Annotated in this window: 49 protein-coding genes, 1 pseudogene and 1 riboswitch (1 of these 51 only partly in view); of the genes and pseudogenes, 22 read left to right on the top strand and 28 right to left on the bottom strand. The window is 75.4% G+C overall.

Annotation, left to right across the window (positions count from 1 at the left end):
- The 3 genes from ACZ63H_RS16820 to ACZ63H_RS16810 form a co-directional block, all read left to right on the top strand.
- Positions 1–996 carry the 3' portion of a hypothetical protein gene (locus ACZ63H_RS16820; RefSeq protein WP_469865627.1) on the top strand. Its footprint begins 210 nt before the window's first position, so only the last 996 of its 1,206 coding nucleotides appear in the window; its start codon lies beyond the left edge, outside the window; it ends in the stop codon at positions 994–996.
- A 30-nt stretch (positions 997–1,026) separates the two neighbouring features.
- Positions 1,027–1,302, top strand: a complete 276-nt coding sequence (locus ACZ63H_RS16815) for a DUF1232 domain-containing protein (RefSeq protein ID WP_469865625.1) — start codon at positions 1,027–1,029, stop codon at positions 1,300–1,302.
- A 174-nt stretch (positions 1,303–1,476) separates the two neighbouring features.
- Positions 1,477–4,215 carry a SpoIIE family protein phosphatase gene (locus tag ACZ63H_RS16810; RefSeq protein WP_469865623.1) on the top strand — a complete coding sequence of 913 codons (2,739 nt, stop codon included), beginning with the start codon at positions 1,477–1,479 and terminating at the stop codon, positions 4,213–4,215.
- A 169-nt stretch (positions 4,216–4,384) separates the two neighbouring features.
- On the opposite strand, the gene ACZ63H_RS16805 is transcribed toward ACZ63H_RS16810, so the two are convergent.
- The 3 genes and pseudogenes from ACZ63H_RS16805 to ACZ63H_RS16795 all read right to left on the bottom strand — a co-directional run bounded on the left by ACZ63H_RS16805 (position 4,385) and on the right by ACZ63H_RS16795 (position 8,224).
- A complete protein-coding gene (locus tag ACZ63H_RS16805; RefSeq protein WP_467937124.1) occupies positions 4,385–4,621 on the bottom strand; it encodes a hypothetical protein in 237 nt (78 codons plus the stop codon).
- A 102-nt stretch (positions 4,622–4,723) separates the two neighbouring features.
- Positions 4,724–6,229: pseudogene (locus ACZ63H_RS16800) on the bottom strand (esterase).
- Between the two features lie 153 nt (positions 6,230–6,382).
- A complete protein-coding gene (locus tag ACZ63H_RS16795) occupies positions 6,383–8,224 on the bottom strand; it encodes a glycoside hydrolase family 15 protein (protein ID WP_469865621.1) in 1,842 nt (613 codons plus the stop codon).
- 310 nt (positions 8,225–8,534) lie between these two features.
- Between ACZ63H_RS16795 and ACZ63H_RS16790 the strand changes: the two genes are divergently transcribed.
- Together ACZ63H_RS16790 and ACZ63H_RS16785 are read left to right on the top strand one after the other, a co-directional pair.
- The gene (locus tag ACZ63H_RS16790; RefSeq protein WP_467937118.1) at positions 8,535–8,741 is read left to right on the top strand and encodes a hypothetical protein; all 207 of its coding nucleotides are present in this window, start codon (positions 8,535–8,537) and stop codon (positions 8,739–8,741) included.
- 329 nt (positions 8,742–9,070) lie between these two features.
- On the top strand, positions 9,071–9,220 hold the full coding sequence (locus ACZ63H_RS16785) for a hypothetical protein (RefSeq protein ID WP_469865619.1): 150 nt from the start codon (positions 9,071–9,073) through the stop codon (positions 9,218–9,220).
- 42 nt (positions 9,221–9,262) lie between these two features.
- Here the strand turns inward: ACZ63H_RS16785 and ACZ63H_RS16780 are convergent, their stop codons facing one another.
- From ACZ63H_RS16780 to ACZ63H_RS16760, 5 genes are all read right to left on the bottom strand, one after another.
- Positions 9,263–9,739: a DUF5709 domain-containing protein gene (locus ACZ63H_RS16780; RefSeq protein WP_469865617.1), complete on the bottom strand. Its 477-nt coding sequence runs from the start codon at positions 9,737–9,739 to the stop codon at positions 9,263–9,265.
- 474 nt (positions 9,740–10,213) lie between these two features.
- Positions 10,214–11,164 carry a lysylphosphatidylglycerol synthase domain-containing protein gene (locus ACZ63H_RS16775; RefSeq protein ID WP_469865615.1) on the bottom strand — a complete coding sequence of 317 codons (951 nt, stop codon included), beginning with the start codon at positions 11,162–11,164 and terminating at the stop codon, positions 10,214–10,216.
- Positions 11,161–11,928 carry a hypothetical protein gene (locus ACZ63H_RS16770; RefSeq protein WP_469865613.1) on the bottom strand — a complete coding sequence of 256 codons (768 nt, stop codon included), beginning with the start codon at positions 11,926–11,928 and terminating at the stop codon, positions 11,161–11,163. Before ACZ63H_RS16770 ends, ACZ63H_RS16775 begins: the two co-directional genes overlap by 4 nt.
- A 237-nt stretch (positions 11,929–12,165) precedes the next feature.
- Positions 12,166–14,529: a glycoside hydrolase family 65 protein gene (locus tag ACZ63H_RS16765; RefSeq protein WP_469865611.1), complete on the bottom strand. Its 2,364-nt coding sequence runs from the start codon at positions 14,527–14,529 to the stop codon at positions 12,166–12,168.
- On the bottom strand, positions 14,526–15,266 hold the full coding sequence (locus tag ACZ63H_RS16760; protein WP_469865609.1) for an HAD family hydrolase: 741 nt from the start codon (positions 15,264–15,266) through the stop codon (positions 14,526–14,528). Before ACZ63H_RS16760 ends, ACZ63H_RS16765 begins: the two co-directional genes overlap by 4 nt.
- A 91-nt stretch (positions 15,267–15,357) precedes the next feature.
- Here ACZ63H_RS16760 and ACZ63H_RS16755 point away from each other — a divergent pair, with 91 nt between their 5' ends.
- From ACZ63H_RS16755 to ACZ63H_RS16735, 5 genes are all read left to right on the top strand, one after another.
- Complete coding sequence (locus ACZ63H_RS16755) at positions 15,358–16,023, top strand: nucleoside/nucleotide kinase family protein (protein WP_469865607.1); 666 nt, start codon at positions 15,358–15,360, stop codon at positions 16,021–16,023.
- Positions 16,024–16,176: 153 nt separating this feature from the next.
- Positions 16,177–17,025, top strand: a complete 849-nt coding sequence (locus ACZ63H_RS16750; RefSeq protein ID WP_469865605.1) for a hypothetical protein — start codon at positions 16,177–16,179, stop codon at positions 17,023–17,025.
- 301 nt (positions 17,026–17,326) lie between these two features.
- A complete protein-coding gene (locus ACZ63H_RS16745; RefSeq protein WP_469865603.1) occupies positions 17,327–18,244 on the top strand; it encodes a MurR/RpiR family transcriptional regulator in 918 nt (305 codons plus the stop codon).
- 364 nt (positions 18,245–18,608) lie between these two features.
- A complete protein-coding gene (locus tag ACZ63H_RS16740; RefSeq protein WP_469865601.1) occupies positions 18,609–18,989 on the top strand; it encodes a hypothetical protein in 381 nt (126 codons plus the stop codon).
- 100 nt (positions 18,990–19,089) lie between these two features.
- Positions 19,090–21,504, top strand: coding sequence for a SpoIIE family protein phosphatase (locus tag ACZ63H_RS16735; RefSeq protein WP_469865599.1), 2,415 nt, complete (start codon positions 19,090–19,092; stop codon positions 21,502–21,504).
- Between the two features lie 54 nt (positions 21,505–21,558).
- On the opposite strand, the gene ACZ63H_RS16730 is transcribed toward ACZ63H_RS16735, so the two are convergent.
- Positions 21,559–22,110, bottom strand: a complete 552-nt coding sequence (locus ACZ63H_RS16730) for a flavin reductase family protein (protein WP_469865597.1) — start codon at positions 22,108–22,110, stop codon at positions 21,559–21,561.
- A gap of 171 nt (positions 22,111–22,281) precedes the next feature.
- On the opposite strand from ACZ63H_RS16730, the gene ACZ63H_RS16725 reads away from it, so the two are divergent.
- Positions 22,282–24,708: a polysaccharide lyase 8 family protein gene (locus tag ACZ63H_RS16725; protein ID WP_469865595.1), complete on the top strand. Its 2,427-nt coding sequence runs from the start codon at positions 22,282–22,284 to the stop codon at positions 24,706–24,708.
- Here ACZ63H_RS16725 and ACZ63H_RS16720 read toward each other — a convergent pair.
- Entirely contained in the window at positions 24,705–25,538 is an 834-nt protein-coding gene (locus ACZ63H_RS16720) for an ATP-grasp domain-containing protein (protein ID WP_469865593.1), read from the bottom strand. The genes ACZ63H_RS16725 and ACZ63H_RS16720 overlap by 4 nt on opposite strands.
- A gap of 181 nt (positions 25,539–25,719) precedes the next feature.
- On the opposite strand from ACZ63H_RS16720, the gene ACZ63H_RS16715 reads away from it, so the two are divergent.
- The 3 genes from ACZ63H_RS16715 to ACZ63H_RS16705 all read left to right on the top strand — a co-directional run bounded on the left by ACZ63H_RS16715 (position 25,720) and on the right by ACZ63H_RS16705 (position 30,040).
- Positions 25,720–26,460 (top strand): TetR family transcriptional regulator, encoded by a 741-nt coding sequence (locus tag ACZ63H_RS16715; protein ID WP_469865591.1) that lies wholly within the window; start codon positions 25,720–25,722, stop codon positions 26,458–26,460.
- Positions 26,461–26,642: 182 nt separating this feature from the next.
- Positions 26,643–27,053, top strand: coding sequence for a Zn-ribbon domain-containing OB-fold protein (locus ACZ63H_RS16710; protein ID WP_467937087.1), 411 nt, complete (start codon positions 26,643–26,645; stop codon positions 27,051–27,053).
- Positions 27,054–27,253: 200 nt separating this feature from the next.
- Entirely contained in the window at positions 27,254–30,040 is a 2,787-nt protein-coding gene (locus ACZ63H_RS16705; RefSeq protein ID WP_469865589.1) for a hypothetical protein, read from the top strand.
- A 22-nt stretch (positions 30,041–30,062) separates the two neighbouring features.
- Here the strand turns inward: ACZ63H_RS16705 and ACZ63H_RS16700 are convergent, their stop codons facing one another.
- Positions 30,063–30,449, bottom strand: coding sequence for a PPOX class F420-dependent oxidoreductase (locus ACZ63H_RS16700; RefSeq protein WP_469865587.1), 387 nt, complete (start codon positions 30,447–30,449; stop codon positions 30,063–30,065).
- A gap of 362 nt (positions 30,450–30,811) precedes the next feature.
- On the opposite strand from ACZ63H_RS16700, the gene ACZ63H_RS16695 reads away from it, so the two are divergent.
- Positions 30,812–32,134: a S1 family peptidase gene (locus ACZ63H_RS16695; RefSeq protein ID WP_469865585.1), complete on the top strand. Its 1,323-nt coding sequence runs from the start codon at positions 30,812–30,814 to the stop codon at positions 32,132–32,134.
- 84 nt (positions 32,135–32,218) lie between these two features.
- Here the strand turns inward: ACZ63H_RS16695 and ACZ63H_RS16690 are convergent, their stop codons facing one another.
- Entirely contained in the window at positions 32,219–32,404 is a 186-nt protein-coding gene (locus ACZ63H_RS16690; RefSeq protein ID WP_469865583.1) for a hypothetical protein, read from the bottom strand.
- A gap of 185 nt (positions 32,405–32,589) precedes the next feature.
- Here ACZ63H_RS16690 and ACZ63H_RS16685 point away from each other — a divergent pair, with 185 nt between their 5' ends.
- Positions 32,590–33,741: a Gfo/Idh/MocA family protein gene (locus ACZ63H_RS16685; protein WP_469865581.1), complete on the top strand. Its 1,152-nt coding sequence runs from the start codon at positions 32,590–32,592 to the stop codon at positions 33,739–33,741.
- A gap of 17 nt (positions 33,742–33,758) precedes the next feature.
- Here ACZ63H_RS16685 and ACZ63H_RS16680 read toward each other — a convergent pair whose 3' ends face one another.
- The 7 genes from ACZ63H_RS16680 to ACZ63H_RS16650 all read right to left on the bottom strand — a co-directional run bounded on the left by ACZ63H_RS16680 (position 33,759) and on the right by ACZ63H_RS16650 (position 40,375).
- Entirely contained in the window at positions 33,759–34,454 is a 696-nt protein-coding gene (locus ACZ63H_RS16680; RefSeq protein ID WP_469865579.1) for a L,D-transpeptidase family protein, read from the bottom strand.
- A 146-nt stretch (positions 34,455–34,600) separates the two neighbouring features.
- Positions 34,601–35,989: an aminotransferase-like domain-containing protein gene (locus ACZ63H_RS16675; RefSeq protein ID WP_469865577.1), complete on the bottom strand. Its 1,389-nt coding sequence runs from the start codon at positions 35,987–35,989 to the stop codon at positions 34,601–34,603.
- A 225-nt stretch (positions 35,990–36,214) separates the two neighbouring features.
- Complete coding sequence (locus ACZ63H_RS16670) at positions 36,215–37,003, bottom strand: SDR family NAD(P)-dependent oxidoreductase (RefSeq protein ID WP_469865575.1); 789 nt, start codon at positions 37,001–37,003, stop codon at positions 36,215–36,217.
- Positions 37,004–37,209: 206 nt separating this feature from the next.
- Positions 37,210–38,124, bottom strand: coding sequence for an SDR family oxidoreductase (locus ACZ63H_RS16665; RefSeq protein ID WP_469865573.1), 915 nt, complete (start codon positions 38,122–38,124; stop codon positions 37,210–37,212).
- 93 nt (positions 38,125–38,217) lie between these two features.
- Entirely contained in the window at positions 38,218–38,847 is a 630-nt protein-coding gene (locus ACZ63H_RS16660; RefSeq protein ID WP_469865571.1) for an MBL fold metallo-hydrolase, read from the bottom strand.
- A complete protein-coding gene (locus tag ACZ63H_RS16655; RefSeq protein WP_469865569.1) occupies positions 38,847–39,935 on the bottom strand; it encodes an S-(hydroxymethyl)mycothiol dehydrogenase in 1,089 nt (362 codons plus the stop codon). Before ACZ63H_RS16655 ends, ACZ63H_RS16660 begins: the two co-directional genes overlap by 1 nt.
- Positions 39,936–40,060: 125 nt before the next feature.
- Positions 40,061–40,375: a hypothetical protein gene (locus ACZ63H_RS16650; protein ID WP_469865567.1), complete on the bottom strand. Its 315-nt coding sequence runs from the start codon at positions 40,373–40,375 to the stop codon at positions 40,061–40,063.
- A 173-nt stretch (positions 40,376–40,548) separates the two neighbouring features.
- On the opposite strand from ACZ63H_RS16650, the gene ACZ63H_RS16645 reads away from it, so the two are divergent.
- The 3 genes from ACZ63H_RS16645 to ACZ63H_RS16635 all read left to right on the top strand — a co-directional run bounded on the left by ACZ63H_RS16645 (position 40,549) and on the right by ACZ63H_RS16635 (position 43,592).
- The gene (locus ACZ63H_RS16645; protein ID WP_469865565.1) at positions 40,549–40,914 is read left to right on the top strand and encodes a nuclear transport factor 2 family protein; all 366 of its coding nucleotides are present in this window, start codon (positions 40,549–40,551) and stop codon (positions 40,912–40,914) included.
- Between the two features lie 68 nt (positions 40,915–40,982).
- A riboswitch (ZMP/ZTP riboswitch) is annotated at positions 40,983–41,063 on the top strand.
- A 26-nt stretch (positions 41,064–41,089) separates the two neighbouring features.
- Positions 41,090–41,947 (top strand): bifunctional 5,10-methylenetetrahydrofolate dehydrogenase/5,10-methenyltetrahydrofolate cyclohydrolase, encoded by an 858-nt coding sequence (locus ACZ63H_RS16640; RefSeq protein WP_469865563.1) that lies wholly within the window; start codon positions 41,090–41,092, stop codon positions 41,945–41,947.
- Between the two features lie 415 nt (positions 41,948–42,362).
- The gene (locus ACZ63H_RS16635; RefSeq protein ID WP_469865639.1) at positions 42,363–43,592 is read left to right on the top strand and encodes a glycosyltransferase; all 1,230 of its coding nucleotides are present in this window, start codon (positions 42,363–42,365) and stop codon (positions 43,590–43,592) included.
- 15 nt (positions 43,593–43,607) lie between these two features.
- On the opposite strand, the gene ACZ63H_RS16630 is transcribed toward ACZ63H_RS16635, so the two are convergent.
- On the bottom strand, positions 43,608–44,633 hold the full coding sequence (locus tag ACZ63H_RS16630; RefSeq protein WP_469865561.1) for an alcohol dehydrogenase catalytic domain-containing protein: 1,026 nt from the start codon (positions 44,631–44,633) through the stop codon (positions 43,608–43,610).
- Between the two features lie 158 nt (positions 44,634–44,791).
- The gene (locus ACZ63H_RS16625; protein ID WP_469865559.1) at positions 44,792–45,454 is read right to left on the bottom strand and encodes a TetR/AcrR family transcriptional regulator; all 663 of its coding nucleotides are present in this window, start codon (positions 45,452–45,454) and stop codon (positions 44,792–44,794) included.
- 162 nt (positions 45,455–45,616) lie between these two features.
- Between ACZ63H_RS16625 and ACZ63H_RS16620 the strand changes: the two genes are divergently transcribed.
- Positions 45,617–46,870, top strand: a complete 1,254-nt coding sequence (locus tag ACZ63H_RS16620) for a YncE family protein (RefSeq protein WP_469865557.1) — start codon at positions 45,617–45,619, stop codon at positions 46,868–46,870.
- 279 nt (positions 46,871–47,149) lie between these two features.
- Here the strand turns inward: ACZ63H_RS16620 and ACZ63H_RS16615 are convergent, their stop codons facing one another.
- Genes ACZ63H_RS16615 through ACZ63H_RS16600 form a run of 4 tightly spaced genes read right to left on the bottom strand, consistent with a single transcriptional unit; the run spans position 47,150 to position 52,888 of the window.
- Positions 47,150–47,650: a metallophosphoesterase family protein gene (locus ACZ63H_RS16615; RefSeq protein WP_469865555.1), complete on the bottom strand. Its 501-nt coding sequence runs from the start codon at positions 47,648–47,650 to the stop codon at positions 47,150–47,152.
- 4 nt (positions 47,651–47,654) lie between these two features.
- Positions 47,655–48,686 (bottom strand): SDR family oxidoreductase, encoded by a 1,032-nt coding sequence (locus ACZ63H_RS16610; RefSeq protein WP_469865553.1) that lies wholly within the window; start codon positions 48,684–48,686, stop codon positions 47,655–47,657.
- 45 nt (positions 48,687–48,731) lie between these two features.
- The gene (locus tag ACZ63H_RS16605; RefSeq protein WP_469865551.1) at positions 48,732–49,841 is read right to left on the bottom strand and encodes an enolase C-terminal domain-like protein; all 1,110 of its coding nucleotides are present in this window, start codon (positions 49,839–49,841) and stop codon (positions 48,732–48,734) included.
- Between the two features lie 2 nt (positions 49,842–49,843).
- Complete coding sequence (locus ACZ63H_RS16600; protein WP_469865549.1) at positions 49,844–52,888, bottom strand: FAD-binding and (Fe-S)-binding domain-containing protein; 3,045 nt, start codon at positions 52,886–52,888, stop codon at positions 49,844–49,846.
- Positions 52,889–53,014: 126 nt separating this feature from the next.
- Between ACZ63H_RS16600 and ACZ63H_RS16595 the strand changes: the two genes are divergently transcribed.
- A complete protein-coding gene (locus tag ACZ63H_RS16595; RefSeq protein ID WP_469865547.1) occupies positions 53,015–53,452 on the top strand; it encodes a MarR family winged helix-turn-helix transcriptional regulator in 438 nt (145 codons plus the stop codon).
- Between the two features lie 239 nt (positions 53,453–53,691).
- Positions 53,692–54,273 (top strand): isochorismatase family protein, encoded by a 582-nt coding sequence (locus ACZ63H_RS16590; RefSeq protein WP_469865545.1) that lies wholly within the window; start codon positions 53,692–53,694, stop codon positions 54,271–54,273.
- 25 nt (positions 54,274–54,298) lie between these two features.
- On the opposite strand, the gene ACZ63H_RS16585 is transcribed toward ACZ63H_RS16590, so the two are convergent.
- The 3 genes from ACZ63H_RS16585 to ACZ63H_RS16575 all read right to left on the bottom strand — a co-directional run bounded on the left by ACZ63H_RS16585 (position 54,299) and on the right by ACZ63H_RS16575 (position 55,247).
- Entirely contained in the window at positions 54,299–54,475 is a 177-nt protein-coding gene (locus ACZ63H_RS16585; protein ID WP_469865543.1) for a hypothetical protein, read from the bottom strand.
- Between the two features lie 73 nt (positions 54,476–54,548).
- The gene (locus ACZ63H_RS16580) at positions 54,549–54,917 is read right to left on the bottom strand and encodes a DUF6479 family protein (protein ID WP_469865541.1); all 369 of its coding nucleotides are present in this window, start codon (positions 54,915–54,917) and stop codon (positions 54,549–54,551) included.
- 57 nt (positions 54,918–54,974) lie between these two features.
- Complete coding sequence (locus ACZ63H_RS16575) at positions 54,975–55,247, bottom strand: hypothetical protein (protein ID WP_469865539.1); 273 nt, start codon at positions 55,245–55,247, stop codon at positions 54,975–54,977.
- Positions 55,248–55,383: the final 136 nt, after the last annotated feature.

Genomic DNA, 55,383 nt, shown 5'->3' with positions numbered 1-55,383 from the left:
GTGACCGTGCGCGCCCGGCTGACCCTCGTACCGCATCAGGGCCGCCCGCAGGGGCACGCGTGGCGGCTGGTCGCGGAGGCGGAGCGGCCGTGGGACGACGCGTGGCCCTCGCCCGCGACCCTGTTCTGGCCCGACGGCGGCTCCGGCGAGGACGACGACGGCTCCTGGGACCACCACCCCACGGTCCCCGGACTGCGCTTCCGGCACGTCAACGCGCTGCCCGAGGACGACAAGGAGATGCGCCGCCGGCTGCGGGACGCGGCCCGGGAGGCGTGGTGCGTCCATGTCGTCGTGCACGAGGCGATGACGCCGGACGAGCGGGGCCGGCTGCCGCTGACGGGACTGCTCCCGCCCGGTCTGCGGCACCGCGTGATCGAGCACCGGGCCGCGCCGCAGCAGCTGCGCGGGGTCAACTGGGCGCTGAAGGACCTCGGCGTCGAGGTGCCCCGCGGCGGTGCGGTGCTGCTGCCCCCGGACCCGGCCCCCGCGGACCACGACGGCCGCGAGCACAGTGTGCGCACCGTCTTCCTGGACGGTTCGGAACCGGCCGGGCTCATCGCGGTGCTGCGGCGCTTCCTGGCCCTGCCCCGCCCCCTGTCCCCGGACGCCGCCGAGGCGCTGGCGGACCTGCGCGAGAACTGGACCCTGATGACCCTGCAGGAGCAGCTGGAACGCGAGCGGCGGCTGGTCGCGATGTACGCCGACGCCCTCGAGGCCATGACGAAGTCCCGGGACCTGTACAAGCAGGCCGCCGAGCAGGCGCTGGAGGCGCTGGCCGCCTATCGTGACGTCCCCGCGCCCGCCCTGCCGCAGCAGCGGCCCGGCCCCCGGACACCGGGCGCGCTGCAGCAGCTGACACGGACCCTGGAGCGGCTGAAACCCACCGCTTGGGGCCGGCCGCAGCCGGAACCCGCCACGGTGACCGAGACCCACGCGGCCGACGGCACCCGGGTACCGGACGACACCCCGGTGCCCGGGGACGAGAAGCCGTCCTGACCGCTCCCGGCGGCCGGACAAGGAGCCTTCATGAACACGACCCACACCGTTGTGCTGATCGCGGCCTGCGTCGGCGTGGCGCTGCTCGCCGTCGCCGTCGCCCTGCTGGTGCGGCTGGTAGGGGCCCGGCGGACGCTGCGACGGGCGGGGCTGCCGACGGGCCCCCGGTGGGTGTTCTGGGGCGCGGTCGCCTATCTGCTGCTGCCCACCGACCTGCTGCCCGACCCGGTGTACCTGGACGACATCGGCGTCCTGCTCCTCGCCCTGCGCAGCCTGCCGCTGCCGCGCCGGACACCCGAGGTCTGACGCGCCGCTCCCCTACGGGGTACCGCTCCCCCGCCTCCACGGTCCGGCGCTCGCCCCGCAGCCGGTGACCGCTTTCCGGCCACGCACCCGGCTCCCCGGGGCTCCCCCGGTCGGGCGTCGGCGCCCCGGGTGACGGCCTCGCCTGACGGCGCCGGGCAGTGTAGACATGGGCACATGGTGCGACTGCCCGGCCGGTCCGCTCCCCGGCCGCCCCGAACGTTCGGGCACCCGCGGGCACCTGACGGTCCGCCGCGCCCGGCACCGGACGCGGGCGGCGGCCGGCCCGGGGCGCTCCGGTCGGCGGTGACCGGACGCAGCGTGGCCGGCCAGGTGTTCGTCCTGCAAGTGGTGATCGTGCTGCTGCTGGTCGTCTCGGCGGTGGTGGCCCAGGTGCTCCAGGTCCGGCACGACACCGACGTCGAGGCCGCGGGCCGTTCCCTCGCCGTGGCCGAGACCTTCGCCAACGCGCCGGGCACGGCCGAGGCCCTGCGCTCCCCCGATCCCACGGCCGTGCTCCAGCCGCGCGCGGAGGCCGCCCGTACGGCCACCGGCGTGGACTTCGTCGTGGTGATGGACACGCACGGCATCCGTTACACGCACCCCAAGACCGACCGCATCGGCAAGAAGTTCGTCGGCACGATCGCGCCCGCCCTGGCCGGCCGGACGGTCACCGAGCACATCACCGGCACCATCGGCCCGCTGGTGCAGGTCGTGGTGCCGGTGCGGGATGCGGCGGGCAAGGTGGTGGGGCTGGTGTCCGCCGGGATCACCACCGCGCACGTGGGCGGCACGGCCGATCAGCAGCTGCCGTTGCTGCTCGCCGCGGCCGCCGCCGCGCTGGCACTGGCGACGGCGGGCACGGCCCTGGTCAGCAGACGGCTGCTGCGTCAGACGCACGGGCTCGGGCCGTACGAGATGACCCGGATGTACGAGCACCACGACGCGGTCCTGCACGCGGTCCGCGAGGGCGTGCTGATCGTCGGCGGGGACGGCCGGCTGCTGCTCGCCAACGACGAGGCCCACCGGCTGCTCGGCCTGCCCGCCGACGCCGAGCGGCGGCATGTGCGGGAGCTGGGCCTGGACGACGAGACGGCGGACCTGCTGGCCTCCGGGCGAGTGGCCACCGACGAGGTGCACCTGGTCAAGGACCGTCTGCTGGCGATCAACCAGCGGCCCACGGACCTGCGCGGCGGACCGGCCGGCAGCGTCACCACGCTGCGCGACTCCACCGAGCTGCGCGCCCTGTCGGGCCGCGCGGAGGTGGCCCGGGAACGGCTGAACATGCTCTACGACGCCGGGGTGGGCATCGGCACCAGCCTGGACGTGTCGCGGACCGCCGAGGAACTGGCGGGGCTGGCGGTGCCCCGGTTCGCGGACTTCGCCACCGTGGACCTGTTCGACGCGGTGCTGAGCGGGGAGGAGCCCCGGCCGGGCACGGCACTGCGCCGCACGGCCTGCGCGGGGGTGCGCGAGGACGCCCCGCTGTACCCGCTCGGCGAGCGGATCCGCTTCGTGCCCACCTCGCCCCAGTCCCGCGCGCTGGCCACCGGGCAGTCGGTCGTGGTGGAACGGCTGCGCGAGGCGCCCGGCTGGCGGGCGCAGGACCTGGAGCGCACCGACCAGGTGCTGGACTACGGCATCCACTCGCTGATCACCGTGCCGCTGCGGGCCGGCAGCCTGGTGCTGGGCGTGGCGAACTTCTGGCGGGCGGAGAAGCCGCAGCCGTTCGACGCCGAGGAGGTGTCCCTGGCGGAGGAGCTGGTGGCGCGGGCGGCGGTGTCCATCGACAACGCCCGCCGGTACACCCGTGAGCACAGCATGGCCGTCACCCTCCAGCGCAGCCTGCTGCCGCGGTCCCTGCCCGAGCAGGGCGCCCTGGAGATCGCCTACCGCTATCTGCCGGCCCAGGCCGGGGTCGGCGGCGACTGGTTCGACGTGCTGCCGCTGTCGGGCGCCCGGGTGGCGCTCGTCGTCGGGGACGTGGTGGGGCACGGGCTGCACGCGGCGGCGACGATGGGCCGGCTGCGGACGGCCGTGCACAACTTCTCGGCGCTCGACCTGCCGCCGGACGAACTCCTCGGCCTGCTGGACGAGCTGGTGGGGCGGCTCGACCAGGACGAGACCGCGGTGGCGGGCGGGGCCGTGGTGACGGGTGCGACCTGCCTGTACGCGATCTACGACCCGGTGTCCCGGCGGTGCACCCTGGCCCGGGCCGGCCATCCGCCGCCCGCGCTGGTGCGCCCGGACGGCACGGTGGAGTTCCCGGAGGTGCCCGCGGGTCCGCCGCTGGGGCTGGGCGGGCTGCCGTTCGAGACGGCGGAGCTGGAGCTGGCGGAGGGCAGCCGGCTGGTGCTGTACACCGACGGTCTGGTGGAGGACCGGGAGCGGGACTTCGACGAGGGTCTCGCCGCGCTGGGCGACGCCCTGCGCCGGACGCCGGGCGCCTCCGCGGAGGAGACCTGCCGGGCGGTGCTGGACCGGCTGCCGGCCCGGCCGAGCGACGACGTGGCGCTGATCGTGGCCCGCACCCGGGTGCTGGGCGGGGACCGGGTCGCGCAGTGGCAGGTGCCGGCCGATCCGGCGGCGGTGGCGCAGGTGCGGTCCTCGGTGACCGGGCGGCTGGCCGACTGGGGCCTTCAGGAGCTGGCGTTCACGACGGAGCTGATCCTGAGCGAGCTGGTCACCAACGCCATCCGCTACGGGCGCGGCCCGATCGGGGTACGGCTGCTGCGCGACCGCACGCTGATCTGCGAGGTCTCCGACCGCAGCACGACCTCGCCGCACCTGCGGTACGCGGCGAGCACCGACGAGGGCGGCCGGGGCCTGTTCCTGGTCGCGCAGCTCGCCGAGCGCTGGGGGACCCGGTACACCCCGCACGGCAAGGTGATCTGGGCGGAACAGCCGCTGCCGTGAGGCGCGGGGCTGTTCGCGCGGGGCCCGGGGACGGCGACGGCCCGGCGGACGACGCCGCCTCCACCGCGTTCGCCACGGCCGTGGCCGGCGCGTGGCGGCGCGGTGACCACGCGGGTGCGGTCCGCCGGGCCCGTCCCCGGTTCCCGGTGCGCCCGGGCGAAGGCGCGCGTCAGCCGCCGCCGAGCCGGGAGCGCAGGAGCTGCTTGCCCAGTTCGGCGCCCTTGCGGCTGTCGGACTGGGCCTTGCGGAACAGCTCCGCGACCTCGTTGTCCTTGTCCCGCTCGGCGTCCTGGACGTACTGCTCCAGCCGCAGGGCGTTGCTCAGGCACGCCTCGACGTACCAGATGAGGTTGTAGTCCTTGTCGCGGGTGCCGGTGACGTCGCCGGTCTCGCTGGTGCTGGTCATCCGGGGTCTCCTCCCTCTGTCGGGACCAGGGTCGATTCCGCTGTGGGAGACCCCGGGTACCCGTGCGACCTGCGGACACACCGGCCGATCGGCCGGGTGCCGCTACTCGTCGATCACGGCGCCGAAGCGGGCCGCGTGCGCGGCGGCGCCGAGGTCGGCGGCGCCGTAGGACCAGGAGCCCTCGGCGAGCGGGCCGTCCCCGCTCGCCGGGAGCAGCCAGACGGCGCCGTCACCGGCGTTCTCGCCGGGGGCGGCGGCCAGCAGTTCGGCGCGGCCGTCGCCGTCGGTGTCCGCGAGGCGCACCTGCGCGCCCCAGGCGTCGTCGGCCTCGGCGGTGCCGGGGACGTGGGCGGTGTTCTGGTCGAAGGAGCGGGCGTTGGCGGCGGTGAGGCCGGTGCGGGAGCCGCGCAGCAGCCAGACGGCGCCGGCGTCGGCGACGGTGCCGACGTCCTCGCCGGGCGCACCGACCGCCACGTCCGCGTAGCCGTCGCCGTCCACGTCGGCGGCGGACAGGTCGGCGCCCCACGCGTCGCCCTGTTCGGCGGTGCCGGGGACGCCCGGGGAGTTCTGCGATCACCACTGCGGGGCGGTGCCGGGACCCCGGGTGCCGGCCGGGCCGTCCGGGCCGCCGTGGTAGACGCCGACCAGGCCGCCGGGGGCGTTCGCGGCGCCGCCGGCCTCGTCGGCGGCGTCGAGCCGGCCGAGGACGAGGTCGTCGTAGCCGTCGCCGTCGAGGTCGCCGGAGGCGGAGCCGAGACCGCCGTGCAGGTCGCGCCGGTAGGCGAGGCCCTCGGGGCCGCCCGCGTAGTACGCCGACCAGCCCTTGGCGTAGTCGTCGTCGGGGCTGTGGCCGGAGACGACCAGGTCGGCGAAACCGTCGCGGTCGTAGTCGCCGGTGGTGACGCGGCCGGGCTGGAGCCGGTGGCCGGTGGAGTGCGGGGCGCCGACCCGCCGCAGGACGCCCGCGTGCCAGGTGAACGCGGTGAGGCCGACGTTCTGGTCGACGGCCACCAGTTGGTCGGAGTCGACGTCGCCGGTGAACCGGGCGGCGGCCACCGCCAGGCCGAAGCGGGCGCCGGCGGTGGGCCGGGCGGCGGTGACCGAGGCGTTCGGTCCGGTGCCGAGGCCCTGCTTCGAGCCGTACAGGACGGTGACCCGGCCGGCGTCGGCGACGGTGCCCTCGTCCTCGCCGGGCGCGCCGATCACCGCGTCGTCGTAGCCGTCGCCGTCCAGGTCGCCGGTGGCGACGGCCTGGCCGAAGTCGTCCCAGGACTCGGAGGTGCCGGGCACGCCCCGGGTGGACTGGCTGATGACCTGCACCCGCCCCCTGGGGACGGTGGTGGCGCTGCCGATGCCGTTCGGGGCGCCGTACTGCACGGTGACGTAGCCGGCGCCCTCCTTGCCGTCGACGGTGCCCTCGGGAACCCCGGTGAGCAGGTCGGTGTAGCCGTCGCCGTCGAAGTCGCTGTTGCGGTCGGCGGCCGAGGTGCCGCCGGGAACGCCCGCGAACGCGGTCGGGGCGGCGAGGACGCCGGCCGAGGCCAGCAGCAGGAAGGAGGCCGCCGCGACGGCGGCGGAGCCCGCGGTGCGACGGGTGTCGATGGTCATGTCCCTTACCCCCAGGGGTGAATGATGGGCCGTCAGCCGAGTGGTCGGTGCCGGTGCAGGGTTCGACCCGGCGGGGGCGGGGGTGGTTGTGGGGCGCGGACCGGCTGTGACACGGCGGTGACAGCCGTTGCCGCGCCGGGACGAACGGCCGGTTCAGCCGAGCGCGCGGTCCAGGTTGAACGCGGCGCTGATCAGGGACAGATGGGTGAACGCCTGCGGGAAGTTGCCCTGCTGCTCGCCGGTGCGGCCGATCTCCTCGGCGTACAGGCCGAGATGGTTGGCGTAGGTGAGCATCTTCTCGAAGGCCAGCCGCGCCTCGTCGAGCCGGCCGGCCCGGACCAGCGCCTCGACGTACCAGAACGAGCAGATGGAGAAGGTGCCCTCGTCGCCGCGGAGGCCGTCGGGGCTGACCTTGGGGTCGTAGCGGTAGACGAGGGAGTCGGAGACGAGGTCCTCGGTGAGGGCGTCCAGGGTGGACAGCCACTTGGGGTCGGTGGGGGCGATGAACTTGGCGAGGGGCATCATCAGCACGGAGGCGTCGAGGACGTCGGCGCCCTCGTACTGGACGAAGGCGCCCCGGCGTTCGGACCAGCCGCGGTCCATGATCCGCCGGTAGACGGCGTCCCGGGCCTGGCGCCAGCGGCGGTGGTCGGCGGGCAGGCCACGGTGGTTGGCGAGGCGGATAGCCCGTTCGATGGCGACCCAGCACATCAGCCGCGAGTACAGGAAGGTCTTGCGTCCGCCGCGGGTCTCCCAGACGCCCTCGTCGGGCTGGTCCCAGTGGTCGCACAGCCAGTCGACGAGGTGGCACAGGTCGTCCCACTGCCCGCTGGAGATGGGCTGGGCCCACTTGTCGTAGAGGTAGACGGAGTCGATCAGCGCGCCGTAGATGTCCAGCTGGAGCTGGTCGGCGGCGGCGTTGCCGACCCGGACCGGCGCGGAGCCGAGGTGTCCCTCCAGGTGGGGCAGCTCGCGTTCGGGCAGGTCGGCGCGGCCGTCGATGCCGTACATGACCTGAAGCGGGCCGGAGGCGGCGCCGTCGCCGGGGCTGATGTGCGTGGTCAGGAACCGCATGAAGGCCTCGGCCTCGCCGCTGAACCCGAGCCGGAGCAGGGCGTAGACGGCGAAGGCGGCGTCGCGGACCCAGACGTAGCGGTAGTCCCAGTTGCGTTCGCCGCCGAGCTGCTCGGGCAGGCTGGTGGTGGGCGCGGCGACGATGGCGCCGGTGGGGGCGTAGGTGAGCAGTTTCAGGGTGAGCGCCGAGCGGTGCACCATCTCGCGCCAGCGGCCCCGGTAGCGGGACTGGTGCAGCCACCGGCGCCAGTAGGCGACGGTGGCGTTGAACTCGTCTTCCGCCTCGGCGTGGGCGCAGCCGCGGGGCAGCACCCGCGCGCCGAGCTGGTCGAGGGCGAACACCGCCGTCTCGCCCTCGCCCAGCTTGAACTCGGCCCACGCGTCCCGGCCGTCGCTCTCCACGGCGACGGTCGAGGTGAGCGCCAGGGACAGGTCGGGGGACTCGAAGAAGACCATGCCGTCCACGGTGCGCAGGGTGTGCGGGGCGGCGCCGTAGTCGAAGCGCGGGGCGATCAGGGCGCGGAAGGGGACGGTGCCGCGGACGCACACCACGCGCCGGATCAGCCGGTGCCGGGTCACCTCGAGGGACTCTTCGCAGCCGACCGGCATGAAGTCCTGCACCTCGCCGACGCCCTCGTCGGTGAAGAAGCGGGTGATCAGCACGTTGGTGTCGGGGAAGTAGAACTGCTTGGTGCGCGCGGGTACGGCGGCGGCCAGTTCGTAGCGTCCGCCGCGCTCGGCGTCGAGGATCGCCGCGAAGACGCTCGGGGAGTCGAAGGAGGGGCAGCAGTACCAGTCGATCGTGCCGTCGGTGCCGACCAGGGCGACGCTGCGCAGATCGCCGATGAGGCCGTGGTCGGCGATGGGCAGGTAGCGGGGCCGGGGCCCGGGGGTTTCCTCGGCGAACGGCGTCGCGGCCATCGGCGGCCTCCCGGTGAGCGATTGCGGTGCGTTGTTTCCGTCCGCGGGTGTCACGGGTGTCCGCCGGTGCCTCCCCGGCCGCCGGGTGCCTCCCCGGCCGCCGGATGGGTCCCGGCCGGTGCCGTCGTCCCGCACACGGGATGTTCTCCAGCTTAGGAGCGAGTGGTTTCGCGTGGCGCGGGAACGCGCTACGCACCCGCTCCACGGCGTGCTCCGGATGCAGGGTGCGCCGGGGCGGGCAATGGTGAGAGTGTGCCCCGTTCGGAGGCACCGGCACGGATGCGGTCATCCGGACCGAGGAGGAGGCATCATGTCGGCATCCACACCCGAAGAGTCCCGTGCGTCGGACGACGTCTGCACCCCGGACGCCCTGCTCCACTCCGCGCCCCCCGGGGACGTCTCCCCGGAGGACCTGGTGATGGCGGCGGGCAGGGACGTCACACCGAAGACCCTCGACTGGGCGCGTCGCAAGCTGGAGTCGGAGGGCCCGGCGGCCATCGAGAGGCTGCTGCCCTAGGGCGGTCCGGGGATTCGACGCGAGAGGGACGGGCCGGCGGGCCGGGTGCGAGTGGCGCCCGGCCCGCGCTGTCCGGTGAGCCGCACACGATCGTTTGGCGCACGATCGTGTGCTGATTCCCGGCGACCGGACGTTCGCTCAAGGCCCACGGCGGACTCGGCGCGCGGAGACCGCCCCGGCGCACGAGGGCACCCCGGGTCAGGACCGGCGGGGACTCGGCGGCACGCGGTGCGGGAAGCACGGGGCCGGTCCGCTGACGGGGTACGGGGTCACTGCGGCGACGAACGGGCCGTACCGGGGGGCGGGCGCCACCAGTAACCGTGGAACATGTGAACGGCCCGATGGCGGCCTACGACGGCTTCCACATCGACGGCGTCCGCCGCACCCGGCCCGGGGAACCGTCCCGCCTCCTCGACGCGGCGGCCCCGGAGCCGTACCCGGTCCCCACCCCGGCCCCGGGCGCGGACCCGGCCCTCTGAAGCGGCGCCGGCGGGCGGTGACGTCCGCGCGGGCCGGTGGGCTCAGGGTTCCTGCTCCACCACGTGGACCGCCGCCTCCTCGGCGCCCGCCGCTCCGCCGTCGATGCCGACGTCGCGGGCGACCTCTTCCTTGGTGGTGTCGGTGTGGGTGCCCTCGTCCGGGGCGACCAGGCGGCCCGCGCGCGCGGTGCCGGCCTCGGCGTCGAGGGGTTCGCCCTCGCCACCGGGCAGGTCGCCGATCTCGTCGCCGGGCGGCGCGGTGACGTCCGGGACCTCCTGGCCGAGCCGTTCGTCCAGGGTCTCCCCCTCGTGCTGCTCGGCGGCGGTGGTGCCGTGCTTGGTGACGCCCAGGGGCCGCTCGGGCGGGGAGTAGCCCTCGTCGAGGATGTCGTCGTAGGTGCGCTCGCCGACCGCGTCCTGAAGGTCCAGCGGTCCGGCGTCCTCCTGTTCCTCGTTGCCGCCGGTCGGCTGGTAGGCGTCGTCCGCCATAGGGGTCTGCTCGGACTGCTGGTCGCTCATGGTGGCCTCCTGAGGATCGCACGGGCTGTCCCGGTCCGCGTTTCCCCCGGCCGGAGCCTTAATCCCGTGGACGTCCCGTCGGCATCCCGTCGGCCTTCGGCCCCGGCGACCGGCCGCCTCGCGGGCATCGGTCAGCCGGGCACCGGTCGCTGGAGATCGGGTCTCGCCGGGCATCGGCCTCGCCGGCCCTGATCCGCTCCTGCCGCGTCGGGAGCCGCCGGACGCGGTGCCGGGGCCGGGCGGGTGGGCCCGGCCCGAGCGGGGAGGAGGCGGAGCCGGATCAGGGACGGCCGCCGGGGAGGAGGTTCCCGCGGGCACCCCCCACCCTCGCGCCATCCTTCCGTACCTGCAATTCGTGTGCAGGTGATATGCAGGTAAAGGAGACCACCGGCCTTCCCCACGGGGAGGGAAAGAGGACCGGGGGCGAGGGCTCCGTCCGGGATCTCCCGGTCCGCCGTGGAGGACCCCCGGCCGTCACAGGTCCTTGCGCCGCACCAGCACCCCGAGGACCAGCAGACCGGGCAGCAGCGGCAGCCAGACCGTGAGCAGCCGGTAGCCGAGCACCGCGGACGCCGCGCCGGCGCCGGAGGTGCCGGCGGCGGTCAGGGCGAGGGCCAGCGCGGCGTCCAGCGAGCCGAGCCCGCCCGGGGTGGGCAGCAGGGCGGCGGCGCTGCTCGCGGCGAGGTACAGCAACGCCACCTGGAACGGGGCGAGCGGCAGGCCGACGGCCCGGGTGACGGCGATGAGGACCAGCGCGTGCAGCACGGCGAAGGCCAGGGAGCCGCCCCACAGGGCCGCCGCACGGGCCGGGCGGGCGTGCAGGGCGCGGATGTCGGCGAGGACGGTGACGAGCACCCGCCGGCACCGCGACCACCAGGGCATGACGAGCAGCAGCAGCACGAGCAGGACGGCCACGCCCGCGGCGGCGGCGACCGCGACGGGGGACGGCCGGGGCAGCCGCAGCAGCCCGGGGCAGGCCGGGGCAAGCAGGGCGATCAGCGCCAGGCGGACGGCGGCGCCCGCGGCGGCCTTGACGGCGAGCGCGCCGGCCGCGCGCCCGGCGGACAGCCCGCAGCGCATCAGGAAGCGCAGGTTCACCGCGCCCGCGCCGATCCCCGCGGGCAGCAGGTGGTTGGCGGCGGAGGCGGCGAACTGGGCGGCGAGCAGCCGGCGGCCGGGCAGCCGCCGCACGACGGCGCCCTGCTGGGCGAGCGCGGAGGCCGCCCAGGTGCCCACGGCCGCCACCGCACCGGTCAGCAGCCAGCCGTGGTCGGCGACCGCCAGCCGCCCGGCCCCGCTCTCCACCGCGGGCCAGTGCCGGCGGGCCAGGTAGAGCGCGCCGAGGAGCACGGCGAGGCAGCCGGCGGCGTGCCAGTAGGCGCGCCGCCGGCCGAGGGCGGTGGTGAGGCCGGCCGGCGAGGTCATGAGCCGGCGCCCGGGACGTCGCGGTACGGCCGGACCGCGCCGACGGCCGCGGAGGTCCAGCCGCGGGCGTGGCCGGGCGGCGTGGCTCCGGCCGGCGCCGGCGCGGCGACCGGGATCCGCCGGGCGGCGCGGGTGAGGGCGTCCCGGGTGGTGCCGGCGCCGGGTCCGGCGGTCGCGGCCGAGGCGCAACCGGCGGCGAACGCCACCGGGACGGCCTCGTGACCGGTGAGCAGGCAGGGCGGGCGGACGCCCCGGCGGCGCGGTTCCGCCACGGTGCGGAACCGCGCCTCGCGCGCGCGGACGGCGTGGTCGGCCGTCCGCACGGCCACGGCGGGCCGCGCGGCGAGTCCGGCGCGGACCGGCCACCCGGCCGGCCGGCGCCGGGCGGTCAGCAGTCGGGCGAGGGCGTCGGCCAGCGGCACGGCCGGCGGGGCGCAGGCGGGCAGCGGGAAGCGGGGCGTCGCGGAGCCGATCGGGAGCAGCGCGGTGGACGGCGGCCGGGACGCGACGGGGGCGGCCGGCAGCGAGACGCCGCGGGCGCGGGGGGCGCTGGAGAAGGCGGCGGGCGCGTGGCCGCCGACCCGGCTGACGTACGCCGTCCCGTCCCAGCCGAGTCCCGTGCCGGGCGGTACGAGCGGGAGCCGGGCCAGGGTGATGGCGGCGACGGCCGCGAGCGGCCGGGCGGTACGAGCGGGGCCCGAGCGCGCCCGGCGGGAGCGCGCGTGGCTCACCGCGTCGAGTGTCGCGTGCCCGCTGTCGGCCATGACCACCCCTCGCGTCCCCACGGGTCGTGGGGTCCACTGTCCCCCGCCGCCCCTCGAGCGCCGGGAGGCGGGCGGGGAAAACGCGACCGGACCTACGCGGATCACCCGACCGTGCCCGGCGGGCAGGGCCATCCGGCCGACGGCCCTACGCGCCGCGCGGCGTGGCGAACCGCGCGACCGGCCGGGCCCGGCCCGCCCCCGGCGACCGGACGGCTCCGCTGCGGCGGTGTCCCGGGGTCACCGCTGCGCGCCCGTGTTCGGCGCCCGGTGCCGGGGCTGGGCGGGGGTGACCCGGCGTACCACCGGTGGTACGGGGCGGACGGCCGGCTCGTCGGTGGTGACCGTCAGCGCCTCGCCGTGGTGGCGGAGCGCCAGCGGCTCGCCGTCCAGCAGCGCGTACGTCACCTTGTCCGCGCCGATCTCCACGCGCAGCCTGCGGCCCCGGAACCCGACGTGGAAGGCGAGGCGGCGCAGCCGTTCGGGCAGGCGGGGCGCGAACCGCAGCCCGTCGCCGTCGCGCCGCATGCCGCCGAACCCGGCGACCAGCGCCATCCAGGTGCCGGCGAGCGAGGCGATGTGCAGCCCGTCCCGGGTGTTGTGCTCCAGGTCCTGGAGGTCCATCAGCGCCGCCTCGGTGGTGTAGGCGTAGGCGAGGTCCAGGTGGCCGGTCCGGGCGGCGACGACGGCCTGGCAGCAGGCCGACAGGGAGGAGTCGCGGACGGTCAGCGGTTCGTAGTAGGCGAAGTTCCGGGCGATCTGCTCCTCGTCGTACTCCTGCTCGAAGAAGTCGTCGCAGGTGTACATCGCCAGCACCAGGTCGGCCTGTTTGACGACCTGTTTGCGGTAGAGGTCGAAGTAGGGGAAGTGCAGCAGCAGCGGGTACTGGTCGGGGCGGGTGGCGTCGAAGTCCCAGCGCTGGTAGCGGGTGAAGCCGGCGTGCTGTTCGTGGACGCCGAGTTCCTCGTTGTAGGGGATGTGCAGGGCGTCGGCGGCGTCCCGCCAGGCCGCGCTCTCCTCCTCGTCCACACCGAGGGCGCGCGCCCGGTCCGGGTGGCGTTCGGCCGCGTCGGCGGCGGCGCGCAGGTTCTGCCGGGCCATCAGGTTGGTGTAGATGTTGTCGTCGGCGACCGCGCTGTACTCGTCGGGACCGGTGACGCCGTCGAGGTGGAACACCCCGTGGGAGTCGTGGTGGCCGAGCGAGCGCCACAGCCGGGCCGTCTCCACCAGCAGCTCCAGGCCGGTCTCCCGTTCGAAGTCGGTGTCCTCGGTGGCGGCGACGTACCGGACGACGGCGTCGGCTATGCCGGCGTTGACGTGGAAGGCGGCGGTGCCGGCCGGCCAGTAGGCGGAGCCCTCCGGTCCGGCGATGGTCCGCCAGGGGAACGCGGCCCCGGCGAGCCCCAGTTGGGCCGCGCGTTCACGGGCCTCGTCCAGGGTGTTGTACCGCCAGCGCAGCGCCTCGGCGACGGCCCGGGGGGCGGTGTGGGTGAGCACGGGCAGCACGAACATCTCGGTGTCCCAGAAGGCGTGCCCGTCGTAGCCGGAGCCGGTCAGCCCCTTCGCCGGTATCGCGCGCCCCTCGGCGCGGGCCCCGGCCTGCACGACATGGAACAGCGCGAACCGGACGGCCTGCTGGATCTCCTCGTCGCCCTCCACCTCGACGTCGGCGCGGGCCCAGAAGTCGTCCAGGCAGGCCCGCTGCTCGGCCAGCAGTCCTTCCCAGCCGTCGTGCGCGGCGGCGGCGAGCGCGGCGTCGACCTGGTCGGCCATCGCGGGCAGCGACCGGGCGCCGGACCAGCCGTGCGCGACCAGTTTCTCCACCCGCAGGGTCTGTCCGGGCTCCAGCACCGAGGTGACGGTGAGCCGGGCCACGTCGATGCCGCTCTCACTGCGGGTGGTGGTGCGTTCGGGGCCGGTGACGACGTGGTCGGCGGCCACGGCGACCCTGAGGCCGCTGCGCCGGGTGCGGTGCACCAGCCGCAGCCGGCCGCCGGAGGCGAAGTGGTCCTCCTGTTCCAGCGGGGACTTCAGGGCGCGGGCCGCACGGGGGTCGCCGTCGGGTTCGGGCAGGCTCTCGTTGGCGACCAGTTCCGACTGGATCACCACCCGGCAGCGGTCGCCGACGGCCTCCACCTCGTAGGCGACGGCGGCCACCGCCCGCTGGGTCAGCGACACCAGCCGGGTGGAGCGCACCCGGACCGTGGAGCCGGCCGGGGAGGTCCACTCGCAGGTCCGCTCCAGCACGCCCCGGCGCAGGTCCAGGACGCGTTCGTGGGCGACGAGCCGGCCGTAGCGCAGGTCGAACGGCTCGTCGTCCACCAGCAGCCGGATGACCTTGCCGTTGGTCACGTTGATGACCGTCTGCCCGGACTCCGGATAGCCGTAGCCGGCCTCCGCGTACGGCAGCGGGTGCACCTCGTGGACGCCGTTGAGGTAGCTGCCGGGCAGGCCGTGCGGTTCGCCCTCGTCGAGGTTGCCGCGCCAGCCGACGTGCCCGTTGGACAGCGCGAACACCGACTCGCTCTGGGCGAGCACGCCGAGGTCGAGGGTGGTCTCCCGGACGGTCCAGGGCTCGACGGCGTACGACCGGTCGGTGATCACCGCGCGCCTCCCAGTTCGGCGAGGTCCTTGACGACGATGTCGGCGCCGTGCGCGTACAGCGCGTCGGTCTGGCCCACCCGGTCCACGCCGACGACACAGCCGAAGCCGCCGGCCCGGCCCGCGTCCATGCCGGCCAGCGCGTCCTCGAACACGGCCGCGCGGGACGCCTCGACGCCCAGTTCCCGGGCGGCGGCGAGGAAGGTGTCGGGGTTCGGCTTGCCCGGCAGGTTCCGCTCGGCCGCCACCACGCCGTCGATCCGCACGTCGAAGAAGTGCTCGGCGTCCACCGAGCGCAGCACGTCCCGGCAGTTGGCGCTGGAGGAGACGATCGCGGTGCGCAGGCCCGCGGCGCGGACGGCCTCCAGATAGCGCACGGTGCCCTCGTACGCCTCGACCCCGCCGGTGCGGATCTTCTCCAGCAGCAGCGCGTTCTTGCGGTTGCCGAGGCCGTGCACGGTGGGGGCGTCCGGCGGGTCGTCGGGCTCGCCCTCGGGCAGGTGGATGTCGCGGGAGGCGAGGAAGGCGCGGACGCCGTCGGCGCGGGGGCGGCCGTCCACGTACTCGTCGTAGTCGGCGTGGACGTCGAACGGCCTTCCCCGCTCGCCGTCGTAGTCCCGCAGGAACGCGTCGAACGTCTCCTTCCAGGCCGCCGCGTGCACGACGGCCGTCCTGGTGACGACCCCGTCGAGGTCGAAGAGGCAGGCCTGGATGGTGTCGGGCAGACCGAGCTGAGTCATACCGAGGACTGTTCCCCGTCCGGGGCACTCCAGTGGGTGGCGCGCACCACACCGGGCCCGGACGGGTGGTGACACACTGTCCGGTGTGTCTGTGACCAGCGATCGTGTACCGCGCACCTTCGACGACCTCGTCGACCGGGCCCGGGCCCTGCCCCAGGGCGGCCGGCGTGCCCTGCTGGGCATCGCGGGCAGCCCCGGCGCGGGCAAGACGACCCTCGCCGAGCGGCTGGTCCAGGCCCTGAACGGCGACGGCGTGCCGTGGGCCGCGCACGTGCCGATGGACGGGTTCCACCTCGCCGACGCCGAACTGGACCGGCTGGGCCGCCGGGACCGCAAGGGCGCCCCGGACACCTTCGACGCGGGCGGCTACGCGGCGCTGCTGCGGCGGCTGCGCGAGGAGCGGGGCGAGGTGGTGTACGCGCCGGGGTTCGAGCGGGTGCTGGAGCAGCCGCTGGCGGGCGCGATCCCGGTGCCGCCCGAGGCCCGGCTGATCGTGACCGAGGGCAACTACCTGCTGCTGAGGGAGGGTTCGTGGGCGCGGGTGCGGCCGTGCCTGGACGAGGTGTGGTTCTGCGAGATAGACGAGGAGGAGCGGGTCCGCCGGCTGGTCGCCCGGCACGAGGAGTTCGGCAAGGAGCGCGCGGCGGCCGTCGCCTGGGTGCGGGGCACGGACCAGCGCAACGCCGACCTGGTCGCGGCGACCCGGGACCGGGCGGACCTGGTGGTGCCGCCCGCCGCGCTGCCGTCCGGCGACTGACGCCGTCGGCCGCCCTGTTCGTCTCCGTGGACTTCGCCGCGCCGGCTCGTCCCAGGAGACCTTCGAAAGGGCGAGGAGAGGGCCGCGCGTTCACCCGTCGCACGCGCCCCGGTCGCCGGAGCCTTCCCACCGGGTCGCGAACCGGCCCCGGGCATGCACCCGTTCACCCCGTACTTCGCGACGGGACCGCGCGACCGCGCACACCGGCACGGCCGTTCCCGGCGGTCCTCCCGGGAGGCACGGTTCGCGGCGGTGGGCGGCCACGGCGCCCTCGGCACCGGCGTCACCCTGGACGCGGCGTCCGGCGGCGGACGCGACGACGTCGAGGGGCCGGGCGGGCTGACCGAGCGGGGCACGGGCGCGCTCACGCCGGCCGGCCGCAACCGGAACACGGGCGGAAGCGCGCCGGCCGGGGGCACGCTCACGGCCGGTTGCGGGGACGCGCTCGGCCACGGGGGCGTGCGGGTGGCGGGCGGGACGCCGCGGGTGGCCGGACGGCTGCGGGTGCGCGGCACCTGGGCGCAGGACACCGGGCCGCCGGAGGTCACGGCGCGGGCCGGGCGGGGCACGGGCGCGCTCACGCCGGCCGGCCGCAACCGGAACACGGGCGGAAGCGCGCCGGCCGGAGGCACGCTCACGGCCGGTTGCGGGGACGCGCTCGGCCACGGGGACGTGCGGGTGGCGGGCGGAACGCCGCGGGTGGCCGCACGGCTGCGGGTGCGCGGCACCTGGGCGCAGGACACCGGACCGCCGGAGGTCACGGCGCGGGCCGGGCGCACGGCACCGGTGACCGCCGGGCGGCGGGCCGTGCTCGGCGGCCGCGCGGTGCCGGCACTGCGGCTGGACACCGGACGGCCCCGGGCGGCGGGCCGCGCGCCGCCGGTCCTCGCCGCACCCCGGCCGTCCGGACGGTTCGCCCGGATCGAGGCGGACTCCGAGCGGCCGCGGGCCGTGCCCGTCGGCACGGCGGAGGAACTGCCGGTACGACTCGTGCGGCGGTGACTTCGCGCGGTGGCGGGAGCGGTGCCCCGGCCGGGCGGTGGTCCGGGCCCCGTCATCGCGCGGCCCGCGCCGTCGAGGGGACGGATGACGGCAGCCGGCGCGCACGCGCGCGGGACGGCGGACCACCGTCGGGACAACGGCACGAACGGAGGCACCCGGCACGCCCGCGCGCGAGGCGGCCGGCCGGCGGCGTGGGCCGTTCACCCACCCGGTGCCGGCGGTGAGGGGCCGTCTCAAGCCCCTGGTCACGGCGGTCGGTGAGCTATGTTGAGTGATCGTGGCAGACAAAGGAGGCCGACCGGTGCCCTCGCCGCAGCAGGCACGCGCGCAGGCGTCAGCGATCACGTCCGGCAGGACCGCGCCCGAGGCCGACGCCGCCCCGACCTCCCGGCTGCGGGACCTCTTCGACGGGCCGCGTCTGTCGCCCGGGCAGCGGCGGATCGCCCAGTACCTGATCGAGCACCTCACCGAGGCCGCCTTCCTGTCGATCACCGAGCTGGCCGACCGGGCCGGGGTCAGCCAGCCGTCCGTCACCCGCTTCGCCGCCGCCGTCGGCTTCGGCGGCTACCCGGCGCTGCGCGAACGGCTCCAGTCGATCGCGCTGAGCGGCCTCGCGGGCGGGCCCGGCGAGGAGGACCGGGCCAACGAACTGCAGGCCGCCGTGGACGCGGAGATCGAGAACCTGGAGAACCTGCGGCGCGACCTCGCCGACCCCGACCGGGTCATCCGGGTCGGCCGCGCGCTGTCCCGCTCCACCCCGCTGACCGTGCTGGGGCTGCGCATCTCGGTGTCGCTCGCCGAGTACTTCGGCTATGCCGCCCGCCGGATCCACCCGGACGTGCGGCTGGTGACCCGCGGCGGCAGCGTGGCCTACGACGCGCTGTTGCAGGCCCGGGAGGCGGGCGGCGGCTGGGTGCTGGCCTTCGCCATGCCCCGGCACTCCCGGGAGACCCTCCAGGCCGTCCGGGTGGCGCGCGACGCCGGTCTGAAGGTCGCCCTGGTGACCGACCTGGCGCTGGGACCGCTGGCCGACGAGGCCGACGTCACCTTCGCCACCGGCACCGGTTCCCGCCTGGTGTTCGACTCCTACGCCGCCCCGGGGGTGCTCGCGGCGGCGCTGCTCCAGGCCATGACGGACGCCGATCCCGAGCGCACCCAGGCCCGGCTGGAGAAGTACGAGCAACTGTCGGAGCAGCACCAGTTCTTCCTCCGGGACTGAACGGCGGCCCGATCCGCGCGGCACGGCCGTTCCTTCCGTCCGCGCCGGACAGTCGTGAAGATCTTGCGGTCATCCGCCGGTGGGACGGGGATGATTCACCGCATAAGGCACATGAATGTTTTCATGCGTCTTGCAAAGCGATCGGCATATATAAATACTGCTCCGCGAACTCCCCGCACACAGACTCTCCCACGGCCCCGAGAGGGGCACACGCCGAGCCGCCGATCCCCTCCCACGTCGGCCCCCGGGGTGTGCCGGGGCGCGTCGTCCGCGCGACGCGCCCGTGCGCGGCTCCGGTCACCCCCTGGGCCGGAACCGCCCCGCCCCCCGTCGGCCACCCCCACGACGCCGCCCACCGGAAGCGATGACCATGCCCCTGACCAGCACCCGCATCAGCCCCGACTGGCCCTGTCAGGTCAAGACGCCGGGCAGCTACGACTGGGAGCGTTCGGCGGCCAAGTGGCTGCGCGAGCTGATCCCCGCGCGCTACGCCAGCTATCCGGCGCTCATCCGGCACCCCGTCCTGCTCGCCCGGCACGCGCAGATCCAGGTGCAGCAGGAGATCCGGGTCGCCCGGACCGCCCTGCAGACCGCGCGGACCGAGCTGCCCGTGCTCGGACTGCCCGAATCGGTGATCGAACACACGATCAAGCTGTACGCGGCCGAGGTACTCCAGCTCCAGCACATCGCGCGCAGCGTCCGCGCCGTCAGCGCGGCGCTGGCCGCCCGCGGCACCGGCCGCTGAACCCGCGCCCGCCCCCACCGGGCCGCTCATACGAAGGTCGTGGGAATCCGGACCCGGCAGACGAGTGATCCAGCGGGCCGAGGTGTGCGATGCTCGTCGCGTGACGAGCGAGCCTCTGCCTCCGGGGGACCGCGGCACCTCTTCCGGGCCGGCAACGCCGGCCGAGGTCGTGGCCCGGCAGCGCGCCGAGCTGGACCGGCTGCGGGACCAGGCCGCGACCTCGGCGATCCTGGAGCGGGCCAAGGGCGCGCTGATGGCCGTCACCGGCTGCGCGCCGGACGCCGCCCACGAGGAACTGCTCCGGCGGGCCGAGGACGGCAACCGCACGCTCATCGAACAATGCCGGCTCACCCTCGGGGCGCTGCCGCCGCCCGGCCAACGGCCCGCCCACCCGGCGCCGGCGCCCGCGGCCGGCGCCGAAGAGGAGAGCGGGCCCGCCGGCGGCGGGGATCTCGCGGAACCGCTGGGCGCCCTCGGCCGCGCCCTGGCCCACGTCGGCTCGCCCCAGGAACTGGCCGGCTGCCTGCTGGAACGGCTGGCGCCCGAGGTGGCCGCCGACGCGGTGCTGCTGTACGAACGGCTGCCCGAGGGCGGCCTCGCCCTCGTCGGGCACGCCGGCGTCGAGCCCGCCCTCGCCGCCCGGTGGCGGCACGTCCCGCCGGTGACCGGTCTGCCCGCCCTGGAGACGCTGCGGTCCGGGCGCCCGCGCTGGCTGGAGCACCCCGCCGAGGACCGCGCCCGCTACCCGCTCATCGGGTCCCCTCCGGAACGCTGGCCGACCCGGGCGTGGCTGCCCGTGCCCGAGGGCGGCACCGCGCGCGTCGCCCTCGGGGTGCTGCGCCGGCGCGACACGCGGTTCGCGCCGCGCGAGCGGGAGCTGCTGCGGGCCGTGGCCCGGCTCTGCGCCGGCCGGCTGCGCGCCTTCGACAGCCCGCGCACCGCCCCGGCCGGGGACGTCTCGCGGACCGTGCAGGCGGTGTTCGACGCGCTGCCGGGTCCGGCGGTGCTGCTGACCCCGCTGCGCGCCGCCTCCGGCGAGGTCACGGACTACCGCATCACCGCCGCCACCCCGGAGGCGGCCGACATCTTCGGCCCGGCCGGCCCGGACCTGGTCGGCGGGCACCTCCTGCGGAGCTACCCGGCGGTGGCGGGCGCGCCGCTGTGGCGGGGCTGTCTGCGGGCGCTGGAGACCGGGGAGCCGTACGAGAGCGAGCCGTTCGCCTACCGGGACACGGCCGGCGCGGCACCCGGGACCACCACCTACACGGTGCGGGCGGCCCCGCTGGGCGAGGGCCTGGTGGTGACCTGGCTGCGGTACGACCCGGTGGACCGGCAGGAGCAGCGACTGGCCGACGTGCAGCGGCTGGGCAACCTCGGCTGGGCCAACTGGGACCTGGTCACCGGGGAGATCTCCTGGGCCGCGCAGACCTACACCGTGCTCGGCCGGCGGCCCGACCGGCCCCCGGTGCCGCTGGAGCGGCTGCCCGACCTCGCCGTACCGGAGGACACGTGCCCGCTCGCCCGGGCGATCGGCGACCTCGTCTCGCGCGGGATCCCGCTCGACGTGCCGTTCCGGAGCGAGACGGCCGTGGGCGTGCGGCATCTGCGGCTGGTCGCGGAGGCGGTCACGGCGCCCGACGGCGTCCCGGTCGAGGTGCACGGCTTCGTCCAGGACCTGACCGCGCAGCGCAGCGCGGAACTCGCGCTGGTGGAGAGCGAGCGCGCGATGCTGCTCCAGCGCGGCATCCTCCAGGCCGAACGCGCGCTGGCGGCCCGGCTCCAGCACGCCCTGCTGCCGCTGCCCAGCAAGCCGGTGCGGCTGGCCGGGCTGCGCGTCGAGGTCGCCTACCTGCCCGCGCAGGCCGGCATCCACGTCGGCGGCGACTGGTTCAGCGCCATCGAACTGCCCGATTACGACGCGCTGTTCGTGGTCGGCGACGTGGCGGGGCACGGCATCGACGCCGTCGCCACCATGGCCCAGCTCAGGTTCACCGCGAAGGGGATGGTGAGCACCGGTTCCTCGCTCACCGGGGCACTGGCGCGGCTCAACCGGCTGCTGCTGCACTCCCGTGACGGCCAGACCACCGCCACCATGGTCCTGGCCCGCTACGACACCGGCCGGCGCCTGCTGACCTGGGCGCAGGCCGGGCATCTGCCGCCGGTGCTGGTGCGCCGGGGCGAGGTGCGCTTCCTCGACCGTCCCGGCGGCATACTGCTCGGCGCGATGGGCGCCCCCGTCTACGAATCGCGGGAACTCGCTCTGGAGCCCGGGGACCGGCTGCTGCTGTACACCGACGGCCTGGTGGAGCGTCCCGGCGAGGGCCTCGACGCGGGCTTCGACCGGCTGGCGGAGGCGGTGCGGGCGCACGGCTGCGGCGAGTCCGGCTCGCTGGACGCGCTGCTCGCGGCGATGCTCCCGGACGAACGGCGGGACGACGTGTGCGTGCTGGACATCCGGATGCCTCAGGAGGAGATCCAGGACGCGGTGGCGGGCCCGCGGGAGACGGACGGATAGGGCACGCGTCGGGCGGCGCGGGTGCCGGGGCCCGGCCGCCCGGGGACGGCCCGCTCAGTCCGCCGGGTGGCCCGCCTCGATGCCGGCGGCGTCGGAGAGCCGCAGCAGCGGCCCCGGCCGGCCCTCGCCCCATCCCACCGGGTCGAGTACGTGGCCGACGTGGTCGCCGCCGTCGACGCGGTGCAGGACGGTGCCGACGAACCAGGCCGCCGCGCCCTGGAGGACGACGGCGCCGGCGGGTCCCTCCCGCCAGTCGAGCCCCGCGAACTTGTCGACGTCGTCGTCGCCCGTCCGGCCGCCGAAGAGTTCCGCGAGGTCCCGCCGGTCACGGGTGAGCAGATGCACGGCGAGGTGCCGCGCGGCCCCGGCGACCCGGTAGGTGCGGTTGGCCTTGGACAGCCACACGACGAACCGGGGCGGCCGGATGGAGCACTGCGAGGCGAAACCGACCAGGCAGCCGGCCCGTTCCCCGTCCGCCACGGCGGTCACCACGCACATGTCGGGGTCCAGCCGGTCGAAGAAGCCGTCCAGCTCCCCCGCGCCGTCCGCCCGGCCGCCGCCGTCCGCCGTGCCGTCCGCGTGCCCCGTGCCGCTCTCGTCCGCCATGCGCTCCGCTCCCGTCCGCTTCCGTCCGGCCCCGCGCCGCCCGGTGGGCTGTCGCTCCCGCTCCGGTGCCCCGCGTGCCGTTCCTCAATCGTCGCCGCGCCCGGTGCGGGACTCCGGCGGGCGACGCGTGTCGCTCCCGGCGGCGGTCGCCCTCGTGCTAGAAGGCCCCTCATGACGTCTTGCTGGTCACGCCCTTGGTCGCGCCGCGCGTTCGTCGCCGCCGGCTGCGGCACCGCCGTCGCACTGGGCCTCGGCACCACCCGTGCGCTCACCGCGGCGGACGAGTTCGCGCCGCTGCGGGCGCGGTGGCGCGCCCTGGTCCTCGGCGAGGGCTTCGACCCGGCCGCCGAACCCTTCCGGTCCCGGCTCGCCGGCCTCGGCGGCACGGCCGGCCGGTACCTCGCCGCCATGGCCCCGGCACCCGGCTCCCTCTGGCCCGACCTGGGGTACGCCGTCCGGGAGCCGGACACGGGCCCCGCCGCGGACGCCCTCTCGTCCCACCTGAACACCAGTTACGCGCGGCTGGGCACGCTCGCGCAGGCCTACTGCCAGCCGGGCACCGGCCTGACCGGCGACCCGCGCCTGCGCGACGCGCTGCTCACCGGGCTCGGCCATCTCCACGACGACGTCTACCACGCGGGCCGGGCCCCGTACGGCAACTGGTACGCCTGGCGGATCGGCGTCCCGCAGGCGCTGCTGGACCTGTGCGTGCTGCTGTACGACGCGCTGCCCGCCGCACGCCTGGCCGGCTTCCTCGCCGCGGTGGACCACTTCGTGCCCGACTCGGCCGTGGCGGGCTACACCGGGACCAGCACCGGCGCCAACCGGGTGGACCTGTGCCGGGTGCTGGCGCTGCGCGGGGTGGTCGGGGGGAGCCCCGGCAAGGTGGCGCTGGCCCGGGACGCCCTCTCCCCCGTCTTCCGGTACGTCACCTCCGGCGACGGCCTGTACGCCGACGGCTCCTTCGTCCAGCACGGGTCGGTGCCGTACACCGGCTCCTACGGCGCGGTGCTGCTCGGCGGGCTCGGCCTGCTGTTCGCGCTGCTGGCGGGCTCCGCCTGGGAGGTGGCGGACCCGGACCGGCGCAACCTGTTCGACGCGGTGGAGCGCGCCTGGGCACCGTTCCTGTACAACGGGCTGGTGATGGACGGTGTCGTGGGCCGGGCGATCAGCCGGGGGCGTGCGGCGGGCGCCCGCCTCCAGCAGGACGACCACACCCGCGGGCACGCGCTCCTGGCCTCGGTCGTGCTGCTGGGCCAGGGCGCGAGCCCGGCCGAGAACGCGCGCTGGCGGGGCCTGGTGAAGGGCTGGACGCGGCGCGACCGCACCAGCCCGCCGCTCGCCGACCCCACGCTGAGCGTGCCGCAGCTGGCCCGGCTGAAGGACGTCCAGGACGACGCGTCGGTACCGGCGGTGCCCGAGCCGACCGGGCACCGGCTGTTCCCGTGCATGGCCCGGGCCACCCACCGGCGGCCCGGCTGGGCGGCCTCGCTGAGCATGGCCGACCGCAGGATCAGCCACTACGAGACGGGCGACGGCGAGAACCTGCGCGGCTGGCACACCGGTGCCGGAATGCTCTACTGGTGGGGAGACACGTTCGCCAACGACCAGTACGGGGACGCGTTCTGGCCCACCGTCGACCCGTACCGGCTGCCGGGTACGACCGTCTCCCGCAAGGCGCTGGCGGACGGGGCGGGCGGCGACTGGGGCGCCGCGAAGCCGGACGTGCGCTGGGTGGGCGGGGCGACGGACGGGCAGCGGGCCGCGGCCGGCCAGTGTCTGAAGGGTCTTCAGTCCTCGCTGCGCGCCGGGAAGTCGTGGTTCTTCCTGGACGACGCCGTGGTGTGCCTGGGCGCGGGCATCACCTGCTCCGACGGCACCGCCGTGGAGACGACGGTGGACAACCGGCGCCTCGGTGCCGCGGGTGACGCCCCGTTCACGGTGGACGGCACGGCGCAGCCCACCGCCGTGCCGTGGTCCCGGACGCTCACCGGGGCGGCGTGGGCGCACCTCGGCGGGCACGGCGGGTACGTGTTCCCGGGCGGGGCGGGTGTGCGGGCGCTGCGCGAGGCCCGCGACGGCAGCTGGAGCCTGATCGACGAGGACGGCTCGACGACGGTCCTGACCCGCACCTACCTCACCCTCTACGTCGACCACGGCACCGACCCGGTGGACGCCTCGTACGCCTATGTGCTGCTGCCGGGCGCGACGGCGGAGGCCACGCGGGCGCGGGCGGCGGACGCCGGATGGCTGGACGTGCTCGCCAACACCAGCCGGCAGCAGGGCGTCTCGGTGCCCTCGGCCGGGTTCACCGGGGTGAACTTCTGGTGCGGCGGAACGGCCGGGGCGCTCACCGCGAGCGATCCGTGCTGCGTGGTGACCGTCGAGAAGGGCGACGGTACGGCGGTGCTCGTGGTGAGCGACCCGATGCGCGCGCGCACGAGCCTGACGGTGACCTGGCGGCGGGCGGTCACCGCGGTGCTGTCCGCGCCGGCCGCCCTGGTCTCCTCGGCCACCGGGGCCGAGCTGACGCTGACGTTCGGGGACCTGTCCGGCACGGCGGGCGCCGGGCAGCCGGTCACGGTCGCGCTGGGCTAGTGCGCTGCGTGCGCGAAGCGGCTCAGGGACGCCGTGAACGCGGCGACGAAGCGGTCACGGTCGGGTTCCGGCAGCGCGTCCAGGGACAGGTAGGGGTTGAGGTCCTCCAGTTCGACCAGCAGCAGGCCGCCGTCCGGCGCGCGGCAGGCGTCGACGCGCTGGATGCCGCAGCCGAGGGCGTTCCAGTCGATGAACCGGCGCGCGAACCGGAGGTCGGCGGCGGTGGCCGGGTACGGCCGCAGCTCCCAGCGGCGCGCCGGGTCGGGGGCGTACAGGGCGTACTGGAAGTCGTCGTCGACGAAGTAGAAGGAGACCTCGTAGGCGAAGTCGACGCGCGGCTGGATCAGGACGTCGCCGGTGGCCGGGGCGGCCGCTTCCCCGGCGGGGACGATCCGCAGGCCGAGGGAGTCGGCGCCCAGCCTGGGCTTGACCACGTAGCGTTCGGCGGCCGGCAGCAGCGGCAGGTCCTCGGCGCGGCCGACGGTCGGGATCACGGGGAAGCCGGCGGCGGTCAGGTCGAGCAGGTACTGCTTGCCGGCCATGTCCGCCTTCCCGGTCAGCGGGTTGTACACGCGGGTGCCCGCGGCGAGCGCCCGGGCGCGGAAGGCGTCGTACTCCCGCTGGTAGCCGAGGACGGGGCCGCTGTTGCGGACGACGACGGCGTCGAAGCCGTCCATCAGGGCCGCCGCGTCCAGCGGATGGCACAGGGCCAGGTCGAAGTGGGCGCGCAGCCGGGAGGCCAGGAGGATGTCCTCGTCGCAGTAGCGTCGCCCGCGGGCCTGGTACGCCAGGTCGGTGACGTAGAGCAGGCGGGGGCGCGCGCCGGGCATAAGGGTGCTCCTCGGGGTGGTGCGGGCCGGTGTCGGCGGGGGGTGGGGAAAGGCTACGCCGGAGGGCGCGGTCCCCGTCGCCCAGCCCTGGACGAGCGACGGCGCGACACTCAGTACCCTCATCCGCCACTCGCACTGCACTGAGTGCCAGAAGACGCGTCCGGGTGCTACGTTCCCGTCCATGAGCTCCAGCAGCGCGGTGCCGGCCGCGAAGCCGCCGATCCGGGACGCCCTGGTGGCGGCGGCCTTCCGGCTCTTCCTGGAACGCGGGTACGAACAGACCACCGTGGACGACATCGTGGCCCTGGCCGGGGTGGGCCGGCGTTCGTTCTTCCGCTACTTCCCCTCCAAGGAGGACGTGGTCTTCCCCGACCACGAGGGCTGTCTGGCCGAGATGACCGCCTTCCTCGCGGCGAGCGGCCCGGAGCACGAGCCGGTGCGGCGGGTGTGCGACGCGGCCCGGCTGGTGCTGCGGATGTACGCCGAGAACCCGGCCTTCTCCGTGCAGCGCTACCGCCTCACCCGCCGGGTGCCGGGCCTGCGCGCCTACGAACTGTCGGTGGTGTGGCGCTACGAGCGGGCGCTCGCCGAGTACCTGCGCGGGCGGTTCGCGGGGCGGCCCGACGGGACGCTGCGCGCCGACGTGATCGCGGCCGCCGTGGTCGCGGCGCACAACAACGCCCTGCGCTCCTGGCTGCGGTCGGACGGCGTCGGCGACGCGGGCGCGGCGGTGGACCACGCGCTGGCCTACGTGCAGATGACGTACGCGCGGCCGGCGGATCCCCCGGCCGTGTGGAGCGGTCCGGCCGGGTCCGGCACGGACGCGGGGCCGGACGGGGACGTGGTGGTGCTGGTGTCCCGCCGGGACGCCCCGCTGTGGCGGGTGGTGCAGCAGCTGGAGACGGTCCTCGACCGTCCCTGACCCGGCCGTCCGGCGGGCCGGGGGGCACGACCGGGGGAATTTCAGTGGTACGGAGTGCCTTTACGAGTGACACTCAGTGCCATACCCTGTCGGCGTGCACGGTGGCACGGCAACCGTGCCCACGCGTGCCCGGTCCGCCCCCGGGCGCGCGGGATTCCGGCCGAGCGCAGGGAGTTGACCAAGTGTTCCACCACTCAGCAAGCACCTCGCAGTCGGCGGCCGGTTCCGCGACGGGTGTCCTCGACCCCGCCGCCGACTCCCGGGACGCCCTCCTCTTCCAGCGCTGCACCTGGTGCGGCACCGCGATGTACCACCGGCTGCTGTGTCCGGTGTGCCAGGGCAGCGAACTGCGCACGGAGCGCAGCGAGGGGGTCGGCACGGTCCGCCACTCCACCGTGGTGCACCGCAACACCCCGGCGGCGCGCAACGTGTCGCTGGTGGAGATGACCGAGGGGTTCGTCGTGCGCGGCCGGGTCATGGGCCCGCCGGTCGGCATCCACAGCGGCGACCGGGTCCGGCTGTCCACCGCGAAGGACCCGGTGCGCGGGGAACCGGTCTTCCAGCTGACGGACGAGTACCGGGCCTGGACCTGACCGCCGTACGGGCCCCTCGGCGGCCCCACGGCGACGGGACGGCGTCCCGTACCGCGATGTGATCCATCACCCGCCGCGCACAGGCAACCCACAGCCTTCGCCTTCCCTCCTCCGGGGCGAGGGGCGCCCCGGGACCACCGGGACGTCCGAGATCGGTGTTTCGAGGAGGAACAGTGGTCCGTGCCCGGCACATAGGGGTGATGGCCGCCGCGTTGCTCGCGGTGGCCGGAATCTCCCCGGGAGCGGCGGTCGCCCGCTCCCAACCGGTGGACTCCCAGGGGACGTCGGCCGCGCGTGACACGGCTCCGCTGCCGCCGGGGTGGCGGCTGGCCGGGGGCGGCTCGGCGCCGCGACTGGAGTGGCGGTCCCGGCGCCCGGTGCCGATGGGTGACGCCCGGGTCGAATTCCGGTCCGGGGGCCGCCTGTTGGGCGTGCCGCGGCCGGATGCGGACGGCCGCACCTTCCGACTGCCCCTCGACGAGCGGCGGTTGACGCGGCTGCGGGGCGTCCCGCAGGGCTCGCCGCCGGGCGGACCGGAGGTCTGGTCCGGCGGGCGGCGGCTGGACGCGCCGGCGGCGCGCGGCGGCGCGCCGGAAGCCCGCGGTGCCGCGCCCGAGGCGCGGCCGCCCGCCCCGCTCCCGGCGAACGCCGTGGACCCGGGCAAGCCCGGCGGTTACCGCACCCGGACCGGCGAGTACGCGCTGGACCCGGTGCGGCTGCCGGGCCTCCCGGCACCGGTGGAGATGCGCGCGGTGGTCGTCGCACCGGTCGGCGCCGCCGGCAAGCGCCCCCTCGCGCTGTTCCTGCACGGCCGGCACGCCACCTGCTACCAGGGGCGCGAGGAGGTCGGCATGGACTGGCCCTGCGCGGCCGGCACCAAGCCGATACCCAGCCACCGCGGCTATCTGCGCGACCAGGAACTGCTCGCCTCCCAGGGCTACGTGACCGTGTCCATCGCCGCCAACGGCGTCAACGGGCAGGACTACGCGGCCGAGGACGGCGGCGCGCAGGCCCGCTCGTCGCTGGTGCGGCAGCACCTCGCCCGCTGGGCCGGCTGGTCCGAGCACCCCAAAAGCGCGCCGAAGGCGGTCCGCGAGGCGCCCCGCGCCGATCTGTCGAAGGTGCTGCTGGTCGGGCACTCCCGGGGCGGCGAGGGCGTCAACCGGGCCGTGCTGGACAGCCTCACGCCGCCGCCCGCCGCCCAGGACGGCTATCACGGGCCGGTGCGCTGGACCGTCCGGGGCACCGTCCTCGTCGGTCCGACCGTCTTCGGCCAGAACCCGGTGCCGGACGTGCCGTCGGTGACCCTCCTGCCGGGCTGCGACGGTGATGTCTCCGACCTCCAGGGCGAGGTGTACGTCGACGGCACGCGCGCGGTCGGCAACGGCACCGCGCTGCACAGCGCCGTGTACATGATCGGCGCCAACCACAACTTCTTCAACACGCAGTGGACGCCGGGCCAGGCCGCGGCGCCGGCCGAGGACGACTTCTTCGACGAGCCGCGCCACCCCGACCCGGTGTGCGGCAAGAAGGCCGCGACCCGGCTGTCCGCCGACCGGCAGCACCGGGCCGGCAGCACGTACATCGCCGCCGCCGCACGGCTGTTCCTCGCCGGCGACGACCGGGTGCGGCCGCTGCTGGACGGCTCCGGCAGGCGGGCGCCGTCGGCGGACCCGGCGCGGGTGCTGAGCCATGCGGTGGGTGCCGGCCGCCGCGGCGGGTTCCTGCCGGACGGCGGGGTGTCGGTGACCGGCGGCACGCTGTGCGCCGCGGTGGACCCGAGCCCGGCCCGCAGCTGCCTGGCCGCGGGCACCCAGGGGGCCTCGCCGCACTTCGCCCGGTGGGAGACCGACCGGGAGACCGGCCGGCAGGCGGTCGCGCTGCGCTGGACCCGGGCCGGCGCCCCGGCCCGGGTGACGCCGGGGAAGCCGGTTTCGCTGTCGGGGTCGACGGCGCTGGCGCTGCGGGTGTTCGTACCGCCGAACACGCGGGACACCCGGCTGGACGTGACCCTGACCGACGCCTCCGGCAAGAAGGCGAAACTCGGCCGGGTCACGCTGGACGGGCTGCCCGGCAGCGCGCGGACCGCCTCCTACTGGGCACGCGAGGTGCGGGTGCCGCTGTCGGCAGCCGGCCGTGCCGGACTGAAGCTCGGTTCGGTCAAGTCCCTTGAGCTGACGTCGCGTTCGGCCTCCGGACGGGCCTGGCTGATGGACGCGTGGGGCTGGCGGCCCGGGACGCCCGCGGTGCGCACACAGGCGCTGCCGCGCGTGGACGTCGGCCGGACGACCGTGGACGAGGGGGACACGGGCACGCGCACCTACCGGGTCCCGGTGCGGGTGACGGGCCCGGGCGGCAGCGGCCAGGTCCGGGTGTACGTGGTCGACCCGGGCACCGGGCGGGCCACGGACCGGCTGGTGACGGTGCGTCCGGGCGGCCAGGGAGCCGATGTGCCGGTCGAGGTGCGGGGCAACACGCGGTACGGCGCCGATGTGTCCCATGACGTGCTGGTCAAGGCGGTGCACGGCGCGGTCGTCGGCTCCTACCGCGGCGGGCTCACCGTGCGCGACGACGACCCGGCGCCCACGACGACCCTCACCCCCGTGGCCGCCAAGGTGACCGAGGGGCAGCCGCTGAAGTGGCGGGTGTCGCTGTCGGAGCCGGTGGACGTGGACATGAGCGTCTGGTTCGGAGTCGCGCCGGCCACCGCCCCGGAACTGTCCACCAAGGACGTCCCGGCGCGCTGGCTGCGGGAGGAGACCGGGGAGAAGCCCGACCCCGAGCGGCCGCTGTCGAAGGTGGCCGGGCTCTCGCTGTGGGCGGACATCCCGGCGGGCCGCACCAGCGTGGACCTCACCGTGCCCACGGCCCCGGACGGGATCCGGGAGCCCGCCGAGTCGGTGCGGTTCCGGCAGCTCGACCCGGACACCGGCACGCCGCGGGCCGGCGGCCTGGAGGCGACGGGCACGGTGCTCGACGCGTCGTAGGACGCCGCCGCCCGGGTGGCCCTCACGGGCCGGGGGTCACCCGGATGCCGACCGTGCCGTCCAGGCCGCGCCGCAGCCGGCTGCCGAGCAGGGTGAGGCGGCCGAGGACGCCGTACTTGCCGGCGATCAGGCGCCGGTAGCGGGCGGTGGTGTCCGCGTCGGCGATCCGGGCGGTGGCGGGCAGTTGGTCGCCGGTGGGGTTGCCGCGCCGGTCGCAGGGGCCGACGAGGACGTCCGGGCGGCGCCGGATCCGCTTGACCTTCCCGCTTCCGGCGGCGGTCCACACACCGAGGGCGTCCCCGTCACGGACCACCCACACCGGGGTGGCGACGGGGGTGCCGTTCTTGCGGTAGGTGGTCAGCAGCAGGTAGGGGCCGGCGCCGAGCCGGGCGAGTCGTGTGGCGTCCATGTCCGCAGTCTCCCGCCCGCCGGGTCCGGGGTCCAGACGGCGAGGATCGGGCGGGGCGCCCAGGTCGCCTCCCGCGGGGCGCGTCCCCCGTCGGGCATCCCGGTCACCCGGGAGCCGGCCCACGCGACCGGCGGCCCGGCGGCCACCGACGGCGCCGCCGCGCCGGCGTCCCGGACCGTCCACCGGGGAACACGCCGCGCGGACCCCGGGCCTCGACGTGCGGCGGGGCGGCCCGCGGGCCCGGAGCACGGCGGCCCGCTGAACACCGCCGCCCCGGGCGCCGTATCGAGGGAGGGCCCCCGGCCGGCCGGGGGCCCCGCGGTGCCGCACGGGCGCCGCGGGTCCGGCCACGGGAGCCTTGCATGCGGCACGCACGACGACGGGTCGTCCGACGGGTGACACGCCTGGCGGCGGTCGGCGGACTCCTCCTGGGCGGTGCGATGGTCGCGCGGGCCGCCGGGGCGAGCGAGCCCCCGCCCACCGCCTCCGGGCGGCCCGGCGACGCCGGTGCGGCGCTGGTGGCGCGGCTCGGCACCGCCCGTACGGCGGGCAGCTGGACCGGTGCCGACGGGCGCGCGGTCGTCGCGGTGACCGACGGGGCGGCGGCGCGGGCGGTGCGGCGGGCCGGGGCCGCGGCGAAGACCGTCGCGCACAGCACGGACGAGCTGGAGTCGGCGACGGCGCGCCTGCGTTCGGCACCGCGGGTGCCGGGCACGGCGTGGGCGGTGGACTACCGGACCAATCGCGTCGTGGTGCGTGCCGACCGTACGGTGTCCGCCGCCGACTGGTCCCGGCTGACCGGGGTCGGCCGGCGGATCGGCGGATTCGTGCACATGGAACGGACGAAGGGCGCCTTCACCACCCGGCTGAACGGCGCCCGGCCGATCCTGTCGGCCGGCGGGCGCTGCTCGGCGGGGTTCAACGTCACCGACGGCCGGTCCGACTTCATCCTCACGGCCGGGCACTGCGGGCCCGCCGGGGCCGCCTGGTTCGCCGGCGACCCGGGCGGCGCGCCCCTCGGCACCACCGTGCACAGCGCCTTCCCGGGCAGCGACTTCTCGCTCGTGCGGTATGCCGGCGGCACGGCGGGTGCGGGCGCCGACGTGGTCGCGGTCGGCGGCGGCAAGGGCGTGCGGATCACCGGGGCCGCCGATCCGGCCGTCGGGCAGCGGGTGTTCCGCAGCGGCAGCACCAGCGGACTGCGCGAGGGCCGGGTCACCGCGCTGGACGCGACCGTCAACTACCCGCAGGGGACGGTCACCGGGCTCGTCGAGACCACGGTGTGCGCCGAACCGGGCGACAGCGGCGGCCCGCTGTTCGCCGACGGTGCCGCGCTCGGTGTCACCTCGGGCGGCAACGGCGACTGCAGGACGGGCGGGACGACGTTCTTCCAGCCGGTGACCAAGGCGCTGTCGGCGCTCGGGGTCCGGCTGGTCACACCGGCGGGGGGCGCGGGCGGCGCCCGGGCGGGGTCCGCGCCCCCCGCGGGCGGCGCGACGGCTCCCGCCCCGGCCGCGCCGGTGACGGGCCCTACCCTTGCGGACCGCCTGCTGGACGCCCGGAACGCCGGGCCGGGGCTGCTGGTCGTCGCGGGCAGTCTGGTCGCGCTGGCGGCGACCCGGTATCTGCGGACCGAGCGGGAGCGCCGGGCGTACCGGCGGGACTACTCGGCGACCTGGGGCTGACCGGACGGCGGGGCTGTGACGGAAAAGGGCACCCGTGGCGTCACGGGTGCCCTCGGCGGTACGGCACGGTGCCGCGCGGGTCGGTCAGGCGGCCCGGCGCGCTCGCGGGGCCGCGGCGGCCCACTCCATCACGAGGCGCTGGTACTGCGCGCGCTGCTCGGTGGTCAGTGTCCCGCCCGACCGGCGCCACAGCGCCCGGATCTCCTCGTTGACCTCCGCGGCCGATCGCTCGGAGGCGGCTGCAACAGTGGTGGACATGCTGTGAAGCATATGCCGACCGAGGTGAAGGCGCTGTGAGTAAGTACGCGCCATACGGACATTTCGGACCGTGTTGCTCATCACGTCACTGTGCCGGCCGCCGGCGGGAATGCGTTCGGGACGGCGCCCCGCGCGATCCGAGGGGTGACCGAGTGCGCCCTTGACGCGTGAATTTCCTCGTCGCGAAAGTGATCCATATGACTTTCTCCCTCGGCATCGTCGGCGCAGGACAGTTCTCCGGCCAGTTCGCCGCGCTCTTCGACGCCCACCCCGGCGTACGGGACGTCCATGTCACGGACGTCCTGCCCGAGCGCGCCGAGCGCCTCGTCGCCGCGCGGGGCCTCGCGGGCACCTTCCCGTCGTACACGGCGATGCTGGAGTCACCGCTCGTCGACGCCGTCGCCATCTTCACCCAGCGCTGGACCCACGGCCCCCTGGTCATGCAGGGCCTGAACGCGGGCAAGCACGTGTACTCGGCCGTCCCCATGGCGGTCACCGCCGAGGAGGTCGCCGCGATCGTCGCCACGGTCCGCGCCACCGGGCTGACGTACATGATGGGCGAGACCAGCCACTACCACCCGGCGACCGTGCACGCCCGCGCCCGGATCGCCGAGGGCGCCTTCGGCCGGCTGTTCTACGCCGAGGGCGACTACGTCCACGACATGGACCTGGGCTTCTACGACGCCTACCGCTACAGCGGCGGCGAGAACTGGCGGGCGACCGCCAGCTATCCGCCGCTGCTGTACCCGACGCACTCGGTGGGCGGGGTGCTCGGGGCCTGGCGGACGCACGCGGTGAGCGTGTCGGCGATCGGCGTCCGCGACGACCGTGACGACGGCGTCTTCGACCGCTCGGTCAGCATGTTCGACAACGACGTGTCCAACGCCACCGCGCTGTTCGAGGTGGCGGGCGGCGGATCGTTCCGCACCAACGAGTTCCGGCGGGTCGGCTACCCCGCGCACCTGCGCGAGTCCCGGTTCCGGTTCTTCGGGACGGAGGCCAGCATGGAACAGCTCGCCACGGTGGCCCTGTGGCAGGACCGCGACGGCGTCGAGGACATCACCGAGCTGCTGGAGCCGAAGCCGGGCCCCGCTGCCGCGGGCTCGGCGCCGGTGCACGACCGGTCCCGGCTGCCCCGTGAGTTCGACCGCCTGGCCAACGGGCACGAGGGCAGCCACCACTTCCTGGTGGACGACTTCGTCACCGCCGTGACCCGGCGCACCCTGCCGCCGGTGAACGCGTGGGTGGCCGCCCGCTACACCCTGCCGGGCATCGTCGCGCACGAGTCGGCACGGCAGGGCGGGGCGCGGCTGGACATCCCGGACTTCGGGGACGCCCCCGTGTCCTGACGGGATCGGGCCGGGACTCAGGTGCCCGGCTTGCGGCCGTAGACGAAGACGTCGTCGCCGTTCCTCAGCAGCGACCAGTACTTCTTGGCGACCGTCTTCGTCATGTTGACGCAGCCGTGCGAGCCCGGCGGGTTCCACATGCTCAGGCCCACCGAGTGGAAGGCCTGGCCGCCGTCGAAGAACTGGCTGTAGGGCATCGGCACGTCGTAGAGGTTCGAGACGTGGTCGATGTCCCGCCAGTAGATCTTCTTCAGGCCGGTGCGCGTCTCGTAGTGGTCACGGCCGGTGCGCACCGGCACGGGGCCGTAGACCAGCTTCTTGCCGTCCTGGATCCAGCTGAGCTGGAGCGTGAGGTTCACACAGGCGATCCGGCCCTTGTTCACCGGGCACTTGCCGTCCTTGTTCGGCTTCTTCCCGACGGCCTTCTGCTTGTTCATCAGGTCCATCACGCCCCAGGTGACCGAACCGGCGTAGCCGATGCTGGGAGTGATGCCGTGCTTGTTCTGGAATGCCCGGATCGCCGTGCAGTCGGCGGCGGACTGCCTGCCGTCGACCGGCCGGCCCAGGAACTTCTCCACCTGCTTCTGGTACGGCCCGGTGCTCGTGGTGCAGCTCGCGGCCTGGGCCGGTGCCGCGGTGAAGGCGAGCGCGAGCGGCGTCACCAGTCCCGTCACGCCCAGCGCTATGACGCCTCGTGTGCGTATGCCCCCCATGGCGGCCTGTCTCCTTCCGGTTCCCTGATGGTTCGCCCGGTCCTCCCGGGCTCTCCCCAGCGCGATTCCCGCGGTGTCGGACTACTAGACCCGGCCGGGGAGGGCATGGTTGTGGTTCCGGTCAGGTTGTGACGAAACGGTGAAGTTCAGACCGTATCGCACGCCCTGAGCAGCTCGACCGCCCGGGTCAGGGTCTCCGGCGTGGCCGTGAACGGCAGCCGGAGGTGGCAGCCCAGGGTGGCGCGGTCGGCGGCGAAACGGGGGCCCGGGCCGAGCGCCAGGCCGCGTGCGGCCGCCCTCGCCGCGAGGTCGGCGGCGCGCGGCCCGGCGCCGCCCAGGCACACCCACAGGCTCAGTCCGCCCGCCGGGACGGTGTACGTCCAGCCGGTGCCGGCGAGCAGCCCGGCGAGGTGGTCGCGCTGGGCGCGCAGCCTGGCCCGGCGGTCGGCGAGCAGCGCCGGGAGCGGTGCGCCGAGGAGTTCGGCGGTGATGAGCTGCTCCAGGGGCGGCGGGGCGAGCCGGGCCTGGAGCGGACGCAGCAGCAGGTCCCGCACGAGGCCCGCGGTGGCCCGGATCCAGCCGACCCTGAGGCCGCTCCACAGGGTCTTGCTCACGGAGCCGATCTGGATCACCCGCGCCCCGGCGAGGTGCGGCTCGGCGCCGGGCGGAGTTCGCAGGTCCATCTCGCGCAGGGACTCGTCGGCGAGGACGGTCAGGCCGTGGCGGCCGGCGAGCGCGGCGACGCTCCGGCGGGCGGCGGGGTCCATGTGGGCGCCGGTCGGGTTGTGGAAGTCGGGGACCAGGTACGCGAGTCGGGGGCGGTGGCGGCGCACGACGGCGGTGAGGCGGGCGACGTCCCAGCCGTCCGCGGCGGAGACGGGGACGGGCAGCAGCGGGGCGCGGCGGGCGCGCAGCACGGCGAGGGCGCCGGGAGAGGCGGGGTTCTCCACCAACACGGGCGCGGAGCGGTCGGTGTGCAGATGGTCCAGGAGCAGGGTGAGCGCGGCCTGGGCGCCGGTGGTGACCAGGATCTGCTCGGGGCGGGTGGCGAGTCCGGCACGGGTGTAGCGATCGGCCAGCAGCGTGCGCAGCCGGGGCAGGCCGGCGGTGGCGACGCCGGAGTCCACGAGCAGGGGCGCGGTCAGCTCGGCGGCGCGGGCGAGGGCGGCGCGGTAGGCGTCGTGGGGCGCCGCGGTCACGGCGAGCGTGAGGTCGAGGTCGGCGCCGGGGGCACCGCCCCGGTCGAGGGACCACGGCGCGGTGCGTTCGGTGAGGCGGGCGGGCAGGCGTACGGCGCTGCCGCTGCCGTGCCGGGTGCGCAGCCAGCCGTCGGCGCGCAGCTGGCCGAGCGCGGCGACCACCGTGCCCCGGCTCAGCCGCAGGGTGCGGGCCAGTTCGCGTTCCGCCGGCAGCCGGGTGCCGGCCGGGAGCCGGCCGTCGACCACGGCGTCCCTCACCGCGGCGGCCAGGGCGCGGGCGAGCGGACCGGGCCGGCCGCGCCAGTCGCCGAGCGCGGCGACGAATCCTGTGTCCACGGGTCCAGTTCTACCGGTCCACTCACGGCGAAGTGGACCGGTCGACGGGAGATCACGGCGAGTACCTCCGGCGGAGCGGAGGGGCCCGGGCGTCCCCGGGCGCACCACACGGAGGTCGCCGGGTGCCGCGCGGCCCGGCGCCCGGGCGGCGTGCCGCCTTCGGCGACCGGTGCGCCACCGAGCGGGTGGTGCGGCGGGCGCCCGCGGCCTGCGCCCGTCGTGCCGTCAGGCGTCTCGGACGGCCGTGCGGAAGCCGGTGTGGACGGCGGTGAGGCCGCCGTCGACCACCAGTGTGGTCCCGGTGATCCAGGCGGCGTCGCGCGAGGCGAGGAAGGCGACGGCGGCGGCGATGTCCTCCGGTTCGCCGACCCGGCCCAGCGGGTACACGGCGCGGACGGCGTCGAGGGCGTCCTCGCGTCCCTCCCATGCCGAGGTGCGGACCGTGCCCGGCGCCACGAGGTTGACCCGGACGCCCCGGGGCGCCGCGTGCCCGGCGAGGGTCCGGGTGAGCGAGCCGAGGCCGGCCTTGGCGGCGCTGTAGGCGTGGTTGCCGAAGTCCTGCAGTCCGTTGACCGAGCCGATGTTCACGATCGCGCCGCGTCCGGAGGCGGCGAGGTGCGACAGGGCGGCCCGGCAGCAGCGGTGGGTGCCGGTGAGGGTGACGTCCAGGTCCCGCGCCCAGGCCTCGTCGGGGTCGTCCTCGTACAACGGGACGTCCGGGCTGCAGTGGGCGGCGCAGTTGACGAGCACGTCGAGGGAGCCGAAGGCGGCGACGGCGCGGGACACGGCCGCCTCCACCGCGGCGCGGTCGGCCACGTCGCAGCCGAACGCCTCGGCGTCCAGGCCCGCTTGACGCAGGCCGGCCGCGGTCCGTTCGGCCTCGGCCGGGTCCCGGTCGGTCACCAGGACCCGCCCGCCCTCCTCCGCGAGCCGCCGGGCGACGGCGGCGCCGATCCCCCGGGCGGCCCCGGTGACGAGAACTCCGTGTCCTGCAAAGCGGGTTGGATTGCTCATGGGCCGACGGTACGTCCCCGCGGGCGCGGTTTCACCGGTGCGGTCCCGGGTTTCGTGGTGCCGGCGGGGTCGCCGGGATCGCGGGGTTCCGGGCCCGCAGCGATGACGTGGGACCGGTGACCGGCACCCGGGGGATCGCCCGGCGGCCGGGTGCCACCGGCCGTCCGGGCGTCACCGGCAACCGGGTATCAGCCGGTAGCCGGGCGTCACCGGTAGCCGGTGACGTTCGCCGGCTTGCCCGGCTCCTGCACCTCGGTCAGGTAGCGCCAGGCGTCCGGGCGGCTGCCGTCGAGGTCGGTGTAGCCGTACACCTTCGCCAGGCCGCCGCTGGAGAGGGACTGCCCGTTGAACCGGGCCACGTCCGGGTCGGCGGCCAGCGCGGCGACGGCCCGGCCGGTGAAGCGCGGGGTCTCGGAGATGGCGAAGTGGGGTTCGCGCGCCAGCGCGTCGCGCCAGTTCTCCTCGCGCACGCCGTACTCGTCGAGCATGATCTCCGAGCGCATCCAGCCGGGCGTCAGCGCCACCGCCGTCGCGCCGCGCGGCCCGAGCTCGTGGCCGAGGGCGAAGGCCATGCGCAGCACGGACGCCTTGGCGAGGTCGTAGAAGAAGTTCACGCGATAGGTGTCGCGGTTGTACTCGGCGGTGCCGTCGGTCATCTCCACGACCAGGCCGCCGGGCCGGCGCAGCAGCAGCGGCAGCGCGTAGTGGCTGGTGACGGCGTGGGTCTCGACCGCGAGGCGGAGCAGCCGCAGCCCGTTGTCGAGGTCGTGCTCCCAGACGGGGGTGTCCCACGCGAACAGCTTCTCCCCGCCCCAGATGTCGTTGACGAGGACGTCGAGGCGGCCCTGTTCGTCCGCGATCCGGTCCACCAGGTGCCGTACGGCGGACCGGTCGAGGTGGTCGGCCGGCACGGCGATGCCCCGGCCGCCGGCCTCGGTGACGAGGTCGGCGGTGTCCTCGATGGTCTCGGGGCGGTCGTACTCGGAGCGGCGGGCGCGGGTGCTGCGGCCGGTGACGTACACGGTGGCGCCGGCCGCGCCGAGTTCCACGGCGATGCCCCGGCCCGCGCCCCGGGTCGCCCCGGCGACCAGCGCCACCTTGCCGTCCAGCGGTCCTGTCATGTCCGTCTCCCGTGTGTCGTGGTTGCGGTTGCGTCACCCACCCTCACGGGAAAACCGGACACCTTCTGTCGGTGTTCGGAAACGGACCCGCGGTCAGTGCCCGCGCTCGATCCACTCCTGGAGGTGGGGGGCCTCCGCGCCGATGGTGGTGGCGTCGCCGTGCCCGGTGAGGACCTCGGTCCCGGGCGGCAGGGCGAGGAGGCGGTCGCGGATGGAGTCGATGATGGTCGGGAAGTGCGAGAACGAGCGTCCGGTGGCGCCCGGGCCGCCCTGGAAGAGGGTGTCGCCGGTGAACACGGCGCCGAGTCCGGGGTCGTACAGGCAGACGGCGCCCGGGGCGTGTCCGGGGGTGTGCAGGACGGTGAGGTCGGCGCCGGCGGTCTCGATGACCTGGCCGTCGACGAGGTGCCGGTCGGGTTCGCGGTGCGGATGGGTCTGCTTCCACAGCGGCAGGTCGTCGGGGTGCAGCCAGATCGTGGCGCCGGTCAGGTCGGCGAGCGCCGGGGCCGCGTTGACGTGGTCGTTGTGGGCGTGGGTGCACACGATGGCGGTCAGGCGCCGGTCGCCGACGGCGTGGGCGATGGCCTCGGCGTCGTGGGCGGCGTCGATGACGATCACCTCCCGGTCGTCACCGACGAGCCACACGTTGTTCTCCACGTCCCAGGTGCCGCCGTCCAGGGTGAACTGGCCGCTGGTGACGAGGCGTTCGATGCGGGCGGTCATCACAGCACCACCACCGAGCGCAGCACGTCGCCGTGGTGCATCCGCTCGAACGCCTGCTCCACCTGGTCGAGTTCGATGGTCTCGGTGACGAACGCGTCGAGCGGCAGGCGGCCTTGCAGGTGCAGGTCGATCAGCATGGGGAAGTCGCGGCTGGGCAGGCAGTCGCCGTACCAGCTCGACTTCAGGGCGCCGCCGCGGCCGAAGACGTCCAGCAGGGGCAGTTCCAGCTTCATGTCCGGGGTGGGGACGCCGACGAGGACGACGGTGCCGGCGAGGTCGCGGGCGTAGAACGCCTGCCGGTAGGTCTCGGGCCGGCCGACGGCCTCGATGACGACGTCGGCGCCGAAGCCCCCGGTCAGCTCGCGGACCGCCTCGACGGGGTCGGTCTCCTTGGAGTTGACGGTGTGGGTGGCGCCCAGGGAGCGCGCCGTCTCCAGTTTGCGGTCGTCGATGTCGACGGCGATGATCCGGCTCGCGCCGGCCAGGTTCGACCCGGTGATGGCCGCGCCGCCGACACCGCCGCAGCCGATCACGGCGACCGAGTCGCCGCGGCCGACGTTCCCGGTGTTGATGGCGGCGCCGATGCCGGCCATCACCCCGCAGCCGAGCAGGCCCGCGACCGCCGGGGAGACGGCCGGGTCGACCTTGGTGCACTGGCCGGCCGCGACGAGGGTCTTCTCGGCGAAGGCACCGATGCCGAGCGCCGGGGACAGCTCCTGACCGGTCGCGGCGAGGGTCATCTTCTGCCGGGCGTTGTGGGTGTCGAAGCAGTACCAGGGCCGGCCGCGCAGGCAGGCCCGGCACTGCCCGCACACCGCGCGCCAGTTGAGGATGACGAAGTCCCCGGGGGCGACGTCGGTGACGCCCTCGCCGACCGACTCCACGACGCCGGCGGCCTCGTGGCCGAGCAGGAAGGGGAAGTCGTCGGAGATGCCGCCCTGCTTGTAGTGCAGATCGGTGTGGCAGACGCCGCAGGCCTGGACGCGTACGACGGCCTCACCGGGCCCCGGGTCCGGCACCACGATCGTCTCGATCCGCACGGGCTCGTCCTTGCCCGGTGCGATCACGCCGCGTACTTCCTGCGCCATGGCCTGTCCCTTCATCGAATGCCTTCGCCGACGACCCTACGACGCGACCGGACGGTAGCGGGACGGATCACGTACATGATCGCGGATCCCGCCGGCCGCCGTCGGCCGCGACGCGGGCCGGGGGGTCAGCGGAGGCGGACGGGGACGGCGTTCACCAGGCCGAGCACGGGCGCCGCGGGAGCGATGACCTGCTCCAGCTGGTGCAGCTGGTTCAGCTCGCGCAGGTGCTTCAGCTCCCGCACCTGGTCGCTGACCTTCGGCACCCGGTCCCGGTGCGGGGCCGGGATGTCACCGGCCGTGAGCGAGTCCAGCGCGGAGAGGGCGCCGAGCTTTCCGATGAGGGGTGCGCTGGTGTTCGCCGCGTCCGCCTGGGCCGCGGCGAGGCCGGCGAGGCCGGCGGCCAGACCGACGGCGGCGGCGATACGTCGTGTGGAGATCATGCCCTCAGCAACGGCCCGGGGTCCGGGCCGGACACGGGCGGCGGGGCCGGCTCACCCGTGAGGTGGAGCGGGCCGGCCGCGCTTGCCGGGGCCGCCGCGGCGGAGGAGTCTCGTCAGGGGGGACCCGTGCGGCCCGCTCGATGCCGGGCCGCGGGCGCCCGAAGGAGGTCATCATGACCGGCACGACAGGCTCCGCCTTCGACACCGAGACACTGCGCCGGGGCATCGAGGGCGACACCGGCAACACGCTCCTGTCGCTCTACGCGGACGACGCGCGGATCCGCATCGTGGACCGCGACCACCAGCCCAGTCGCCCCACGGTGCTGCGCGGCCGGGCGCAGATCGCCGAGCTGCTGGACGACATCTACCACCGCGACATGACGCACCGGCTGGAGCAGTGCGTCATCCAGGGTGACCGCGCCGCCTACACCGAGTCCTGCGAGTACGCGGACGGCACCCGGGTCCTGGCCGAGTCGATGCTCACGCTGCGGGACGGCAAGATCGCCGACCAGATCGTCATCCAGGCCTGGGACGACTAGACGACCGGGTCCGGCCCGGCACCGGAGGAAGGGTGGTCCAGGGGTCGTACACACGCTCGGTTACGCTGTACGCGGGCCGTGACTGGCGCTGAGGTGGAGTACCACCGGGGAGCGGCCCGTGGAGGCAGCCGCGCGCCTGGGCGAGAAGAGTCGGTCCAGCCCAGGAGTGTGCAGCATGACCCAGACCCAGGCCGCCCGTCTGATGGACGGCACCGCGCTCGCCCGCCGCATCGTGCGGGAGACCGCGCACCGGGCCGCCGGCCTCACCGCGCGCACCGGCACCGCGCCGTGTCTCGCGACCGTGCTGGTCGGCGAGGACCCGGCGTCCGTGACCTACGTCCGCATGAAGCAGAACCGCTGCCGCGAGGCCGGCATCACCTCCCGGCACGTCGCGCTGCCGGCCACCACCACGACGGACGGACTCGTCGGCACGCTGCGGGAGTTGTCGGCCGACCCGGGCGTGCACGGCATCCTGCTCCAGCATCCGGTGGGCGACCACATCGACGAGCGGGCCGCGTTCGAGGCGATCGCGCCGGAGAAGGACGTGGACGGTGTCACGTTCGCCTCGTTCGCCACGATGAGCTTCGGGCTGCCGGGCTTCGTCTCCTGCACGCCGGGCGGCATCGTGCGGCTGCTGGACGAGTACGGCGTCGACCCGGCCGGGAAGCGGGCCGTGGTGGTGGGCCGCAGCGCCATCCTCGGCAAGCCGGTGGGCATGCTGCTGCTGGCGCGGGACGCGACCGTGACGTACTGCCACTCGCGCACCCGGGACCTGTCTGCGGCGGTCCGCGAGGCCGACATCGTCGTGGCCGCGGTGGGCCGGCCGCGGCTGATCCGCGGGCAGGACGTCAAGCCGGGCGCGGTCGTGGTCGACGCGGGCTACAACCCGGGGAACGTGGGCGACGTCGACTTCGACTCGGCCGTGGAGCGGGCCTCGCTGATCACGCCGGTGCCGGGCGGCGTCGGCCCGATGACGATCGCCACGCTGCTGGAGCAGACGGTGACGGCCGCCGCCCGGCAGCTCGGGGCTTAGGGGCGGCGCGCGTCCGGCCCGTTCTGCGCCTGCTCGGTGACGGCCCGGGTGACGGGGGCTTCGGCCGGCGGGGGCCGGGGCACCGGGCCCACGCGACCGGCGGACGGCCGGGCCCCGGCGGGCCCCCGGGCCGGGGGCGGCACCGGTGCGCGCGTCGGGCAGCGTCGTCCGCCGGGTCGCCCCGCCGCCGTGCCCGCGGGCCGGCCCCGGGCGGTCCGGGCCCGCGTCCGGTGGCCCGCCACGTGCCGGCCCGCGCCCCGCCGGCGGCCGTGACGCGGCCGGCGCCGTCGCCCGCCGCCGCGGACGGGCGGTCGCCCCCGGCGCCGGCGCGCGGACGCGTACCGGACAATCACGCGGGCGCGGGGGTGCCCGATGGGCGGGAGCGGTCATACTGGCCGTCGTGCGCGTTGCGATCATGACGGCGGGGTCCCGGGGCGACGCGGCCCCCTACACCGGGCTCGGGCACCGGCTGGCGCTGGCCGGGCACGAGGTCACGCTGGTCACCCACGGCCGCTTCGAGCCGCTGGTGGCGGGGTCGGGGGTGCGGTTCCACGCGCTGCCGGTGGATCCGCGGGCGGAACTGGAGTCACCGCGCGGCCGCGGCCTGCACCGCAGCGCCGGCGGGCCCGGGAAGCTGCTGCGGGTGGTGGAGCTGGCCCGGCGTCTGGTGGGACGGATGACCGAGGACCTGCTCGACGCGGCGCGGGACAGCGATGTGCTGCTGCTGTCCGCCTCGCTGGCACCGCTCGGGCACACGATCGCCGAGGGGCTGCGGCTGCCCAGCCTGGGTGTCTATCTGCAACCCCTCGCGGCCACACGCGAGTTCGCCCCGCCGGTCCTCGGCGGGGGTGCCTGGGGCGGGACGGTGAACCGGCTCGCCGGACAGGGAGTGGGTCTCGCCGTGGAGCATGTCTTCTCCGGTGCCGTGCCGGCCCTGCGCGCGCGACTCGGCCTGCCCCCGCTGGGCACCGGTGCCGCGCGGCGGCGCCGGGAGCGACGGCACTGGCCGGTGCACCACGGCTTCAGCCCGGTGGTGGTGCCCCGGCCCGCCGACTGGCGGGCGGGCCTGGAAGTGGGCGGCTACTGGTGGCCGTACGACACCGGGCAGGAACTCCCCGAGGAGGTGCGGGAGTTCATCGAGGCCGGGCCGGCGCCGGTGTTCGTCGGGCTGGGCAGCGCCACGGTACCGGACGCCGGGCGGCTCAGTGCGCGGGTGGTGGCGGCGCTGCGGCGGGCAGGGCTGCGCGGGGTGATCCAGCGCGGCTGGGGCGGGCTGGCGGCCACCGGGGACGACATGCTGACCATCGGCGAGGTACCGCACTCGCTGCTGTTCCCGAGGATGGCCGCCGTGGTCCATCACGCGGGCGCGGGCACCACGGCGGCGGGGCTGCGCGCCGGGGTGCCGGCGGTTGCGGTGCCGGTGCAGTTCGACGCGGGGTTCTGGTCCGCCCGGCTGGTGGCGCTGGGGGCCGCCCCGGCCGTCGTGCCGCTGCGCCGGCTGGACGTGGACGCGCTGGCCTCGGCGCTGGCCCGGGCCACCCGGGACCCGGCGTACCGGCGCCGCGCCGAGTCCCTGGGCGCCCGGATCCGGGAGGAGGACGGCGCGGCCCCGGTGCTGGCCGCCCTGGACCGGCTCGGCGGCTGAACCGGGCCCCGGACGTCAGCCGGTGGTCAGCACCATGCGGAAGCGGGCGGCGCCGGCGAGCATCTTGTCGTAGGCCTCCCCGGCCCGCTCCAGCGGCACCTCCTCGGTCATCGGGCGGATGCCGTGCAGGGCGCTGAAGGCCATGGTGTCCTCGACGTCCCGCGCGGTGCCGGAGGGGTGTCCGCGGACGACCCGCCCGCTCATGATCAGTTGCACCGGGCTGATGCCCAGCGGCTCGGGGGTGGCGCCGATGACGGTCAGTTCGCCGCGCGGGGCCAGCCCGTCCACGGTCGCCGTGATGGCCTCGGAGCTGCCGGCGGTGGCGAGGACGGCCTTCGCCCCGCCGAGGGAGCCCAGCGCCTCGGCGACCGGGGTCGGCGCCGTGCTGTCGACGTAGTGGTGGGCGCCGAGCCGCCTGGCGAAGTCGGCCTTCTCGGCGCCCCGGGCGATCGCCACGGTCTCGAAGCCCATCGCCACCGCGTACTGCACGCCGAGGTGGCCGAGGCCCCCGAGGCCGAGCACCGCGACCAGGTCGCCCGGCTCGGCCGGACCGCGCCGCAGCCCGTTGTAGGTGGTCACGCCCGCGCAGGCCAGGGGTCCGGCGTCGGCCGCGGCGAGCACGTCGGGGATCCGGGCCAGGGCGTCGACGGGTACGGTCGTCCGTTCGCCGAAGCCTCCGTCGTAGGCCCAGCCGGGGACCTTCAGGGCGGTGCACACGACGAAGTCTCCCCGGCGGCAGGGCGGGCAGTGACCGCAGCTGCCGCCGAACCAGCCGACGGCCACCCGGTCGCCGACGCTCCAGCCGCGCTCCCCGGCCCCCTCGCCCAGTTCCTCGATCCGCCCGGCGATCTCGTGCCCGGGAACCTCGGGGAAGGTGACGCCCGGCAGCGCGCCGCCGACGAAGAGGGCGTCGCTGTGGCAGATCCCGCACGCCTCCACGGCGATCCGCACCCGGCCCGCTCCCGGCGGCCGGACCTCCCGGTCGGCGAGTTCGAAGGTGCCGTCGGGCGCGGTCACCTGGGCGACTCGATAGGTACTCATGGGCGCTCTCCGGGAAGCGGGGCGACGGCCTTCATCCCCAGCAGACCAGCTCCGGGCCGATCACGCGCGCCGAGCCGGGCCGCACCCCCGCCGGCCTGCGCGTACGCCGTCCCGCCGGGTCCGGGGCGCCGGCCCGCCCGGCTGCGCCCGCGCCGTTGTCAGCCGGGTCCGGGACGCCAGCCCTCCGGCCGGAGCATGCCGAGCAGCAGCCGGACCAGTTCGTCCACCACCTCGTCCAGCGTGGCGTCCACCCAGCCGGCCGTCCAGTCGTGCAGCAGCCCGTTGACCCCGCCGATGAAGGCCGTGGCCGCCAGCCGGTAGTCGCGCGGCGCCGCCTCCCCGCGGGCCACGGCCGCGTCCGCCTCGGCGCGGATGAGGTCGACCCAGCGGGCGCGACGGGCCAGGCGCTGCTCCTCCAGGCGGGGGCTGACGCCGATGATCTCCATGAAGGCGATGCGGATGCGGCGCGGGTCGGAGGTGATGGCGCGGGCGTAGGCCCGGAAGAGGACGGTGGCGCGGTCGGCCAGGGGCAGGCCGTCCGCGTCGGCGAGCGCGTCCAGGACGGCCCTTTCGGCCCAGCCGTTGACCTGGAGGTGCAGCGCGGCCAGGACGTCCTCCAGGGTGCGGAACTCCTCGTAGAACTGGCGGGTGGACAGGCCGGCGGCCTGGCTGAGGGCGGCGACGGTGGTGCCGCGGTAGCCGGGGGTGCCGCCGAACAGCCGCAGCGCCGCGTCCAGGAAGCGGCGCCGCCGCTCGGCCTGCCGCTCCTCGGCGGACCGGCCGCCGTAGCGTCCCGTCGGCGCCCTGAGCCTGCCGCCCAACGCGTCCCCCTCCGTCGTTCCGCCGGTCCTCCAATCTTGTCGTGCACGCATCTTGTCGAGAAGGCCGCCCCTTCCTTACTTTTCAGTAAGTTCACTGTGAATGCGGCCGTGTTCAGATCCCCGGACTTCCCCCCCGACTTCCCCCGAGGAAAGAGAGCCGTCATGGCTGCCTCCAGAACCAGGCACCTGTGCTCCGTGGCCGTCGCCCTCGCCCTGGCCGTCGCCGGGCCGGCGACCGCCGCCTCCGCGCGCTCCGCCGCTCCCGACGGCTTGCGCGAGGTGCTGTTCGTCGGCAACAACTGGGACGGCACCGCCGATGTCATCCGCTCCTTCGGCGACTACGCGAAGATCGGCCGGATCGACGTCGTCCCGGACAAGGCCGCGCGGATGGCGGAGATCAACGCGGACCCGATCAAGTGGATCTACTTCCAGGCGATCCGCAACAGCGTCGGCGAGGGGCACGACCAGTTCGCCGACGACATGTACTCCACCCCGGACGGCCGGTCGGTGGTGGTGTCCCGGCCCAGCTTCGCCGACGTGGTCTCCATCGACCTGGCCACCGGGGCCGTCGACTGGCGCTTCCCGGTGGCCGGTTACCGCGCCGACCACATGGCGGTCTCCCCGGACGGCACCCGGGTGGCGGTCTCCGCCTCCACCGCCGACACCGTGCACGTGCTCGACATCGCCACCGGCCGGCAGCTGGGGTCGTTCAAGACCGGCGCCAAGCCGCACGAGAACGTCTTCACCAAGGACGGAAAGTACCTCTGGAACATGTCCATCGGCGACGTCAACACCGACCTGGACGGGCCCGGCTGGGACTGGACCAAGGGCGACCGGCACATCACGGTCGTGGACGCGACGACGTTCCGGCAGGTCAAGGTCATCGACATGCGGCAGCGGCTGGACGCGTTCGGGCTGAAGGACTTCTCCGACGCGGTCCGCCCGGCCGTGTTCTCCCCCGACGAGTCCAAGCTCTACTTCCAGGTGTCGTTCTTCAACGGCTTCTTCGAGTACGACGTCGCCACCGACAGGATCACCCGGATGAAGACGCTGCCGAAGAACCCGGCGACCAGCGAGGACCGCACCACCTGGGTCAACGACTCGCGCCACCACGGCATCTCGATGAACCCGCAGGGCACTAGGCTGTGCGTGGCGGGCACCATGGACGACTACGCGACCGTGGTCGACCGGGCCTCGCTCCAGGAGGGGCCGCTGGTGCCGGCCGCCAAGCCGTACTGGGCGACGGTCAGCGGGGACGGCAAGGACTGCGTCGTCTCCGAGAGCGGCGCCGACCAGGTGACGGCGATCGACTTCGCCACCGGGCGGAAGGTGGCCTCGGTCCCCGTCGGCGACCACCCGCAGCGTGTCCGGCTGGGCCGTGTGCCGGCCGACTGGACGGGACCGGACGGTAGTTGACGCACCCCGGGAACGTGGCCTCCGGGGGTGCCCCACTCACTCCCGGAGGCCACACCGCGCGAGTCGGCCGGCGGTCGGCCCGGCCGGGCGGCGGCCGGCTCACTCCCCCGTCCGCCGCATGACGACCGGCGCCGGCCGGCCCCCGCAGTCGCCGCGCCCCGGCGTGCGGCCGGGCGAGCGGGGCGATCCCTCCGCGGGGACCGCCGGGGGCCGTGCGGCGCCCGCTGCCCGGTCATGCCGGCGCCGGAGATCGTTCCGGCACCGTCGCACAGGTGACCGCTACCGCCGGGGCAACCGGTGCAGGGTCACCTCCGTGAGCGCCCCGCCGGCCGCCGTCGCCGTGAGGTAGGTGCAGTGCGGCTGGCGGCGGCGGTCGGTCGGGGAGCCGGGGTTGAGCAGGCGCAGGCCGCCGGGGGCGGTGGTGTCCCAGGGGATGTGGCTGTGCCCGAAGACCAGGACGTCGAGATCGGGGAAGCGGGCCGCGCAGCGCGCCTCGCGCCCTTGGGCGGGGCCGGTCTCGTGGACCACGCCGAAGCGCAGGCCGCCCAGTTCGGCGTACGCCACCTCGGGCAGCCGGGCGCGCAGCTCGGGGCCGTCGTTGTTGCCGTACACGCCGATCAGCCGGCGGCTGCGGCTCTCCAGCAGGTCCAGGGTGGCGGTGTCGACCCAGTCCCCGGCGTGCAGGACGGCGTCCGCGTGCGGGAGTTCGGCGAGCAGTCGCTCCGGGAGCCGCTTGGCCCGCTTGGGCAGGTGGGTGTCGGACACGATCAGGAGGCGCACGCCGTCAGCCTAGGCCCTGTCGGACCCGGGCCGCCCGTCCGGTGAGGCGGCGCACGCCGAGGGTGGTGCCGAGCACGGCGGCGCCGGCGCCGAGGGCGGTGGCGGCGGGGTGCCGGAGCAGGGTCTCCTGCCAGGAGCGGTCGTGCGAGGTGTCGTCGAAGGCGCCGTGCGCGCCCTGGTCGTCGGCGGGGGTGCGGTCGACCGGTTCGAAGAGGTTGTCCAGGTGGGCCGGCGGGACGCTGTCGGTCTGCTGGGAGTCGAAGCCGGTGCGGGCCAGGTAGCGGTCGAGCAGCGCCGGGGCGAGCCGGTTGGCCCAGAGGGTGGCGACGGTGGAGGCGCCGACGTAGTACTGCTTGCGGCGCGGGTGGTCGGCCGCGTACAGCACGCCCCGGGCGGCCACCTCGGGCTGGTAGATCGGCGGGACCGGCATGGGGTGCTTGGCCAGCCGGGAGCGGACCCACTGGAACTGGGGGGTGTTGACGGCGGGCATCTGGGCGATGGTGACGTGCACGTTGCTGCCGCGGTGCAGCAGTTCGGTGCGCAGGGAGGAGGTGAAGCCGTTGATGGCGTGCTTGGCCCCGCAGTACGCCGACTGCAGCGGTATGGACCGTTCGCCGAGCGCGGAGCCGACCTGCACGATCGTCCCCCGGTCGCGGGGCAGCATGCGCTTGAGGGCGGTGCGGGTGCCGTTGACGAAGCCGAGGTAGGTGACCTGGGTGACCCGCTCGAACTCCTCGGCGGTGATCTCCTCGAACGGCGCGAACACCGTGGAGAACGCGCAGTTGATCCAGATGTCGACGGGCCCGAACGCCCGCTCCGCGGCCTCGGCGGCGGCCTCCAGCTGCGCCGCGTCGGACGCGTCGGCCACGTGTGTCAGGGGCCGTCCGCCGAGCGCCGCGACCTCGTCGGCCGCCATCTCCAGGCCGCCCTCGCCGCGCGCGACCAGGACGACGTCGGCGCCGCGCCGGGCGTACAGGCGGGCGGTGGCGCGGCCGATGCCGGCGCTGGCGCCGGTGATGACGACGGTGGGGGGCATGGTTTCTCCTTTTCGAAGGTGCTCGGTGACGCGGCGCGGTCCCTCTCACTCCACCCGGTACGGCGCCGCGCGCTCCCCGGCGAGCGTGAGGCCGAGTCCGGGTTCCCCGCCGGCGCCCGGTGCGACGCTGCCGCCGCGCGGGTCGAGGGCGCCGTCGAACAGGAGGCGTTCGATCCGGACGTGGTCGTGGAACCACTCCAGGTGGCGCAGGTTGGGCACGGCGGCGGCGGCGTGCGCGTGGGCGTGGGGCGCGCAGTGCCCGGAGACGTCGAGCCCGCGCGCGTGGGCGAGCGCGGCGGCGCGCAGCCAGACGGTGATGCCGCCGCACCGGGTGACGTCGGCCTGGAGGCAGTCGACGGCCCCGGCGGCCAGCATGTGCTCGAAGTACGCCAGGGTGTAGCCGTATTCACCGGCGGCGACGTCGGGGGGGATCCGGTCCCGGATGCCGGCGAGGACGGTGAGGTGGTCGGCGGAGACGGGTTCCTCGAACCAGGTGACGCCCTGGTCGGCGAGCGCGCCCGCGACCCGTACCGCCTGGCCGCCGGTGTAGCCGCCGTTGGCGTCCACGTACAGCTCGGCCGTGTCGCCGACGGCCGTCCGCGCGCGGGCGACGCGTTCGAGGTCGCGGTCCTGCCGGGCGCCCCACGACTCCCCGATCTTGATCTTGACGCGGGGGATGCCCTGTTCCTCGGTCCAGCCGCGCAGCTGGCGTTCCTGCCGGGCGGCGTCGTAGGTGGTGAAGCCGCCGCTGCCGTAGACGGGCACGTCGGTGCGGGCGGCGCCGAGCAGGTGGACGAGGGGCAGGCCGAGCAGGCGGGCCTTGAGGTCCCACAGGGCGATGTCGACGGCGGCGATCGCCTGGGCGGCCAGGCCGGGCAGGCCGGCGTTGCGCACGGCCCGGCACATCCGCTCGTTGGCACGCGGCACGTCGTACGCGGACAGGCCGGTGACGGTGCCGGCGAGCAGTTCGCGGACGAGGGGGGCGGTGGCCGCCGGCGCGTAGGTGTAGCCGAGCCCGGTGGTGGCGCCGGAGCGGGCGGTGACCAGGACGAGGGTGGTCTTGTCCCAGGCGAGGGTGCCGTCCGCCTCGGGGGCGTCGGTGGGCACGGTGTAGACGGCCGTGTCGATGGCGTCGACGGCCGGCTGGTCGCTCATGGTCACCTCCGGGACCGGCGCAGCCCGCTCACCGCGGCGACGCTGCCCGCGGCGAGGGCGGCCACGGAGGCGGTGGTCGCCCAGCCCGCCCGGCGGGACGGTTCGCCGGGGCGGTCGGCCAGGCGTTCGGGGCGGTCGCCGGGCAGGTCGCCGTCCAGGGCGAGCGCGAGGGCCTCGGCGAGGTGCAGGGCGCGCCGGCCGGTGCCGCCCTGTTCGATCTGGGTGCGGCAGCTGAAGCCGTCGGCGACGACCAGGCTGTCCGGCGCGGCGCCGCGCACGGCGGGCAGGACGCCCAGTTCGCCGACGGCCATGGACACCTCGTGGTGGCCGCGTTCGAAGCCGAAGTTGCCGGCCAGTCCGCAGCAGCCCTCGTCGAGCACCTCGGCGTCGAGGTGGGCGCGGCGCATCAGTTCGCGGTCGGCGTCGAACTTCGTGACGGCGTGCTGGTGGCAGTGGGTCTGCACGGTGGCCCGCCGGGCCAGTCGCGGCGGCTGCCAGCCCTCGGGGGCGTGGTGGACGAGGTGTTCGGCGAAGGTGCGCACCTGGCCGGCCAGCCGCTGGACGTCCTGGTCGTCGGGCATCAGCTCGACGGCGTCGGCGCGCAGGGCGGCCGTGCAGGAGGGTTCCAGGCCGATGACCGGCGTGCCGGCCTCCAGATGGGGCCGCAGCACACGGAGGGTGCGGGTCAGCACCTTCTTGGCGGTGGCGAGTTGCCCGGTGGAGATCCAGGTCAGTCCGCAGCACACCGGTTCGGTGGGGACGGCCACGTGGAAGCCGGCGTCCTCGAGGACACGGACGGCGGACCGGGCGATGGCGGGGTGGAAGTAGGTGCTGAAGGTGTCCGGCCACAGGACGACGGTGCGCGGGTCGGCGGGGTCCGGTTCCGGCCGGTCGCGGGTGCGCCACCACTGGAGGAAGGACTCCTCGGCGAACACCGGTGCCCGGCGGGCCGCGTCGACGCCGGCGAGCCGCTTGCCGAGGCCGGCCAGTCCGGGGGCGTGCAGCGCGGAGTTCACCAGCCGGGGGGCGGTGCGGGTGAGCCGGGCCCACAGCGGGAGCCAGCCCATGGAGTAGTGGGCCATGGGGCGCCTGCGGCCCGCGTAGTGGTGGGAGAGGAACTCGGCCTTGAGGGTGGCCATGTCGACGCCGGTCGGGCAGTCGGACTTGCAGCCCTTGCAGGCCAGGCAGAGGTCGAGGGCGTCGTGGACGGCGGTGGAGCGCCAGCCGTCCTGGACCACGGAGTCCGGGTGCCCGCCGAGCATCTCGAACAGCAGCCGGGCCCGGCCGCGGGTGGAGTGCTCCTCCTCCATGGTGGCCCGGTAGGAGGGGCACATGACGCCGCCGGAGTGGCCGCGGCAGTTGCCGATGCCGACGCAGCGCATCACCGCCCGGTTGAAGGAGTGTCCGTCCTCGGGGAAGCCGAAGTGGGTGGCGGGGGTGGCGGGCCGCCAGGTGGGGCCGAGCCGCAGTTGCCCGTCGACCGGGTGGGGGTGGACGATCTTGCCCGGGTTCATCCGGTCGCCGGGGTCGAAGAGCGCCTTCAGTTCGCCGAACGCGGTCACGAGCCGCGGCCCGAACATCCGGGTGAGCAGTTCGCCCCGGGACTGGCCGTCCCCGTGCTCGCCGGACAGCGAGCCGCCGTAGGAGGCGACGAGGTCGGCGGCGCGCTCCAGGAAACGCCGGAAGCGCGTCACGCCCTCGGCGGTGCGCAGGCCGAAGGGGATGCGGGTGTGGACGCAGCCCTGCCCGAAGTGGCCGTACAGGGACGGGCGGCCGTAGTCGAACTCGGCGAACAGGCCCTTCAGGTCGCGCAGGTAGTCGCCGAGCCGTTCGGGCGGTACGGCGGAGTCCTCCCAGCCCTCCCAGGTCTCCCGGTCGTCCGGCGGGCGGGCGGTCACGCCGAGTCCGGCCTCGCGGGCCTTGAGCATCCTCTGCTCGCGCTCCGGGTCGTCGGAGAAGGCGACGCTGCGGTCCTTCTCGTCGCGGCCGAGGGCGTGCAGCAGGGCGTGCGCCTGTTCGTCGACGGCCTCCTGGCTGTCGCCGCTGTACTGCACCATCAGCCAGCTGTCGCCCTCGGGCAGCACGGCGAGCGACTCCAGGTAGGCGCCCTCCTCGCGCATCAGCTGGGCCATCCGGTCGTCCAGTGCCTCCAGCTGGGTGGGGTCGCCGTGCTCCAGCAGGCGGGGTACGTCGTCGGCGGCGGCGCAGATGTCGTCGTAGCCGAGGACGAGCAGCGCCTGGTACGCCGGCACGGGCACGAGGTCGAGTTCGGCGCGCAGGACGGTGACGAGGGTGCCCTCGCTGCCGACGAGGGCCTTGGCCAGGTCGAAGCCGTTCTCGGGCAGCAGGGAGTCCAGGTTGTAGCCGGAGACGCGGCGCGGGATCTTCGGGTAGCCGCGGCGGATGTCGGCCAGGTACTCGGTGGCGATGCGGTCCAGGCCGGCGTAGATCCCGGCGAGCCGACCGCCGCCGGCGATGATCCGCTCGCGCTCGTCGGGCGGGGTGGGACCGACCCAGGCGCGCTGCCCGTCGTAGGTGAGGATCTCCAGGCGGCGGACGTTGTCGACGGTCTTGCCGTAGGCCTGGGCGGAGGCGCCGCAGGAGTTGTTGCCGATCATGCCGCCGAGCGCGCAGTGGCTGTGGGTGGCCGGCTTGGGGCCGAACTGGAGTTTGTGCCGGGCCAGTCGGCGGTTGAGCTCGTCCAGGACGATGCCGGGTTCCACCACGCAGGTGCGCCGGTCGGGGTCGACGGAGAGCACCCCGGTGCAGTACTTGGTCCAGTCGATCACCACGGCGGTGTTGGTCGTCTGGCCCGCGAGGCCGGTGCCGCCGCCCCGGGAGAGGACGGGGGTGTCGAAGCGCGCGCACACCGACACGGCGCGGGCGGCCGCCTCCACGGTGCGGGGCACGACGACGCCGATCGGGGTCTGCCGGTAGTTGGAGGCGTCCGTGGAATAGGCTCCGCGGCTGCCCGTGTCGAAGCGGATCTCGCCGTCCACCTCGGCGTGGAGGGCCGCCTCCAGGCCGGACCTGTCCGCAGGGGTCATCTGCGCTCCTTGGGTTCGCCGACGTACTGCCCTGTCCGAGGCCGGGCGAGTACCCTGCGAAATAGACAGTCAAAACTGAACAGTTTGAGCTGGACAGTTTCGGCCGGCGGTCGTAGTCTGGCGCCCATGGCCGACATCTCCGATTCCGCCGCCCGCTCCGCGCGTGATCTGCGCGTGGTCTTCAGCAGGCTGCGGCGCCGCATCCGGGAGGTGGCGCGGGACGCCGACCTCAGCCCCTCGCAGGAGTCGGCGCTCACCCTGGTCGGCAAGCACGGCGCGGCCACGGCCAGCGCGCTCGCCGCCGCCGAGGGGGTGCGGCCGCAGTCCATGGCCACCACGCTCACCGCGCTGGAGCGGCACGGACTCGTCCGCCGGGCCCCCGACCCCGACGACGGCCGCCGCCAGCTGGTCACGCTGACCGACGCCGGCCGGGCCCGGGTCGAGGGCAACCGGCAGGTCCGTGAGGAGTGGCTGGCCCGCGCCTTCCAGGACCGCTACACCGAGGAGGAGCGGCGCACGGTCCTCGCGGCGCTGGAGCTGCTGGACCGGCTGTCCGCGCCGTAGCCCCGGAACCTCACCACCCGCGCCGGGCCACCGGCCCCTGCCCCGCCGCGCGCGGCCACGGCCGTTCCCGTCCCGGTGGTCCTCGCCACCGTGCCCGGCGCGCGCCCGGTCGTGTCCGCGCCCGGTGACCTGCCGCGGCCGGCCGCGACCGCCGGGGCGACCCCGGCCGGCTCACCCCTGGAACCGGCAACCCCTGAAACACCGGAAACACCGGAAACACCGAAAGGCACGACCCGCCCATGCTCAGCACGCTCGACCCCCGCACCGCCCTCGTCGCGATAGACCTCCAGAACGGCATCGTGGCGATGCCCACGCAGCCGTACCCGGGCCCGGAGGTGGTCTCCCGCACGGCGGAACTCGCCGACGCCTTCCGCTCCCACGGGCTGCCCGTGGTCCTGGTCCGGGTCTCCTTCGCCGCCGACGGGGCGGACGCGGTCCCCGGCCGCACCGAACGCGGGCCCCGCGGACTCGCCTTCCCCGAGGGCTGGGACACCGTCGTGGACGAGCTGTCCGGCCACCCCGGCGACATCCGCGTCACCAAGCACAACTGGAGCGCCTTCCACGGCACCGACCTGGACGTGCAGCTGCGCCGCCGGGGCATCACGCAGATCGTGCTGGCCGGGATCGCCACCAGCATCGGCGTGGAGTCCACCGCCCGGGACGCCTACGCGCACGGCTACCACGTCACCCTCGCCACCGACGCCATGGCGGACGCCGACGGCGAGGCACACGCCAACAGCGTGGAGCGCGTCTTCCCGCGCCTCGGCGAGACCGGCACGGCCGCCGAGATCGCCGGGCTGCTCGACAAGACCCGCGTCTGACCGCCGGGCCCTGGCTCCGGACGCCTCAGTCCCCGCCGCGCACGATGGTGTCCCCGGCGCCCGGACCCCGGCGTCGCGGCGCGGCCGGGCCGAGGAGCGCCGGCAGGCGGGTGCGCACCGCGTTCTCCCGCCGCCGGCGGGCCGGGGCCCAGCCGGTCTCCGCACAGGGCATGGCCGGTTTCGGCTCCGCGTGCGCGGTCATGCCGTCCCGCTTCCTTCCGTGTCCTTTGGGTGCCCCGGGCGCGCACCGCACCCGCGGGTCCTTGCGCACCCGGTCAGGTCCGGCCGCCGCCACCGCCGCCGAACGACCCGCTGGACCCCGGCGACCAGCGGGGACGGCTCTGGTCGGCGGCCCGCTTCGTGCCGACGTTGCCGAGCTGGTGCGGGGTGAGGCGGTCGCTCCCCTCGCCGGCCCGGGGCATCTCGTCGGGCTCCCGGACCTCCAGGGTCTCGCCCACCGGACCCCCCGGCGGCATCTTCGGCTGCTCCTCCGGGCGCGGCGGCGCGGGCTCGCGCTCGCGCACCTTCGCGCCCAGCCGGAAGGCCCAGATGATGCCCGCGACGAGGGCCACTCCGGCGATCAGGATCAGGACGTATCCGAAGGTCTGGGCGCCCGTGGCCGCTTGGTACATGGCAGTGTTCATGGCCGTCGGGTACCCGGGGCCGGGCCGCGGATGCCTGACCCGGCCCCGCTACGGCGCTCAGTCCTCCTCGCCGGCCGCCGCGCGTTCCACCTCCGCCTCGACCTCGGCGCGGGGCCGGCCCGTGTCCCGGGCGTACTCGCTCACCGCCGTCTGCACATCGCGGGCGAGGTCACGCCAGGCCCGCAGGGCGGTCTCGTAGGTGCCCGCCTGGACGCCCGTCAGGCGCCGTTCGGCCGGCGGACCGTAGGCCTCCCGCAGTTCCTGGACCTGGATCTGGGCGGCGTCGGCCGCGCGCTGTTTCGCGACCAGTTCTTCGAAGGTGTGCGACACGCCAACCGACCTTAGGCAGCTTCGGCCCTCCCGCCCAGAGCGACCTGCGGAAGTGGGGGGGGGGGGGGGGGGGGGGGGGGGGTGGAGATCGTGGTTGTTTCTTTTTTTTTGTTCCGTGGTAGTTTTCTTATCGTGC

The organism is Streptomyces sp. NPDC104831, assembly GCF_055583025.1.
This window is presented reverse-complemented; position numbering and strand designations above follow the sequence as displayed.

Bases quoted from the DNA above. Each gene is read 5' to 3' on its own strand.
- ACZ63H_RS16815 (WP_469865625.1), top strand. From the start codon at position 1,027: ATGAACACGACCCACACCGTTGTGCTGATCGCGGCCTGCGTCGGCGTG.
- ACZ63H_RS16810 (WP_469865623.1), top strand. From the start codon at position 1,477: ATGGTGCGACTGCCCGGCCGGTCCGCTCCCCGGCCGCCCCGAACGTTC.
- ACZ63H_RS16805 (WP_467937124.1), bottom strand. From the start codon at position 4,621: ATGACCAGCACCAGCGAGACCGGCGACGTCACCGGCACCCGCGACAAG.
- ACZ63H_RS16795 (WP_469865621.1), bottom strand. From the start codon at position 8,224: ATGGCCGCGACGCCGTTCGCCGAGGAAACCCCCGGGCCCCGGCCCCGC.
- ACZ63H_RS16790 (WP_467937118.1), top strand. From the start codon at position 8,535: ATGTCGGCATCCACACCCGAAGAGTCCCGTGCGTCGGACGACGTCTGC.
- ACZ63H_RS16780 (WP_469865617.1), bottom strand. From the start codon at position 9,739: ATGAGCGACCAGCAGTCCGAGCAGACCCCTATGGCGGACGACGCCTAC.
- ACZ63H_RS16775 (WP_469865615.1), bottom strand. From the start codon at position 11,164: ATGACCTCGCCGGCCGGCCTCACCACCGCCCTCGGCCGGCGGCGCGCC.
- ACZ63H_RS16770 (WP_469865613.1), bottom strand. From the start codon at position 11,928: ATGGCCGACAGCGGGCACGCGACACTCGACGCGGTGAGCCACGCGCGC.
- ACZ63H_RS16760 (WP_469865609.1), bottom strand. From the start codon at position 15,266: ATGACTCAGCTCGGTCTGCCCGACACCATCCAGGCCTGCCTCTTCGAC.
- ACZ63H_RS16750 (WP_469865605.1), top strand. From the start codon at position 16,177: ATGCACCCGTTCACCCCGTACTTCGCGACGGGACCGCGCGACCGCGCA.
- ACZ63H_RS16740 (WP_469865601.1), top strand. From the start codon at position 18,609: ATGACCATGCCCCTGACCAGCACCCGCATCAGCCCCGACTGGCCCTGT.
- ACZ63H_RS16730 (WP_469865597.1), bottom strand. From the start codon at position 22,110: ATGGCGGACGAGAGCGGCACGGGGCACGCGGACGGCACGGCGGACGGC.
- ACZ63H_RS16725 (WP_469865595.1), top strand. From the start codon at position 22,282: ATGACGTCTTGCTGGTCACGCCCTTGGTCGCGCCGCGCGTTCGTCGCC.
- ACZ63H_RS16720 (WP_469865593.1), bottom strand. From the start codon at position 25,538: ATGCCCGGCGCGCGCCCCCGCCTGCTCTACGTCACCGACCTGGCGTAC.
- ACZ63H_RS16715 (WP_469865591.1), top strand. From the start codon at position 25,720: ATGAGCTCCAGCAGCGCGGTGCCGGCCGCGAAGCCGCCGATCCGGGAC.
- ACZ63H_RS16705 (WP_469865589.1), top strand. From the start codon at position 27,254: ATGGCCGCCGCGTTGCTCGCGGTGGCCGGAATCTCCCCGGGAGCGGCG.
- ACZ63H_RS16700 (WP_469865587.1), bottom strand. From the start codon at position 30,449: ATGGACGCCACACGACTCGCCCGGCTCGGCGCCGGCCCCTACCTGCTG.
- ACZ63H_RS16695 (WP_469865585.1), top strand. From the start codon at position 30,812: ATGCGGCACGCACGACGACGGGTCGTCCGACGGGTGACACGCCTGGCG.
- ACZ63H_RS16690 (WP_469865583.1), bottom strand. From the start codon at position 32,404: ATGCTTCACAGCATGTCCACCACTGTTGCAGCCGCCTCCGAGCGATCG.
- ACZ63H_RS16685 (WP_469865581.1), top strand. From the start codon at position 32,590: ATGACTTTCTCCCTCGGCATCGTCGGCGCAGGACAGTTCTCCGGCCAG.
- ACZ63H_RS16680 (WP_469865579.1), bottom strand. From the start codon at position 34,454: ATGGGGGGCATACGCACACGAGGCGTCATAGCGCTGGGCGTGACGGGA.
- ACZ63H_RS16670 (WP_469865575.1), bottom strand. From the start codon at position 37,003: ATGAGCAATCCAACCCGCTTTGCAGGACACGGAGTTCTCGTCACCGGG.
- ACZ63H_RS16665 (WP_469865573.1), bottom strand. From the start codon at position 38,124: ATGACAGGACCGCTGGACGGCAAGGTGGCGCTGGTCGCCGGGGCGACC.
- ACZ63H_RS16660 (WP_469865571.1), bottom strand. From the start codon at position 38,847: ATGACCGCCCGCATCGAACGCCTCGTCACCAGCGGCCAGTTCACCCTG.
- ACZ63H_RS16655 (WP_469865569.1), bottom strand. From the start codon at position 39,935: ATGGCGCAGGAAGTACGCGGCGTGATCGCACCGGGCAAGGACGAGCCC.
- ACZ63H_RS16650 (WP_469865567.1), bottom strand. From the start codon at position 40,375: ATGATCTCCACACGACGTATCGCCGCCGCCGTCGGTCTGGCCGCCGGC.
- ACZ63H_RS16645 (WP_469865565.1), top strand. From the start codon at position 40,549: ATGACCGGCACGACAGGCTCCGCCTTCGACACCGAGACACTGCGCCGG.
- ACZ63H_RS16640 (WP_469865563.1), top strand. From the start codon at position 41,090: ATGACCCAGACCCAGGCCGCCCGTCTGATGGACGGCACCGCGCTCGCC.
- ACZ63H_RS16635 (WP_469865639.1), top strand. From the start codon at position 42,363: ATGACGGCGGGGTCCCGGGGCGACGCGGCCCCCTACACCGGGCTCGGG.
- ACZ63H_RS16630 (WP_469865561.1), bottom strand. From the start codon at position 44,633: ATGAGTACCTATCGAGTCGCCCAGGTGACCGCGCCCGACGGCACCTTC.
- ACZ63H_RS16620 (WP_469865557.1), top strand. From the start codon at position 45,617: ATGGCTGCCTCCAGAACCAGGCACCTGTGCTCCGTGGCCGTCGCCCTC.
- ACZ63H_RS16610 (WP_469865553.1), bottom strand. From the start codon at position 48,686: ATGCCCCCCACCGTCGTCATCACCGGCGCCAGCGCCGGCATCGGCCGC.
- ACZ63H_RS16605 (WP_469865551.1), bottom strand. From the start codon at position 49,841: ATGAGCGACCAGCCGGCCGTCGACGCCATCGACACGGCCGTCTACACC.
- ACZ63H_RS16600 (WP_469865549.1), bottom strand. From the start codon at position 52,888: ATGACCCCTGCGGACAGGTCCGGCCTGGAGGCGGCCCTCCACGCCGAG.
- ACZ63H_RS16595 (WP_469865547.1), top strand. From the start codon at position 53,015: ATGGCCGACATCTCCGATTCCGCCGCCCGCTCCGCGCGTGATCTGCGC.
- ACZ63H_RS16590 (WP_469865545.1), top strand. From the start codon at position 53,692: ATGCTCAGCACGCTCGACCCCCGCACCGCCCTCGTCGCGATAGACCTC.
- ACZ63H_RS16585 (WP_469865543.1), bottom strand. From the start codon at position 54,475: ATGACCGCGCACGCGGAGCCGAAACCGGCCATGCCCTGTGCGGAGACC.
- ACZ63H_RS16580 (WP_469865541.1), bottom strand. From the start codon at position 54,917: ATGAACACTGCCATGTACCAAGCGGCCACGGGCGCCCAGACCTTCGGA.